A 57,671-nucleotide genomic window follows, 5' to 3' on the forward strand; every position below is an offset into this window, starting at 1 on the left:
CCCTCGGGGGCGCCCTGGAGCATCATGCGCTCCTGTTCGTCCGCGCTCTTGCGGAAGGACCGCGCGGTCAGCCGGTCCAGCTCCGCGGTGCGGCGGACCAGCTCGGCCGCGGCCTCGGCGCCGGGGCGGGCACCGGACCGCTTGGCGTTGGCGGCCAGGATCATCGCCTTGATGCGCTCGTTCGCGGCGCCCGCCGCCGGGTTCTGCGAGCCGGTCATCGGGTGCGGCTTGTAGAGGAGGCGCACGCTCGGGTCCGCGAGGAGCTCACGGACGATGTTCTCGCCGGCCAGGACCACCGAGGTGTTGCCGGGGTTGCCGTCCCAGCCCTCCCAGGTGGGGGCGTACAGCACGGTCGTGTACGCGCCGGTGGGCGCGCCCGCGTACGGGCGGATCGGCGACAGCTGCGGGCGGCCGACCTCGACGACGTCCTTGTCCTCGACGCCGATGTCCGCGAGCTGGTAGCGGTCGCGGGCCGCGGGGCCCGCCACCCACACCTCGTCGTACGCCTTCGCGTACGGGTTGCAGGAGGAGAGCTTGTCGCTCTCGCCGTGGTTGATGAAGGCGTGCTTGATCGTCGGGATGCGCAGGACCTGCGAGGTCTTCGCGGCGTTCGCCGGGTGCAGCATCGTCTTCAGCGTCGACGTCTCCAGGGAGAACATCGTGGCGACCTTCGGGAAGCAGATGATCGGGACGTCCGTCGCGTCGATCTTCTGGACCATGAAGCGCTCGCGCAGCACGATCAGCGGCTTGCCGTCGAGCTCGGAGAGCGTGGAGAGCCACATGTTCGCCTGGTACGCGGACGTGGAGCCGCCGGAGAAGTACATCGCGACGGTCGGCTTGTAGGCCGCGAGCCACTCGTCGAGCCACTCCATGACCTTCTGGTCGTTCTTCGCCCGCTTCTTCGGGAGCAGCCAGGTGGCCAGGTACAGCGCGCCCGCCCCGATCAGTACGAGGGAGACGGCGAGCCCGATGCCGCCCCAGTACGCGTCGGTGGTCGCCGCGGTCACCAGCAGGCCGACCGTCGTCGGGACCGAGAAGGTCAGCAGGCGGTGGGCCTGGCGGCGGGAGAGGATCCGCGGCGGGGCGGCCGTCAGGTGCAGCTTCGACGTGTCGATGTTGCGCGTGACGATCGGCAGCGAACGGGTGCGGCGCACCAGCACGGCGACGGCCTGGCAGCCGAAGTGCAGGGCGTAGAAGGTGAGCAGCCCGATCGTCAGCGGCGACTGCTCGGCCAGCGGCTCGATGCCGTCTATGCGCAGCAGGCCGACCAGGATCAGCATGTCGCGCAGGAGCTGGCGCACCGTGACGTCGAAGCGGATCTTGCCAAGGAGGGAGAGGAGGCCCGGCTGCTTGTACTGCAGATAGATGTCGAGCGCGAGGTTCGCGGCGGCCGCGGCGACGAACACCGGGACGTAGGGGATCAGCGCGGTCGCGAGCTGCGTCGCGAAGAGCGCGAACATCGCGAACAGCGCTGTCAGCTGCACGATGCGTCGGGGGGCGAGTCCGGCAGAGGGCACGGGCTTTGGCTCCTGGCGGGGATGAAGAGGGGATGGGGGGGAAATCCGAGAAGAGTCGAAAGTCGACCACTGACCGTATGACGCGCAGTGGGTCCCTAGCAATCTTCCGTGACGTCAATCACCGGATAAAGGGGCAAAGGGACTGAACCTCGAAGGTGTTTTTCGCCTCTGACGGGAATACGCCCACCCGCCTCCGCGGCCCGGTCCGCGCCTCGGAATGGGCAGGCGCCCGGCCCGGGCCCTCACGTAGATTGCAGGTCCGGGACCGCGGGTCCGGGGCATCGGGATCATTTGGGGAAGAGCGTGGCATCGGCAAGGCAGTCAGTGGCAGAGGCCCGGCGGGTCGTCGTCAAGGTCGGGTCGTCGTCCCTGACCACCGCATCGGGGGGCCTGGACGCGGACCGTGTTGACGCCCTCGTCGACGTGCTCGCCAAGAGCCGCGACGGCGGCCTGCGCGAGATCGTGCTCGTCTCCTCCGGCGCCATCGCCGCGGGACTCTCCCCGCTCGGCCTCGTGCGCCGTCCCAAGGACCTCGCCCGCCAGCAGGCCGCGGCCAGCGTCGGCCAAGGCCTGCTCGTGGCCCGCTACACCGCTTCCTTCGCGCGTTACGGCGTACGGGTCGGGCAGGTGCTCCTCACCTCCGACGACATGGCCCGCAGGGCCCACCACCGCAACGCCTCGCGCACCCTCGACCAGCTGCTCGCCATGGGCGCGCTGCCCGTCGTGAACGAGAACGACACCGTGGCGACCGACGAGATCCGCTTCGGCGACAACGACCGGCTCGCCGCCCTCGTCGCCCACCTCGTCCGTGCCGACCTCCTCGTCCTCCTCTCCGACGTGGACGGCCTCTACGACGGCGACCCCGCGAAGCCCGGCACCTCCCGCATCGACGAGGTCACGGGCCCCGCCGACATGGCGCACGTCGAGATCGGCAGCGCGGGCAAGGCCGGCGTCGGCACCGGCGGCATGGTCACCAAGGTCGAGGCCGCCCGGATCGCCGCCGCCGCCGGCATCCCGGTCGTCCTGACCTCCGCGAGCCAGGCAGGGGACGCCCTCGCGGGCCGCGCCACCGGCACGTACTTCCACCGCACGGGACGCCGCTCCGCCGACCGTCTCCTGTGGCTGCAGCACGCCTCCGAGCCGCGGGGGGCCCTCACCCTGGACGACGGGGCGGTGCGCGCGGTCGTCGAGGGGCGCAAGTCGCTGCTGCCTGCCGGGATCGCCGCCGTGGAGGGGGAGTTCACCGCGGGCGACCCCGTCGAGCTGCGGGACGCCGCGGGCCGTGCGGTGGCGCGCGGTCTGGTGAACTTCGACGCCAAGGAGATCCCGTTGCTCATCGGTCGCTCCACACGGGACCTCGCCAAGGAACTCGGACCTGCGTACGAGCGGGAAGTCGTGCACCGGGACGACCTCGTCCTGCTGCCCGGATAGCGCTCGGAAAAGCCCCAGGTCGCGTCGGACCGTCCGTCCCGCACGCCTCGTACGCCCCGGCTGAAAACCATCGCGCACGGCCCCCGCCGACCGGCCCGCGGAAGGTGAAACTCCCCAAAACCGCCCCGCGGGACTGCTTGGCCTGCTCAACTTTGTTGAAGACAGTTCTGCACGACCGTTGCGTATCGGCACACCATTGCGTAAAGGAGGCCGTCGTGAGACGAGTGCGCCCTGGGGCGGCGTCCCGCGGCTCGGCTGAGCGGGCGCTGACGAGCGTCGCCGCGGGGACGGCGTACGAGAGCGATCCGCACGGGCCACGCGCGGCCGACGCGGGTGAGAGCCGGGAGAGCGAGCCGGTGGAGACGCCCCGCCTCTGGCACGTCACGCTGAGCGTCTCGGGCACCGAAGCTCCGTTGGACGAGGTCAGGCGGGGTCTCGAACAGCTCGCCCACGATCATCCCTTTCTGCTGACCAGCAGGTACGCGCCGGACCACGCCGAGATCCGCTACTGGGAGGAGGCCCGTGACCTGCACGACGCGGCCGCGGTCGCCCTGCGCCTGTGGGGCGAACACCGGCAGAGCGCCCAGCTGCCGCCGTGGGAGATCGTGGGGCTCGAAGTGATCGGACGCGACACATATCACCAACGCGTCGCGGAGGGTTACGGACCGTTACCGGCCACCCCGGTCGGCGTGCACCCCTTTTGAGCCGTAGTCGCACGGCAGACCGGCCGGACCGGTCTCGGGAAGTGGAACAGCGGGTGGACGCCCCGCACACGGGGATTACCCTGCGGGCATGACGTCGCTCTCTCCCGTCTCGCCCTACGACAACCTCTCGCCGGTCGCCCAGACCGCCTACCGCGCCCGCGGCGCCGCCGCCACGCTCGCCCCGCTGCCGCGCTCCGCCAAGGACGACGCGCTGCTCGCGATCGCCGACGCGCTCGAGGTGCGGACCGCCGAGATCGTCGAGGCCAACGGCAAGGACACGGAGCGCGCCCGCGAGGCCGGCACCAGCGAGTCCATCGTCGACCGCCTCACCCTCACCCCCGAGCGGGTCCGCGCCATCGCCGCCGACGTGCGCGACGTGGCCGCCCTGCCCGACCCGGTCGGCGAGGTCGTCCGCGGCTCGACGCTCCCCAACGGCATCGACCTGCGCCAGGTCCGCGTCCCGCTCGGCGTCGTCGGGATCATCTACGAGGCCCGCCCGAACGTCACCGTGGACGCGGCGGCCCTCTGCCTGAAGTCCGGCAACGCCGTACTGCTCCGCGGCTCGTCCTCGGCGTACGCGTCGAACACGGCCCTCGTGCGCGTCCTGCGCGACGCGGTGCACGGCGCAGGGCTGCCCGCCGACGCCGTCCAGCTCGTCCCCGGCGAGAACCGCGACTCCGTGCGCGAGCTCATGCGCGCCCGCGGCCTCGTCGACGTCCTCATCCCGCGCGGCGGCGCCTCGCTGATCAAGACGGTCGTCGAGGAGTCCACCGTCCCCGTCATCGAGACCGGCACCGGCAACTGCCACGTCTACGTGGACGCCGCGGCCGACCTCGACATGGCCGTCGACATCCTCATCAACTCCAAGGCGCAGCGCCCCAGCGTCTGCAACGCCGCCGAGACCCTGCTCGTGCACCGGGACATCGCCGACGCGTTCCTGCCGCGCGCCCTGGACGCCCTCGCCGAGGCCGGCGTCACCGTCCACGCCGACGAGCGCGTCATCACGTACGCCGAGGGCAGCAAGGCCACCGTCGTCCCCGCGACCACCGAGGACTGGGAGACCGAGTACCTCTCGTACGACATCGCGGCCGCCGTCGTCGACACGCTGGAGCAGGCCGTCGAGCACATCCGGCTGTGGACCTCCGGGCACACCGAGGCCATCGTCACCACCTCGCAGCAGGCCGCCCGCCGCTTCACCCAGCTCGTCGACTCCACCACGGTCGCCGTGAACGCCTCGACGCGCTTCACCGACGGCGGCCAGTTCGGCTTCGGTGCCGAGATCGGTATCTCGACCCAGAAGCTGCACGCGCGCGGTCCGATGGGGCTGCCCGAGCTGACCTCCACCAAGTACATCGTCACGGGTGACGGTCACATCCGCTGAATTCCCCTGCGCCCTGCCCAAATTGACCCTTCCAGGTCTAGGCTGGAGGGGTGCCGGAGGACGTGGGGGGCACGCCGTCGTTCCCTGACGGCTGGGAGCCCGACGACGACCACGACCGCGGGGGTGCGGACGAAGAGTTCGCCTCCGTGGTCTTCGACGAGGACTTCGTGCGGGCCGCGGAGATCCATGAACCGACCGCCGTGGAGCGGCTGTTGGCCGCTGCCGAGGCGCGCGCCGAGGCCTCCGAGGCGGAGGCCCGCCGGGCGCGCACCCGCGGCCGGGGCCACGACGCGGTGGACGACGAGCTCTACGAAGACGGTTTCGGCCCCGACGACAGCACCGGGTTCGGCCGCGACGACGACCTCGACGACGCCTACGAACGCGACTCCCCGGAGGGGCGGTACGGCCGCCCGGGCCGCCACCCCGGCCAGGTCCGCTGGCATCGCCCCATAGCCTGGATGCTCGCCCTCCTGATGGGCATCGGCATGGTCGCCCTCGCCTTCACCGCCGTCTACCGAGGGGCCTCGTCGGGCGGCCAGGGTCAGGTGCCCGCGCCCGCCTCCACCGAGGTCGGGCAGAGCGCCGACAGTGAAACGTCGCCCAGCCCCTCCGTCTCCGCCGAATTCAGCCAGTCCGCGGTGCCCGCGACGCCACGTACGCCCTGAGGCGCACACCGTGGCGAGTTGTCGGAACTTGTCGCGTACCAGGGCGTTTACCTGACGGCCCGGAGACCTACCCTGAAGGTATGGGCGGGCCAGGAGATCCACCCGCGGGGACACCCGAGGGCGCTGCCGGCGGTGGCGAGGACGAGTACCGGTCGGTGGTCTTCGACGAGTCGTTCGTGCGGGCTGCCCGGCTCCAGGAGTTCTCCGCGCAGGAGCGCATGGGCGACCACACGCGCGCCGTGCGCCGTCGCCCGGGGCTCCACCGGACGCTCTCCCGGCAGCTGTTGATACTCGTGGTGCTGGTCGCCGTCGCCTTCGGCACCGCGATCTACATGGGCCTGCGCAGCCCGTACCAGTCTCCGGCCGTCAAGCGTCCCGAACCCCTGCGCATGACGGTGACGCCTCTCGCCCCGGCCGGCCGCGTGCCCGGCTCGAAGAGCGTCTCGAACCTGTACGCGCACAGCCCCGCTGCCGAGTTCCGCGTGGGCGCGGGCGGCATCAACCTCCCGCCCGCGCGCCGCACTTCGCACTTCTCGGACAGCCAGGTCATGGGGGCGCTCGTCACCGCCAAGGACTACCTGGTCGAGTCCGCACTCGACCCGGATGTGCTCGCGGGCGGCTCCCCGCGCGACGTACGCCTCCTGATCGACCCGCAGCAGTACACCCAGTTCGACCGGAGCTTCGCCCGCCCGGCGGCCGACGGGCGGCACGCGGCGACGGGCTGGCTCGTGCGGTTCGACCCGGCGCGGACCGCGCTCGCCGACCACCGGGTCAGGACCGACGGCACGCTGCGGATCGTCGAGACCGACAAGAACACGCTGGAGATCACCTCGGACCACACGTTCGTGTACGCGCTGCGAGAGGCCGACCGCGGGGGCGCGCGGCACGCCAAGGGCGCCGACGACGAACGGGCGCGGGCGTCGCTGTTCACCGTCCGCCGCGAGCTGCACTTCCGCTTCGACCGCGACGACCTGCGGATGCACCGCGCCGAGGTGGTCGCCTCCGTCACGCAGGCCGGCCCCCTCGCCTGCGCCGCCGAGTCGGCGAACCACCTGCGGCCGCTGCTCGCCGGGCAGAAGGCGAAGACGGGCGGTCCTGCCGGCACGGACCCGTACGCGACCGGGGGCGCGACGCCGCTGTGCGGGTCTCTCGCGGCGTCGGCCCAGCCTTCGCTCTCCGCGTCCTGAGCGGGCGTTCTGCGCCGGTGTACGGCTGCGCGTTTACGGCTGCTTGTCCTCGGGGGCGCCGTCGGTGCCGCTCTGGCCCGTGAACCTGCCGCGGAGCTTGCCGCCGAGGTCGCCCGCGCCGCCCGCGAGGTCGTTGACCAGCTTCATCAGCGGGTCCTTGCTGTTGCGCACGTTGTCGGCGTACGACGACGCCGACTGCCGGAAGGAGTCGGAGACCGAGGTGTCCTTGTCCTCGTCGCGGCGGGGGTAGTGGCCGTCCATGATCCGCTGGAAGTCGCGGGACTCGGCCCACTTCTTCAGCTCGGCGGCGCGGACCGTGGCGAAGGGGTGCGTGCGCGGCAGGACGTTGAGGATCTTCAGAACGGAGTCGCGCAGGTCGCCCCCGGCCTCGTACTCCTCGGCCTGCTCCAGGAACGCGTCCACGTTCATCTCGTGCAGGTGGTTGCCGCCCGCGAGCTTCATCAGGCCGCGCATCGAGGCCTTCAGGTCCTGTCCGACCAGCAGGCCCGCCCGGTCCGCCGACAGCTCGGACTTGCGGAACCACTCGCGCAGCCCCGTCACGATCGCCATGATCGCGACGTTGCCGAGCGGGATCCACGCGACCTTCAGGGCGAGATTCGTGAGGAACAGCAGGATCGTGCGGTAGACGGAGTGACCGGAGAGGGCGTGGCCCACCTCGTGGCCGACGACCGCCCGCATCTCCTCCTCGTCGAGCAGCTCGACCAGGCCCGTCGTCACGACGATGATCGGCTCGTCCAGCCCGATGCACATCGCGTTCGGATTCGGGTCCTGGTTCACGTACATCGGCGGGACCTTCTCCAGGTCCAGGATGTAACAGGCGTCCCGCAGCATGGTGTTGAGGTGCGCGAACTGCGCGTCGGACACGCGCACGGAGTCCGACAGGAACAGGAGCCTCAGGCTCCGCTCGGGGAGCAGGCCGCTGAGGGCCTTGAAGACCGTGTCGAAGCCGCTGAGCTTGCGCAGGGCGACCAGGGCCGAGCGGTCCGCCGGATGCTCGTAGGCGCGCGACGAGATGCCCGGGAAGCGCCTGCGCTGCCGGCTCGGCACCTGCTCGTGGCCCTCGCCGCCCCCGCCGTGGTGGTTGTCGTCGGTCATGCCGCATCCCCCATGTCTCGTCCTCTCGTGCCCCCGAGGTGGGGCCAAGCCTAGGCGGAGATACCGTGACAGGGCAGCACACAGAAGGAGTCTTCCGTCATGGAGCACAACCCTGGGGCCGACTGGCTCACGGAGGCGGCCAAGGCCGCGGAGCAGCAGGGACCGGGCAATCTGCTGCGGATCGTGCTGATCGTCATGGTCGTCGGATGCGTACTGGTCGGCTGGTTCCTGTTGCGGGGCTACCGACAGGGGGCCGGGGGCGCGGGCGCCGACAAGAACACCTCCGAAAACGTCGGCAAGGGCGCCTCCGAGGGCGCCTCCGAAGACGTCGACAAGGGCGCCGACCACCGCAACGGCTGAGTCGGCGTAAGGCGGAACGGGCCTCCCGCTTACGATGGGCCGGAAGTCTTTATGTCCATCCCACCTCCGGATAGGTCCTGCCTGAGATGAGCCTCCACAGCAACGCCGCCCAGCTGGTCACTCTCGCCTCCGAGGGCGGCGAGCACGGCGGCAACCACGAAAGCCTCAGCCCTCTCCTCACCGGCGGAGGCGCGTTCGTCGTCCTCCTGCTGCTCCTGTGGATCACCACCCGCTTCAACCGGGACCGCTGAAACAGAGCCCGTCCGCCGGGCCGGTAGGGTCTGCACGCATGGGAGAGCAGGACATGCCTACCGGTCCGGAGACCGGTCCGGTGAGCAACGGCAAGCGCCGCCTGGGCGTCATGGGCGGAACGTTTGATCCGATCCACCACGGACACCTCGTGGCGGCCAGTGAGGTCGCCGCGCAATTCCACCTCGACGAGGTGGTGTTCGTGCCGACCGGCCAGCCGTGGCAGAAGAGCGACAAGCAGGTCTCGCCCGCCGAGGACCGCTATCTGATGACGGTCATCGCGACCGCGGAGAACCCGCAGTTCTCGGTCAGCCGCATCGATCTCGACCGCGGCGGGGCCACGTACACCACGGACACGCTGCGCGATCTGCGTGCCCTCAACCCCGACACGGACCTCTTCTTCATCACGGGCGCCGACGCCCTCGGCCAGATCCTCACCTGGCGGGACACGGAAGAGCTGTTCTCCCTCGCGCACTTCATCGGGGTCACCCGGCCCGGCCACACGCTGGCCGACCCCGGGCTGCCCAAGGGCGGTGTCTCCCTGGTGGAGGTTCCCGCCCTTGCCATCTCGTCCACGGACTGCCGCGCGCGCGTCGCCAAGGGCGATCCGGTCTGGTACCTGGTGCCCGACGGTGTGGTGCGTTATATCGACAAGCGTGAGCTGTACCGCGGCGAATGAGCCGAGAGGGGCACCGGTGAACGACCGACAGTACGACCCTTATGCGGGCAGTGACCCGTATGCGGGCGAGTACGCGGGTGAGTACGCGGCCGACCAGTACCAGGTCGTCGGGTACGACGAGTACGGGCGGCCGGTGTACCAGCAGGTTCCGCAGGCCCAGCAGGCCCAGCAGGCCCAGCAGGCCCAGCAGGCCCAGCAGGCCCAGCAGGCCCAGCAGGTCCAGCAGCCGCAGGTGCCCCAGCAGTCCCAGCAGCCCCAGGGGTACGGGTACGACCCGTACGCGGGCGGGCAGCAGGGGTATGACGTGTACGGCGGGACCGGCACCTCGTACGACACCACTGGCGCCCCCTACGGGACGGCCCCGGCCCAGGACACCGCCTGGATCCCACAGCAGCAGCAACAGCAACAGCAGCCTCAGGCACAGCCGCAACAGCAGCCTCAGCGGTCTGTGCCGGAGCCCGAGCCCGCGCCTGCGCCGACGCCCGCGCCCACGCAGCGTCGCGAGCAGCCCGGCGAGTACAAGACCGAGCAGTTCTCGTTCATCGAGGAGCCGGACGAGGAATCCGAAGACGTCATCGACTGGCTGAAGTTCACCGAGAGCCGCACCGAGCGGCGCGAGGAGGCCAAGCGGCGCGGGCGTTCCCGGGTCGTCGCGCTCGTCGTGGTCCTCGCCCTGGTGATCGCGGGCGGCGTCGGCTACCTCTGGTTCGCGGGCAAGCTCCCGGGCGGGTCCGGCGACGACGGCGGTGCGGCCGCCGCGTCAGGACCGCAGAAGCGCGACGTGATCGTCCTGCACCTGCACAACACCAAGGGCGGCGGCACCTCGACCGCGCTCCTGGTGAACAACGCCACCACGGAGCGGGGCGCCACCGTCCTGCTGCCCAACACCCTCGCCGTGTCGGACGACGACGGCACGCCGACGACGCTCGGCAAGTCCGTCGACGACGACGGCTCGACCGGCACCCGCGACGCGATCGACACGGTGCTCGGCACCCAGGTCGAGGGCACCTGGCGGCTTGACACCCCGTACCTGGAGAACCTCGTCGAGCTCGTCGGCAACATCGACATCGACACGAACGCCGACGTGCCCGACCCCAAGGCCAAGAACGGCGAGGCCCCCCTGGTCAAGAAGGGCGAGCAGCAGACCCTCAGCGGCCGGATGGCCGTCGCCTACGCCACCTACCGCGCGTCCGGCGAGCAGGAGACCGACCAGCTCCAGCGCTTCGGAGCGGTCATGCAGGGCGTTCTGCGCAAGCTGTCGTCGGACCCGCAGGCGGCCACGACCACCGTGCAGTCGCTCGCCCAGATCCTCGACCCGTCGCTGGAGGACAAGGACCTCGGCGCGTTCCTCGCCAAGCTCGCCGACCGCGCGAAGGGCGGCGACTACAAGTCGACGCTGCTGCCGGTGGGGCAGGGCGGCACGCTGACCGACGGCGCCGGGGAGGCCGTGGTCAAGGACGTGCTCGGCGGCGCCGTGAAGAGTCCGGAGAAGGACGCGGCCGTGCGGGTCGGCGTGAAGAACGCCTCCGGGAAGAAGGGCGCGGCCCAGGACGCCCGGGTCTCCCTGGTCAACGGCGGCTACACCTTCATCGACGGCGGCGCGGGCTCGGCGGCCCAGCCCGCCTCGCAGGTCACCTACGCCGACGCGGACAAGAAGGAGCAGGCCACCGAGGTAGCCAAGACCCTCGGCCTGCCGGCGAGCGCGGTCGGCAAGGGCAGGACGACAGCCAACGCCGACGTCTCCGTAGTGCTCGGACAGGACTACAGGACCAGGTGAGAGCGGTCGGCGCGGGCCGTGCCGGACGGCCCGCGCCGGAGCGGTGACGTAATCGTCTGGGGCGCTGTCGGCGGTCCGTGAGACCCTTGGGGTGTATCCACCAGCCGAAGGAAAGCTCACTAGTGACCGCCACGGACCGCTCCACCGAGCTCATCACCGTCGCCGCCCAGGCGGCTGCCGACAAGCTCGCGCACGACATCATCGCGTACGACGTCAGCGACGTGCTGTCGATCACGGACGCCTTCCTGCTCGCCTCCGCACCCAACGACCGCCAGGTCAAGTCGATCGTCGACGAGATCGAGGAGCAGCTGAACAAGCAGCTCGGCGCCAAGCCGGTCCGCCGTGAGGGCGACCGCGACGCCCGCTGGATCCTCCTCGACTACGTGGACATCGTGGTGCACGTCCAGCACAGCGAGGAGCGTGTCTTCTACGCGCTCGAGCGCCTCTGGAAGGACTGCCCCGAGATCGACCTGCCCGAGGACGCCAAGGCGACCCGCGGCAAGGGCGCCGAGCACGCCGAGCAGCGGGCCGCGGAGGAGGCCGACCTGGACGGTGAGCTGCGGTGACCCACCGCGGCCCGCGGCTCATCCTGTGGCGGCACGGTCAGACGGCGTGGAACCTGGAGCGCCGCTTCCAGGGCTCCACGGACATCGAGCTGACCGAGACGGGCGTCGCCCAGGCCAAGCGCGCCGCCCGGCTGCTCGCCTCCCTGAAGCCGGACGCCATCGTCGCCTCCGACCTCAAGCGTGCCGCGGCCACGGCGGGTGAGCTCGCCGCGATCACCGGCCTCCCCGTCACGCACGAGGAGGCGCTCCGCGAGACGTACGCGGGCGAGTGGCAGGGCCTGACGCACGACGAGATCATCGCCCGCTTCGGCGACCAGTACGCCGCGTGGAAGCGCGGCGAGGCGGTGCGCCGCGGCGGCGGCGAGCTGGAGACCGAGGTGGCCGACCGAGCCGCCCCGGTCGTCCTGCGCCATGCCGAGAAGCTGCCCGAGGACGGCACGCTCGTGGTGGTCAGCCACGGCGGCACGATCCGTACGACGATCGGCCGTCTCCTCGGCCTGGAACCCCACCACTGGGAGGGGCTCGGCGGCCTCACCAACTGCTGCTGGTCGGTCCTCGGCCGCGGCGCGCGGGGCTGGCGCCTGCTGGAGCACAACGCCGGCACGCTGCCGGAACCGGTGCTCGGCGACGACGACTGAGCCCCCCGGTGGGCGCCCGGACCCGGATTTCACATTCCGGCTGGTCGCAGGCTAAAGTTCTTCTTGTTCGCCCGCCGAGCGGGAAGAACGCAAGGGGCTATAGCTCAGTTGGTAGAGCGCCTGCATGGCATGCAGGAGGTCAGGAGTTCAATTCTCCTTAGCTCCACAGTCCCGGAAATCCCGTCCCCTTCAGGGGACGGGATTTTTCTGTGTGTTCCGCCACGGCCTGTTCCCCCCGGGTCGCGCAGACCGTGGCAGAATCGGACGGCCGGAAGGGGACGCAGCCCGACGGGAGGGAGAGAGCGATGCCTGCGAGCATCTTCGGAGAGGTCGACCACCCCTCCGAAGCGGCGGCGGTACGAGAACGGTCCGCGCTCCGCACGCTCCTCGACTGCCCTTCCTGCGGCTCGTCCCACGTCGCCCAAGTACTCGGTGACAACGGCGGGGTCTCGTACGTGTGCACCGCCTGCGGCCACAGCTGGAGCTGATCGATGGGTGCACACCGGCGGAAATGCGATTGGTGCGGCAGTGGTACGCCGATCGTCCGCGACATGGAACCGGTCAACCCGGAGTACCAGTACTGGTGCGAGGAATGCGCGCGGGCGCTGATCATAAAAGGCGACCCCATCGAGACGTACCGCGAGCTCGAGGGGGAGCCGATCTACGGCCGGCTCCTCGACGAGCACTGCACCCTCAAGCGGTTCTACTCGTTCGCCACCGCGTGACGGCGGCCCACAAGAACGCGAAAGCGGTCACTACGTAGAGGGCGGACAGCGTCATCTGGCCATAGTTCTGGTCGAGTTCGAGCCGCCCCACTCCATGGGGCACCCACCACAGGGCGTACGAGCAGAAGACCAGGCACACGCCTCCGACCGCCGCCCACCGCGCCCGACCGCCCCTTCGCTCTGCCTCCGCCCGCAGGAGCAGCACCATCGGCACGCACCACACCCAGTGGTGTGACCACGACACCGGACTCACCAGAAGCGCCGTCGCGGCGCAGGAGAGCACCGCCCAGGCCCGCTCCCCGCGCAGCGCGGCGGCCACCGCCACCGCGAGGCCCAGCGCGCCGGTCACGGCGGCTGTCAGGGCCCAGAGGGCGCCGGGCTCCCCGGTGTGCATGAGTCGCGCCAGGACGCCGCGCAGCGACTGGTTCGCGGTGTCCTCCGCAAACCCGACACGGCCCGCCTCGAAGACCATCCGGGTCCAGAACCGCCACGAGTCGTACGGCAGGACGGCGGCCGCGAGGAGCGTCGCCCCGGCGAACGACACGGCCGCCACGCACGCGTGCCGCACGGCCGGCCGCCACGGTCCGCGCCGCGCGGCTTCGGCGGCCCCGGTGAGCAGCAGGAGGACCGCGAAGAGCGCGGGCGTGAGCTTGATGGCCGCCGCGACGCCGATGCCCACGCCCGCCCAGCCGTGTCCGGGGCGCCGCGACAGGTCCCACAGGACGAGGACGGCGAGCAGCAGATTGATCTGCCCGTAGCGCAGCGTCGTCCACACCGGCTCGCACCACACGACGAGGGCGGACGTCCACAGAACGCCCTCCACGCGCGCGTGCCGTCCGCCGTGGACCAGCCGTAGGGACAGGTGCGCGAAGACGATCAGGAGCGCCAGGTTGCCCAGCGTCGCGAGGGTGCGCATGACCGCCGTGTCCAGCAGGGTCAGCGGTGTGAAGAGCAACGCGGCGAACGGCGGGTAAGTGGTGGGCAGATGGGCCTCGGTGGTGCGCAGCGCGTAGAGGTCACCGCCCGCGCGCACGGTCTCGCCCTCGGCCCGGTAGACCATCAGGTCGATCATCGAGACGTCGGCGGCCCGCTGGGCCAGCCAGAAGGCCGCGAAGGAGAGCAGGCAGGCCCCGGCGGCCAGTGGCACACGGCGGCGGGCAACGGGGAGCGCGAGCACGGTCACGAAGGCTGACAGTACCGCCCGTATCACCCCAGACCGGACCAGACCGGAAACGATTTGGTGGAGCACGGGTATGACCGTGTAATGTTGGCGGAGCCGCCGGGGAAACCGGGCGGACAGGCAAGGGGCTATAGCTCAGTTGGTAGAGCGCCTGCATGGCATGCAGGAGGTCAGGAGTTCAATTCTCCTTAGCTCCACAGGATATGAGCGGGCCACCCGGATCGGGTGGCCCGCTCTTTCGTGTCGTGAGCGCTGCCGTGTCCTACTGCCTTCCGCTGCCCAGTGCGCGGCGGCCGCGGCCCGGCGGGAGCGCGGTCGGCAGCGTCGTGCGGGACGGGGGTGCCTCCTTCGATGCCTCCTCGATGCGCAGGGCGAGCGCGGGGCAGCGCCGCACGGCGCGGGTGGCACGCGCTTCGGAGTAACGCGGTACGGACGCTTCCGCTACCGCCGGGAAGCCGTCGGGGCCCAGCTGGATCAGCTCCGGGACGATGTCCGCGCAGAGACCGTGACCCTGGCAGAGCGTCCAGTCGACGGCCAGCGTGCGCCCACTGGGGGCCTCTGCCGGCGGTGTGTCCTCCTGGAGGGGGAGGACGCCCTCGACGGGACGACCGCATCCGCCGCCCAGGACGTGCGCGGCGAGGTCGTCGGTGAACGCCGAGATCGACGACTCCAGGAAGGCCGCCGAGCCGTCCGGATGCTTGCACGCGCCGCGCCGCTTCACGGCCCGTGTCACCTCGCGCAGCGCTTCGAGCGCGGTCGGTCCGCCGCCCTGTAACACGTCGGCGAGGCCACGGGCCGCCGCGGGCAGGCCGAGGTAGCAGGGGCCGCACTGCCCGCTGCTCTCGGCGGCCAGCCAGTGCGCCACCCGCAACGCCTCTCCCAGGGGACAGGTGCCCTCACCGATCGGCAGGATCGCGCCCGCGCCGAGCGCGCCGCCGCACGCGTCCAGGGAGGCGCGGGACACGACGGCGTCGTGTGCCGTCATCCCGTCGAGCCACCTGCCGTGATAGCCGCCCGTCAGCACGCCCTGGGGGAGCGCGGGGGCGCCGGCCAGCTGAAGGACGTACTGGAGAGGCACTCCGGTGGGGACCTCGACGACCATCGGCCGGGCGACCGCTCCGGAGAGGGTCAGCAGGACGGTGCCGGGTTCGTCGCGCAGGCCGGTGCGGCAGTAGCGGTCGGCGCCGGTCCTGGCGGCGACGGCGAGCTGGGCGAAGGTCTCCGCGTTGGAGAGCAGGGTGGGGGCGCCGCCCACTCCGGAGTCGGACGTCCGTACTTTGCGGCCCGGTGGCAGCGGGGGGCCGCCGTCCGCCGAGCGGACGAGGGCGGACGACTCTCCGGTGACCATGCGCACCGGGTTGCGCTGCACACGCGCGCGGAGGGCCGATCCGCGGCGGTTGCCGAGGCCGCGCTCGGCCAGCGCCGTGCGCATCGACGCCTCGGTCGAGTCGCGGGTCACGCCGACGACCAGGGTGCGCGCCCCGATGGCCTCGGCGGCGAGGAGGGCGCCGTCGAGGATGAGGTGCGGCGCGCGGTTGATCAGGACGGTGTCCTTGCGGCAGGCGGGCTCGTCCTCGCTGCCGTTGACGACGACCACGGGGCGTATGCCGCGACGGATCGCCGCGTCGGCGACGGACCGCAGCTTCCGGGCGAAGGGGAAGCCCGCGCCGCCGCGGCCCCGCAGGCCGATGTGTTCGGCGAGGCGGGCGAGCGGTTCGCCGGCCATCGGCTCCAGCGGGCCGTGCACCTTCAGGTGCATGGAGAGGTCGAGGCGTTCGACGAGGTCGAAGCCCGAGGTGAGCAGGGGCAGGCCGACGACGCGGACTTCGGGGACGTCGGGGATCGAGGCGTTCACGGGTGGCCTCCGGTGGCGGCGTTCCAGGGCTCGCCCGTGCTGGGGGCCTGAAAGGGCCTGTGCAGCGGTTCGGTGGCGGGGCCGCTGTCGTACGCGGGGTCGAGGGGAGCGTCGTACGAGGGGTCGTAGACGGGCTGGGGCGCGGTGTCGTACGTCGGCTGGGGCGCGACGTAGGGGGACTCGGCGGGTGGTGGCGGGCAGGGCGCGGGCCAGCGGCCCGTGGGCTCGGCGCGGGGTGGCGGGACGGTGGGGTGTGGCGGGGGTGCGGTGACGGTCAGGGCGCGATAGGCCGCGGAGATGCCCACCACGGGGTCCGTCGCGGGGGCCGGGGCGTTCGTGCCGGGCAGCGGCACGGAGAGGGTGTCCCGCGCGGGAGCCTCCTCCCGGTGCGGGGTGGCGCGTTCCGGTTCGAGCAGGGCGAGGACGTGGGCGGCGACCTTCCGTTTGACCGGGCGTGGTGCCGCGCGGAGGGCGACCGCTCCGGCGACCGCGACCAGGCACAGGGCGTACAGCGTGATCACCCACGTCTTGGGCTCGCGGCCCGCGTACAGGCCGTGGATCAGCGCCGAACACCAGGCGGGGTAGGCGAGCATGTGCATCGCCCGCCAGCGCGACGCGATCCGGGCGGGGGAGGCGAAGGCGCTGCGGAGGGCGCCGGTGACGGCCGTGGTGACCATCAGGAGGCCCGCGAGCGAGCCGAGCCCGATGAGCCCGGCGCTGCCCGTGACGCCGAGTCCGAAGGGCATCAGGGCGCCGAACAGCGACACGTGGTCGAGCGCGACCTTGACGGTGCTGTGCAGCAGCAGGAAGCCGACGGAGGCGATCGCGGTGGCGCGGTGCACGGCCTGGGCGAGCAGGCGCTGGCGCGAGTGCAGGAACAGACGGTCGGTGGCCACCAGGCCCCAGACCACGGCGCAGGTCAGCGAGACCAGGGAGAGGACGCCCGCGGTGAAGTCGATGGCGGCCCGCAGGGTGTCACCGCCGGCGAAGACGAGCAGGGGTATCAGGAGCAGTGCGCCGACGCCCAGGGCCCGTGGAGCGGGCGAGCGGGCCGCGGAACGCGGGAGGGAACGGCTCTTGCGGTGCGGGTGCAGAGGGTTCATGGGGGCGGCTCCGAGATGGTTCGGTCCCGCCGCATGCTAAGTCGCTCCATACCGGTGGGTACGGGGTTTGAGTTATTGCGCTGTTATCAAAGTGCGACACGATCTTGTTGTTGCCCCGATAGTGGGCGGTACGCGGAGTAACCCTTGGCCAACGCCTGTCGGTGGCGGCGGTACGGCGCCTTGCCGCGGCGCCCGGCCGGTCCGGCGCGGAAGCTCGTCGCGGGCCGCGGGAGGGCTGCGGTACCCTGACGCCATGCGTGCCGTACGCCTTCTGCTTAGCGGGCCGCGCTGATCAGTCCCGACCGCCGGTGAATCGCGGTCGGAATCGGCGCGGCGTCCCCTCCTGTGCGAGGGGCATTTTTGTTTGACCAGCACGGTCAATTCCGCAGGCAGAGACGATCGATGGAGCTTTGAGGATCATGAGCGAGACGAATTCTGCTGCCGCCTCCGAGGTGGCCGCGCCGCACCGCTATACGGCCGCTCTGGCCGCGGACATCGAGGCACGCTGGCAGGACTTCTGGGACGCCGACGGCACCTACGAGGCGCCGAACCCGAGCGGCGACATGGCCGCGCGGGACGAGGCCGAGGCCGCGCTGGTCGCCAAGCCCAAGAAGTTCATCATGGACATGTTCCCGTACCCGTCCGGGGCGGGCCTGCACGTCGGCCACCCCCTGGGGTACATCGCCACGGACGTCTTCGCGCGTTTCCAGCGCATGACCGGTCACAACGTCCTGCACACCCTGGGCTTCGACGCCTTCGGCCTGCCCGCCGAGCAGTACGCGGTGCAGACGGGCACCCACCCGCGGGTCTCCACCGAGGCCAACATCGAGAACATGAAGTCCCAGCTGCGCGCGCTGGGCCTGGGTCACGACAAGCGGCGCTCGTTCGCGACGATCGACCCCGAGTACTACAAGTGGACCCAGTGGATCTTCGTCCAGATCTTCAACTCCTGGTACGACGCCGACGCCGCCAAGGCCCGCCCGATCGCCGACCTGGTCGCCCAGTTCGAGAGCGGTGAGCGTGCCGTACCGGACTCCACGCGCGTGTGGAGCGAGCTGGACGCCGTCGAGCGCGCCGAGGTGCTGAGCCAGTACCGCCTGGCCTACGCCTCCGACGCGCCCGTCAACTGGTGCCCCGGCCTGGGCACTGTCCTGGCCAACGAGGAGGTCACCGCCGACGGCCGCTCCGAGCGCGGCAACTTCCCCGTCTTCAAGGCCAAGCTGCGCCAGTGGAACATGCGCATCACCGCGTACGCCGACCGCCTGCTGGACGACCTGGACGCGCTGGACTGGCCCGAGGCCATCAAGCTGCAGCAGCGCAATTGGATCGGCCGCTCCGAAGGCGCCCGTGTGAGCTTCCCCGTGGGCATCGAGGGCGACGCGATCACCGTCTTCACCACCCGCCAGGACACCCTGTTCGGCGCGACCTACATGGTCCTGGCGCCCGAGCACGACCTGGTCGACAAGGTCATCCCGGACGCCTGGCCCGAGGGCACCCACGAGACGTGGACCGGCGGGCACGCCACCCCGGCCGAGGCCGTCGCCAAGTACCGCGCGTTCGCCGCCGCCAAGTCCGATGTCGAGCGCCAGGCCGACGCCAAGGAGAAGACCGGCGTCTTCACCGGCGTCTACGCCACCAACCCGGTCAGCGGCGAGCAGGTCCCGGTCTTCATCGCCGACTACGTACTGATGGGCTACGGCACCGGCGCGATCATGGCCGTCCCGGCGCACGACAGCCGCGACTTCGCCTTCGCGCGCGCCTTCAATCTGCCGATGCGCTGCGTGGTGGAGCCGTCGGACGACCGTGGGACCGACCCGAGGACGTGGGACGAGGCCTTCTCCTCGTACGAGGCGAAGCTGATCAACTCCGCGAACCAGGAGATCTCCCTCGACGGCATGGACGTCACGGGCGCCAAGGCCCGCATCACCGGCTGGCTGGCCACCCGCGGCATCGGCGAGGGCACCGTCAACTTCCGGCTGCGCGACTGGCTGTTCAGCCGCCAGCGCTACTGGGGCGAGCCCTTCCCGATCGTCTACGACGAGGACGGCGTCGCCCACGCGCTGCCCGAGTCGATGCTGCCCCTGGAGCTGCCGGAGGTCGACGACTACTCCCCGCGCACCTTCGACCCGGACGACGCGAACACCTCTCCGGAGACGCCGCTCTCCCGCAACGAGGACTGGGTCAACGTCACCCTGGACCTGGGCGACGGCCCGCGGACCTACCGCCGCGAGACCAACACCATGCCCAACTGGGCGGGTTCGTGCTGGTACGAGCTGCGCTACCTGGACCCGCGCAACGACCAGCAGCTGGTCGACCCGGCCGTCGAGCAGTACTGGATGGGCCCGCGCGAGGGCCAGCCGACCGGCGGCGTCGACCTGTACGTGGGCGGCGCCGAGCACGCGGTGCTGCACCTGCTGTACGCGCGCTTCTGGTCGAAGGTCCTGTTCGACCTGGGCCACATCTCGTCGGCGGAGCCGTTCCACAAGCTGTACAACCAGGGCATGATCCAGGCGTACGTCTACCGGGACAGCCGCGGCTTCCCGGTGCCGGCCACCGAGGTCGAGGAGCGCGACGGCAAGTTCTTCTTCGAGGGCGAGCCGGTCAAGCGCGAGCTGGGCAAGATGGGCAAGTCCCTGAAGAACGCCGTCACGCCGGACGAGATCTGCGACGAGTACGGCGCGGACACGCTGCGCCTGTACGAGATGGCGATGGGCCCCCTGGACGTGTCACGTCCCTGGGACACGCGTGCGGTCGTCGGCCAGTACCGCCTGCTGCAGCGGCTGTGGCGTCTGATCGTCGACGAGTCGACCGGTGAGGTCACCGTCGCCGACGTCGCAGAGGCGGACATCGACGAGTCCACCCTGCGCGCCCTGCACAAGGCCATCGACGGTGTGCGCCAGGACCTGGACGGCATGCGGTTCAACACCGCGATCGCCAAGATCACCGAGCTGAACAACCACTTGACCAAGGTGGGCGGCGCGGTTCCGAGGTCCGTCGCGGAGCGCCTGGTGCTGCTGATCGCGCCGCTGGCCCCGCACATCGCCGAGGAGCTGTGGCGCAAGCTGGGCCACACCGACTCCGTGGTCCACCGGGACTTCCCGGTCGCCGACCCGGCGTACGTCGTGGACGAGTCCGTGACCTGCGTCGTGCAGATCAAGGGCAAGGTCAAGGCGCGCCTGGAGGTCTCCCCGTCCATCTCCGACGCCGAGCTGGAGAAGGTGGCGCTGGCCGACGAGAAGGTCGTGGCGGCGCTGGACGGCGCGGGGATCCGCAAGGTGATCGTGCGGGCGCCGAAGCTGGTGAACATCGTTCCTGCGTGATCGTTCGCGTGGAGCGGTAGTGGAGCGGTATAGGGGTCTTCCCTTACGGGCAGGTTGGGGGTTCCGTTGGAACCTCCGACCTGCCTTCTCCGTTTACGGTGGAAGAGGCCGATGGAGCGGATCGGGCGGACCGCGGGCCACGCGGGCCGGATGCGGAGAGGAGCGTCATGGAAGCCGTGGGCGCGATCGTGGCGCTGCTTGTGGTGCTGTTCCTGGTGCTGGGTGTGTACGTGACCGTGAAGGCGGTCCGTGCGGCCAAGCGCGGGGTCGACCGCACCATCATGGAGGCCCGCCGGACGGTCGAGGACACCACGCTGCGGGCGAGGAGCTTCGCGCAGGCCGGCAGCGCCGGTGAACTGGCGCAGCTGCGTCTCGCGTTGCGCACGTCCATGCGTGCCACGCAGGACGTCCTCCAGGCGGGCGCCCCCGAGGACGCCTCGCTGAAGGAGACCCTCCAGCTGTTCGACCGGCTCAGCGTCCACGGACACGAGCTGGACGACGAGCTCCGGCGCCTTGAGCGGGACCCGGACAAGGCGGCTCTGGCCGAGCGGCTTCCCGGCCTGCGGGAGCGCACGGAGCAGATCAAGAAGGCCGCCGACTCCCTGCGGTGGTCGGCGCGCGACCGGGCCCGCCGGTTCGCCGACGACGATCTGGACTCGCTGAGCACCCAGATCGACATGGAGGCGGGCGCCCTGCGGCACTGGACGACGGAGCCGGCGCCCGAACGGGCCCCGGCCGCCTGGCCCGAGCCCGCGTCGGCAGAGGGCAAGACCGCCGAGCAGACCGAACAGACCTGGTCCGAGCCGTCCGCACAGGCCCGTCCGGCAGCCCAGGAGCCGACGCGGCCCGCGATCACCCCGCCCAGCGCGCGGGTGACGTATCCGTGGGAGAAGAAGGCCAAGCCCGAGAGCACGACCTGATCTGCCCCGGCGCCGGAGCACCGGGGCGGGGAGGGCCCGGGCTGCCACCCGACGGCCCAGACAGGTAACCTCCAGCTCATGTCCCGCCATGTCGCGATCGTCACGGATTCAACGGCCTACCTGCCGCAGGAGACGATGGAGCGGCACAGCATCACCGCGGTGCCCCTGACCGTGGTCCTGGGAGACCAGGCCCTGGAGGAGGGCACCGAGATCTCGGCCCGCTCCCTCGCCCTGGCCCTGCAGAAACGCAAGTCGGTGACCACGTCCCGGCCCAGCCCTCAAGTCTTCGCGGACACCTATCGCAGGATCGCCGAGGCAGGCGCGACCGACATCGTCTCGCTCCACCTGTCCGCCGAGTTCTCCGGTACGTACGACGCCGCGGTCCTCTCCGCGATGGACGCGCCGGTGCCGGTGCGGGTGGTGGACACCGGCATGGTGGCGATGGCGCTCGGCTTCTGCGCCCTCGCGGCGGCGCAGGCAGCGGAGGCGGGCGACTCGGCGGAGGAGGCGGTGGTCGCCGCGGAGAAGCGGGCCGCGGGCACCTCCGCGTTCTTCTATGTCGACACCCTCGACTACCTCCGCAGGGGCGGCCGCATCGGCGCGGCACAGGCGCTCTTCGGCTCCGCGCTCGCCGTCAAGCCGCTGCTGAAGCTGGACGGCGGCCGCATCGACATGCTGGAGAAGGTACGGACGGCGTCGAAGGCGATCGCCCGGCTCGAGGAGATCGTGGTCGAGCGCGCCGGTTCCGGCCGGGTCGACATCGCGGTGCACCACCTGGCGGCCCCGGACCGGGCGTCGACGCTCGCCGAGAGGCTGCGGGAGCGGGTGCCCGACCTCGGTGAACTGCACGTGAGCGAGGTCGGAGCGGTGATCGGGGCGCACACGGGGCCGGGGTTGCTGGGGGCTGTGGTCTCGCCTCGGTGAGGTCAGGTTGAGTCCCACGTGTGGGTGACGGAGTTATCCACAACTGCCGGGTAATCCACGGGAATTGACCAAGATCAACAAGTTGTGGTGGCGGTGCGTAGCGTCGTCGGCATGACGATTCGATCAGTTCCCCGGACAGTTTCTGCGACGAGCGGGCCCGGCCGTGGCCCTGCGTCCGATGGGCGCGCGACGGACGGGCGCGCCTCCGACGGGCGTGCGCTCGACGGCCGCGCCGGTAGTCGGCACGCTCGCGGGCGGGCCCGGCGCCGACGTGCGTCGGGGGAGGCGGTCAGGCGGCGGGCGGAGAGCTTGTTCGCGGACCCGCAGCCACCACCTTGGCCTGCGGCACCTTTGCCGTCGCCGTCGCCGTCGCCCACGCCCGCGTCATTGCCATCGCCGAGGCTGGAGGTGGCGGGTCCGGACGCCGCGTTGGTGGGCGGGAATGGGGAGACCGAGGAAGAGGCACCGGTAGGGGGAGGGGGCGCGGGACTTGTCTCGGATGACGCGGAGGGCGCGCGGGCGGATTCCTCGCGGAAGGAGCGGTTGGGGCTTGCCGTGCGGGAGCGCCTGCCGATGTGGGTGCAGGCGCGGTGCGGTCTCGAACGACGAGCCGTGGTGGCGCTCGTCCTGATCCTCGGGGTCGCCGCGGTTTTCGCCGCCCAGCACTTCTGGACGGGCCGGGCCCAGCCCGTGCGGCCGCCGGACGTGGTGCGTGAGGCGGGTGCCATCGCCGAGCGGGGTGCGGAGCCGGCTCCGTCGCCGGGGTCTGCGGCGCAGGCGGGGCGGACGGCGGCGGGGGCGGAAGGCGGCGGCGCCGCGGGCGTGATCGTGGTGGACGTCAGCGGGAAGGTCCGTAGGCCGGGCGTCCATCGGTTGCCCGCCGGATCCCGGGTGGCGGACGCGCTGCGGGCCGCCGGCGGGGTCAGGCCGGGCACGAAGACGGGGGACCTCAACCGCGCGCGATTCCTGGTGGACGGCGAACAGGTCGTGGTGGGCGGGGCGCAGACGGCGGACGGTGCGAGTGGGGCCGGGGTGGGGGCCGGGTCGGCAGGACCGGGTGCCACGGGATCGGGTGCTGCGGGGCAGGGCGCTGCGGGGTCGGGTGGCGCCGGGCCGGGAGCCGCCGGTCCCATCGGTCTGAACACGGCGACCCCGGAACAGCTCGACGAACTCCCCGGCGTCGGACCCGTGTTGGCGCAGCACATCCTCGACTACCGCACGCAGCACGGCGGATTCCGCTCGGTCGAGGAACTCCGTGAGGTCAACGGCATCGGCGATCGGCGCTTCGCCGATCTCCAAGGTCTCGTACGGCCATGACGCGCGCGGCAGTTCACCTGGCGTCGGGCCACCGTCTCGGCGCCTCGCATCCCCGCCAGGAGGGCCCGGCGGACCTGCGGCTGGTGCCGCCCGCGCTGGCGGCCTGGGGATCCGCGGCCCTGATGCTGGACGCCCCACCGCGCTGGGCGATCGCCACGGTGGTGGCCGCCGTGCTGGCGGCCGGAGTCCTGTTGGTGACGTGGACGGCTCGCGGGGCCGCAGAGGGCGGTCATCCGGGGACCGGGCCAAGGAGACCGAGACGGTGGGGACGTTTCACAGTCGCCGCGGTTCTGCTCTGCGCCGCGGGGGCGGCGGCGTCGGCGGCGCTGCACGGGGCGGATCTGCGGCGTGGCCCGGTTCCCTCTCTGGCAGGTGAATACGCGCAGGTGGAGGCGGAGTTGCGGGTCACGTCCGACCCGCGCCGCACCCGCCCCCGTGTCGCGAGCGCGCACACGATGCCGCCGGCCGTGCTCCTGGACGCGGAAGTCCTCCGTGTCACGCAGAGGGACGGCACGTCGACCGAGACCCGCACGCCGGTTCTGGTGGTGGTGCGAACGGAGGGCGACGGGGCCGCCGTGCGAGCGGAGGGTGATGGGGCCGCCCTGCGAGCGGAGGGCGACCGGGCTGCCCTGCGAGCGGAGGGCGACGGGGCTTTCCCGCGAGCGGAAGGTGATGGGGCCGCCGTGCGAGCGGAGGGCGATGGGGCCGCCGTGCGAGCGGAGGGCGATGGGGCCGCCGTGCGAGCGGAGGGCGACCGGGCTGCCCTGCGAGCGGAGGGCGACGGCCCCGCCTCCCATCACGACTCGGCCCACCCCACCACCCCTTCCTGGACGGGCCTCCTTCCGTCGACGCGGGTGCGGGTGCAGGGGCGGCTGGCGCCGCCGATGTCGGACGGGGGCCGCGTTGCCGCCGTGCTGCGGGTGGACGGGGAGCGGGCGCCGCGAACCGTGGGGGCGCCTTCCGGGGCGCAGAGGGTTGCCGGGGAACTGCGGGGCGGCTTGCGGGAGGCCACGCGCGGGCTGCCGGCCGATGCCCGGGCGCTGCTGCCGGGGCTTGTCGTCGGGGACACCTCGCGGGTGCCCGCCGAGTTGGACCAGGCGTTCCGGGCGACCGACCTCACGCATCTGCTCGCCGTGAGCGGGGCGAACCTGACGATCGTGCTCGTCCTGCTCATCGGACCACCGGGCCTCGCCCAGCGGGCCGAGCGGCGGGGACTCGCCCCCAGGCTGGGGATTCCGCTGCGCACGACCGCGGTGCTCGGTGGGGCGCTGACCATCGGGTTCGTCATCGTCTGCCGACCGGACCCGAGCGTGTTGCGGGCCGCGGCCTGCGGGCTGATCGCGTTGCTCGCCATCGTCACGGGACGGCGCAGGTCACTCGTTCCCGCGCTGGCGACGGCGGTGCTGGTGCTGGTGCTGTACGACCCGTGGCTGGCCCGGAGTCACGGCTTTCTGCTCTCCGTCCTGGCCACGGGCGCCCTGCTGACCCTCGCGCCGCGCTGGGGTGAGGCGTTGCGCGGCAAAGGGGTGCCGGCGCGGTTGGCCGACGCGTTGGCCGCCGCGGCCGCGGCCCAGGCGGTCTGCGCGCCGGTGGTCGCCGTCCTCGCGGCTCGGGTGAGTCTGGTCGCGGTGCCGTGCAATCTCCTCGCCGAGTTCGCCGTCGCGCCTGCCACGGTGCTCGGGTTCGCGGCGCTGGCGGTGGCGCCGGTCGCGATGCCCGTTGCCAAGGTGCTGGCGTGGGGTGCGAGTTGGCCCGTGGAGTGGATCGCGGGTATCGCTCGCACGGGGGCGGCGTTGCCGGGGAACGGGGTCGACTGGCCGGGTGGCTGGCACGGGGGACTCGTGCTCGCGGGCATCACCGTGGTCCTCGTCCTGGTGGGACGCAGGATCGTGCGGCATCCGTGGCTGGTCGTCGCCTGTGCCGCACTGTTCTTCCTGGTGGTCGTCCAGCCTCCCCCCGTCACGCGGGTGATCGCGGGCTGGCCGCCGCCCGGATGGCGCCTGACGATGTGCGACGTCGGGCAGGGGGACGCGACGGTGCTCGCGGCCGGGGACGGCTCGGGGGTGGTGGTCGACGCGGGGCCCGACCCACTGGCGGCGGACCGTTGCCTGCGCTCGCTCGGAATCAGACAGGTGCCGCTCGTCCTGCTCACGCACTTTCACGCGGACCACGTCGCGGGGCTGCCGGGGGTGCTGCGAGGGCGCGAGGTGGGGGAGATCCAGACGACGGGGTTCGGGGAGCCGCCGGAGCAGGTCGACTTCGTGCGGGAGCAGGCGGCAGCCGCGCGGGTTCCGGTGGTGTCGGCCGTGGCGGGGGAGCGGCGCAGGGCGGGCCCCCTGGACTGGCAGGTGCTGTGGCCTCCGGCGGGGCCGGTGCCGAGACCCGAGGGGCCGAACGACGCGAGCGTCACTCTGCTGGTACGGACGGGTGGGCTGAGGGTGCTGCTTCTCGGCGACCTGGAGCCGCCCGCGCAGAGGGCCCTGCTGCGGAGCCCGGCCGCGGCATCGCTCGGTTCCGTGGACGTGATGAAAGTCGCCCACCACGGCTCGGCTCACCAGGAGCCCGAGCTCCTGCGCAGGGCGGCGCCCCGGCTGGCACTGATCTCGTGCGGCGCCGACAACTCGTACGGGCACCCGTCACCCCTCACCCTGGCGGCGCTGCGGGCCGGGGGAGCGCAGGTGCTGCGCACGGACACGGACGGAGCGGTCGCGGTGATGGGGACGACGGGAGGGGGAGCGGGGGCCGGATCCCGGGCGGCACCCGGGCTCGAAGTGGTCACGCGCCCGCCGTGAGCGTTGGCCGCGGACTGCCGTGAGCGCCCCTTGCCGGGCCACGCCACCCGCCGACCGAGTCTCACCGTCACCTCCCTCGCGGCCATTTCGGGCCAGTCGCGACACTTCACGGCGCATCGGCAGCATTCCCGTGATCTGGGTCCGTGTTGCATCGAAAGCCGCAACGGTGATCGAATGCCCTTTCGTTGCAGTTTGCAGGTGTTGTCAAGTAAGGCGGGGGTGTGTCGCGCGTGTTCGGCCGCTGGCTGGGAAACCGTACGAATCGGACCGGACGGGTGGGGGCCTTGTCGGCGCTCACGGTCCCGTCGAGTGCGGGGGTGCTCAGCTGCCGGGTGCTCGACCCGGTCAACGAACCCGTGCGGAACGCGGAATTCGCCGTCAGCGATGCCATGGGGCGCAAGGTCGTCAGCGGGGGCACCGACCCCTTCGGGTCGTTCGTCACGGCTGTTCCGGCGGGGGACTACCGGCTGGCGGTCTCGGCGGAGGGATTCACTCCGTACCGGGCGAGCGCCACGGTGGCGGAGGACGCGCACGCCTCGCTCGGTGACGTCACGCTCCAGGTCGCCCAGCCCCCGACGCTCCCCGAGCCCGGCGACTGGGAGGTGGACCCGCTCCACTCCTCGGTCTGCTTCACCGCGCGGCACATCGGTCTGGCCAGGATCCGTGGCCGGTTCAACAGCTTCGCGGGCGCGATCCGGATCGGGGAGCGGATGGAGGACTCCGCGATGCACGTCGTCATCGACGCCGCCTCCATCGACACGGCGGTCCAGATGCGCGACGACCACCTGCGTTCCGGTGACTTCCTCGACGTGGGGCGGTTCCCGACGATGGAGTTCTACAGCGACCGCTTCGTCCACAAGGGCGGCAGCCGCTGGGCGATATCCGGGGGCCTGACGCTGCACGGTGTGACGCGGACGGTCACGCTCGACACGGAGTACCTCGGGGTCGGCAAGGGGCTGGAGGGCGAGACCCGCGTCGCCTGCCGCGCCACCACTGAACTGCACCGCGACGACTTCACGATCACCTGGCAGACGATGCTGGCCCGCGGTATCGCCGCCGTCGGGCACAGCATCACCATCGACCTCGACATCCAGGTCATCCCGAAGAGCGGCTGACGGCCACGACCACCCGGGAACCGCCGCCCGTCGGCGCTCGCTACGGAGACTCCAGCCAGCCCTCGTGCTCCGCGGCCAGCTCGTCGAGTGCCGACGGGTCGAGGCGGGAGTCGGGGTCCTCGACCACGACCAGCCACTGGGCGTCCTCCGCGTCGTCCTCGCCCGCCAGGGCGTCGCGGACCAGCTGGGGCTCCTCGGCCACGCCGAAACGGTCGGGAAGCTCTTCGGCGACCACCTCCGCGGCATCGCGGTCGGGCAGCACCAGGACATGTCGTACGTCGCTCACTCGACCATTCTCCGATACGGGAGAGGGCCTCGGGAAAGGCCGTACGAGAAGGGCGTACGGGAAGGGCGTGCGGGAAGGGCGTACGGGAAGGGCGTACGGGAAGGCCGTACGGGCCGGGCTGTCAGTGCCGCGTGGGATGCTTGACCGCGATGGCCAGGAAGACAGCAAACGACGACCCGCTCGCTCCTCTCACGCTCGCCGTGGGGCAGGAGGACCTCCTCCTCGACCGCGCCGTGCAGCAGGTGGTCGCGGCCGCCCGCGCCTCCGACGCGGACACGGACGTGCGCGACCTCACCCCCGACCAGCTGCAGCCCGGCACGCTCGCCGAGCTGACGAGCCCGTCGCTCTTCGCCGAGCGCAAGGTCGTCGTCGTGCGGAACGCGCAGGATCTGTCGGCCGACACGGTCAAGGACGTGAAGGTGTATCTGGGGTCGCCGGCCGAGGAGATCACCCTTGTCCTGCTGCACGCGGGCGGCGCCAAGGGCAAGGGACTGCTCGACGCCGCGCGCAAGGCGGGCGCGCGCGAGGTCGCCTGCCCCAAGATGACCAAGCCCGCGGACCGGCTGTCGTTCGTGCGCGCGGAGTTCCGCACCACGGGCCGCTCGGCGACACCGGAGGCCTGCCAGGCGCTCGTCGACGCGATCGGCAGCGACCTGCGGGAGCTCGCCTCCGCGGTCTCCCAGCTGGCGGCGGACGTCGAGGGCACGATCGACGAAGCGGTGGTGGGGCGGTACTACACGGGCCGCGCCGAGGCCTCCAGCTTCACGGTGGCCGACCGGGCCGTCGAGGGCCGGGCCGCGGAGGCGCTCGAAGCGTTGCGCTGGTCCCTGGCGACGGGCGTCGCCCCCGTCATGATCACCAGCGCCCTCGCGCAGGGCGTCCGGGCGATCGGCAAGCTCTCCTCCGCGCGCGGCGGCCGCCCCGCCGACCTCGCCCGTGAGCTGGGCATGCCGCCCTGGAAGATCGACCGCGTGCGCCAGCAGATGCGCGGCTGGACCCCGGACGGAGTGGCTGCCGCGCTGACCGCGGTGGCCGCGGCTGACGCGGGCGTCAAGGGTGGCGGTGACGACCCCGAGTACGCCTTGGAGAAGGCGGTCGTCGCCATCGCCCGTGCGGCGCGGTCCCGGCGGGGCTAGGCGGTTACTGGCCGTGGGCCCGGCCTCCGCGTGGCTCGTCTGCGATTTCGTCTGCGGCGTGCGTCGTGGCTTGTCGCGCAGTTCCCCGCGCCCCTGACCCCACCCCCCAGCCCGACGCCCGGGAACCGCGCCCCCTGACGCAGCACCCCCGCCCCCAGCTCGCCGCCCGGGAGTCCCCGAAACCCGGCACCGCCCCCGGACACAGCAATGCCCCCGGAGTGGGTCCGGGGGCATCGTCGCAGCGTGGCGTACTGCGTGGTCTGTCCGCGATTCGAGGTAGAGGGCTCGAATTACCCTCGCGGGAGGATTGATCAGCGCCCCGGCGAACCGGGGCCAAGGGCGTCAGCCCTTAGAGGGACGCGGCCTTCGAAGCAAGCGCCGACTTCTTGTTGGCGGCCTGGTTCTTGTGGATGACGCCCTTGGAGACGGCCTTGTCCAGCTGACGCGTGGCCTCACGCGTGAGCTCGGCGGCCTTCTGGGTGTCACCGGCGGCAACGGCCTCGCGGGCCTTGCGGATCGCGGTCTTCAGCGAAGACTTGACCGCCTTGTTGCGCTGACGCGCCTTCTCGTTGGTCTTGATCCGCTTGATCTGGGACTTGATGTTCGCCACGAAAGAGCCTTTTCAGGTTCAGGTACTGCAGAGGTACTGCAGATGAGTGTTATGACACGCGCCTCGATGCTTGAGAGGACTACGAGACACAGCTGTCCACGGTACCAGTCGCCCTCCTACCGGCCCAAACCGAGCGCAGTGGCCCACCCATGGGACGATGGAACCTACGTATAGATCCGACCCGAGGCGACAGGCGCCTCAAGAGACAGGACCCTGCGTGCCCGCGACCCCTAAAAATGTGCCCGAGCCGAGCCGTACCGATCCGGCGCTGATCCGCAATTTCTGCATCATCGCGCACATCGACCACGGCAAGTCCACGCTCGCCGACCGCATGCTGCAGCTCACCGGTGTGGTGGAGCAGCGGCAGATGCGTGCTCAGTACCTCGACCGCATGGACATCGAGCGCGAGCGCGGCATCACGATCAAGTCCCAGGCGGTGCGTCTGCCCTGGGCCCCGACAGAGGGCCCGAACGAGGGCAGTACGCACATCCTCAACATGATCGACACCCCGGGCCACGTGGACTTCACGTATGAAGTCTCGCGTTCGCTCGCGGCCTGTGAGGGCACGATCCTCCTGGTCGACGCGGCCCAGGGCATCGAGGCGCAGACTCTCGCCAACCTCTACCTGGCGATGGAGAACGACCTCAAGATCATCCCCGTGCTGAACAAGATCGACCTGCCCGCGGCCCAGCCGGAGAAGTTCTCCGAGGAGCTCGCCAACCTCATCGGCTGCGAGCCCGAGGACGTCCTGAAGGTCTCCGCGAAGACCGGCATGGGCGTCGAGGCGCTGCTCGACAAGGCCGTCGCCGAGATCCCGCCCCCGGTCGGCGTCGCGGACGCCCCGGCGCGCGCGATGATCTTCGACTCGGTCTACGACTCCTACCGCGGCGTCGTGACGTACGTGCGTGTGGTCGACGGCCAGCTCAACAAGCGCGAGCGGATCCGGATGATGTCCACCGGCGCCACGCACGAGCTGCTCGAGATCGGTGTCTCGTCCCCCGAGATGACGCCGGCCGACGGCATCGGCGTCGGCGAGGTGGGCTACATCATCACCGGCGTGAAGGACGTCCGTCAGTCCAAGGTCGGTGACACGATCACCTCCCTGAGCAAGGGCGCCACCGAGCCGCTCGGCGGTTACAAGGACCCCAAGCCGATGGTGTTCTCGGGCCTGTACCCGCTGGACGGCTCCGAGTACCCGGACCTGCGCGAGGCCCTCGACAAGCTGCAGCTCAACGACGCCGCGCTCGTCTACGAGCCCGAGACCTCGGCCGCGCTCGGCTTCGGTTTCCGCGTCGGCTTCCTCGGGCTCCTGCACCTCGACGTCATCCGCGAGCGCCTGGAGCGCGAGTTCGGACTCGACCTGATCGCCACCGCCCCCAACGTGGTCTACCGCGTGATCATGGAGGACGGCACCGAGCACACGGTCACCAACCCGAGTGAATTCCCCGAGGGCAAGATCGACCAGGTCTTCGAACCGGTCGTGCGAGCCACGATCCTCGCGCCCAGCGAGTTCATCGGCTCGATCATGGAGCTGTGCCAGAACCGGCGCGGCGTCATGCTCGGCATGGACTACCTCTCCGAGGACCGCGTCGAGATCCGCTACACGCTGCCGCTCGCCGAGATCGTCTTCGACTTCTTCGACCAGCTGAAGTCCAAGACGCGCGGTTACGCCTCGCTGGACTACGAGCCCACGGGCGAGCAGTCCGCCCAGCTCGTCAAGGTCGACATCCTGCTCCACGGCGACAAGGTCGACGCGTTCTCGGCGGTCACGCACAAGGACCAGGCGTACGCGTACGGCGTGCGGCTCGTCGCCAAGCTGCGCGAGCTCATCCCGCGCCAGGCCTTCGAGGTGCCCGTCCAGGCGGCGATCGGGTCCCGGGTCATCGCCCGCGAGACCATCCGCGCCATCCGCAAGGACGTCCTCGCGAAGTGCTACGGCGGTGACATCTCCCGTAAGCGCAAGCTGCTCGAGAAGCAGAAGGAGGGCAAGAAGCGCATGAAGATGGTCGGCTCCGTCGAGGTGCCGCAGGAAGCCTTCATCGCCGTGCTCTCCAGCGACGACAGCGGCCCCGGCAAGGCCAAGAAGTAGTCACCCCGGCCCGCGGCTCAGCCGTGGCCACGCGGGCCCGGTGCGCATGCGTACCGGGCCCGCGGCGCGTTGCCGCGGGCCTGCCCGTTCCGTTTGGGTGTCTGTAGGAAGTGACAGGCAGCTGCCCCTTACGCACCGGGCGTCGGCGCTCTACTCTGATCACCACTCGTAGGTTACTCGCAAGTTAAACAAGTAGCCCTGAGGGATGTAAGAAGCAGCCGCCAGCCAGTTCGCCGCACTGTCGTGGGCCCGGAGGATGTCGTGAGCGACACACAGACCTTGATCGAGAACCGTCCGCCGTCCGTGGCGCATCTCTTCCTGGAGCGCGTGGCGGCCACCCCGGACGCCGAGGCCTATCGCTACCCCGTCCCGGCGGCATCGGACGAGGGCCCCGACGACTGGAAGTCCCTCAGCTGGGCGCAGGCCGCCGAGCGCGTCGACGCCATCGCCGCCGGCCTCGTCGAGCTCGGCCTGCGGGCCGAGGACCGTGTCGCCCTCGCCTCGTCCACGCGCGTCGAGTGGATCCTCTGCGACCTCGCCATCATGTGCGCCGGCGCGGCCACCACGACCGTGTACCCGCAGACCAACGCCGAGGAGTCGGCGTACATCCTGGCCGACTCCGACAGCCGCGTGCTGATCGCCGAGGACGCCGCGCAGCTCGCCAAGGCGCGCGAGAAGCGCGCCGACCTGCCCGAGCTGCGGCACGTCGTGGTCCTCGACCCCGAGGGCGCGGCGCCCGCCGACGGCGACCCCGAGGGCTGGGTGCTCACCCTCGCCGACCTGGAGGCCCGCGGCGCCGCCCACCTGGAGAAGAACCCGGGGCTCGTCAAGGAGCGGATCGCGGCGATCACCAGGGACCAGCTCGCCACGATCATCTACACCTCCGGCACCACGGGCCGCCCCAAGGGCGTGCGCCTGCCGCAGGACAACTGGTCGTACATGGCCAAGGCCATCGCGGCGACCGGCCTGCTCGGCCCCGACGACGTGCAGTACCTGTGGCTGCCGCTCGCCCACGTCTTCGGCAAGGTGCTGACCTCCGGACAGATCGAGCTCGGACACGTCACCGCCGTCGACGGTCGCGTCGACAAGATCATCGAGAACCTGCCGGTGGTGCAGCCGACGTACATGGCGGCCGTCCCCCGCATCTTCGAGAAGGTCTACAACGGCGTCGCGGCCAAGGCGCGGGCCGGCGGCGCGGCCAAGTACAAGATCTTCCAGTGGGCCGCCGAGGTCTCCCGCGAGTACGCGAAGGTCAGCCAGGACAATTTCCGCAGGACGGGCACCGCGTCCGTGCCCTTCGGGCTGCGCGCCAAGCACAAGACCGCCGACACCCTCGTCTACTCCAAGCTGCGCGAGGCCTTCGGCGGGCGGCTGCGCGCCGCCGTCTCCGGCTCCGCCGCCCTCGCCCCCGAGATCGGCTACTTCTTCGCAGGCGCGGGCATCCACATCCTCGAGGGATACGGCCTGACGGAGTCCTCCGCCGCCTCCTTCGTGAACCCCGGCGAGGCCTACCGCACCGGCACGGTCGGCAAGCCGCTGCCCGGCACCGAGGTGCGCATCGCGGACGACGGCGAGATCCTGCTGCGCGGCCCCGGCATCATGGAGGGCTACCACGGCCTCCCGGAGAAGACGGCAGAGGTCCTGGAGTCCGACGGGTGGTTCCACACCGGAGACATCGGTGAGCTGTCCGTCGACGGCTACCTGCGGATCACCGACCGCAAGAAGGACCTGATCAAAACCTCCGGCGGGAAGTACATCGCGCCCGCCGAGGTCGAGGGCCAGTTCAAGGCCGTGTGTCCGTACGTCTCCAACATCCTCGTCCATGGCGCCGACCGGAACTTCTGCACCGCCCTCATCTCCCTCGACGAGCCCGCGATCCTGGAGTGGGCCAAGGAGAACGGACAGGAGGGCACGTCGTACGCGGAGGTGTGCGCCGCCCCCGCGACGGTCGAGCTCATCGACGGCTACGTGCGCGAGCTCAACGAAGGCCTGCAGCGCTGGCAGACCATCAAGAAGTTCCGGCTCCTGCCGCGCGACCTGGACGTCGAGCACGGCGAGCTGACGCCCAGCCTGAAGCTGAAGCGTCCGGTGGTCGAACGGGAGTACAAGCACCTGATCGAGGACATGTACGCGGGGTCGCGCGAGGCCTGAGCACAGGGCATGACCCCGGGGTCCGGGGGCCTGCGGTACGCGGCCGGGTGTCGGTCTACACGCCCCGGCCGCAGCGCATCTCCTGCACCAGTTCCTCCATGTGCTTCACGTGGCGGCGCAGTTCGAGGACGTCCTCGAGGCTGCTCGCGGCCATATGGGTCTCGATCGCCGTGAGACGCGCGGCCAGCTCGTCGAACTGGCGCTGCTCGCGGGCCAGTATCCGTTCCAGCTGCCTGTTCTTGCGGTGCAGTTCGAGGAAGACGGTGACCTTGGCGCGCAGCACCCACGGGTCGAACGGTTTGGTGAGGTAGTCGGCCGCGCCCGTCGCGTAGCCACGGAACGCGTAGCCCGAGTCGTTGTCGGTGCCCGTCAGGAAGATGATGGGCACGTCCTTGGTCTGGTCGAGCCGTTTGATGTTCGACGCGGTCTCGAATCCGTCCATGCCCGGCATGCGGACGTCCAGGAGGATCACGGCGAATCGTTGCCGCAGGATCGCCTTCATGGCCTCCTCGCCCGAACGAGCCCGGACCAGGGGCTCGTTCAGCGATCCGAGGACGGCCTCCAGCGCCATCAGGTTGTCCTCCATGTCGTCGACCAGGAGGATGCTCGCGCGGTTGTCGGGGGCGGCCTCTGCATTCATGGTCACGGTGCCTCACTCCGTCAGTGGCGGAACAACGCCCTCTGCTCGAGCGCTGTCCTGCTCCTGAACGGCTGTCTCTGGATCGGTGGGGGGTTGCTCGTCGGTCGACGAGCCTGCTGGGTCCAGGAGGGCACAGACGACGCCGAGCAGCTGGTCCACGTCCACGGGTTTGGGGACGTAGTCGGTGGCGCCCTGGGAGATCGCCTTCTCGCGGTCCCCGGGCATGGCCTTGGCTGTCAGGGCGACGATGGGCAGACCGCGCCAGCGGGGGCTGCGACGGATCGCGGCCATGGTTTCGTAGCCATCCATCTCCGGCATCATGATGTCCATCAGCACGATGTCGACATCGGGGTTGCGTTCCAGCGTCTCGATGCCCTCACGGCCGTTCTCCGCGTACAGGACGGGCATGCCGACGCGGCTGAGCACATGGGTGAGGGCGAAGACGTTGCGGATGTCGTCGTCGACGATGAGCACCCTGCGGCCCGGCAGTATGCGGCCCGCGCGCCCTTCCTTCCACTCTTCGAGCTTGGTGGGCGTGGGCCAGCTGTCGTCGGGTTCGAGCGCGGTGTGCGGCCGCAGGGCGGCCTGTTCGACCGGCTCCGGGAGGTGCTGGATGTGTGTCGCGGCGTACGCGATGGCGGCCGCGCCGTGGCCCGGGTGCACCACGGGGACGTAGAGCGAGAAGGTGGAGCCCTGGCCGGGGCGGCTCTCCGCGGTGATACGGCCGCCGAGCAGGCCCGCGATCTCGCGGCTGATGGAGAGGCCGAGGCCCGTGCCGCCGTACTTGCGGTTGGTGGTGCCGTCGGCCTGCTGGAACGCCTCGAAGATCACCGGGAGTTGCTCGGCGGGGATGCCGATGCCGGTGTCGCTGACGGCGAAGCACAGCAGGTCCTCGTTGTCGTGGAGCAGCCGGTCGCCCGAGGACTCCTTGACGCGGCTGACCCGCAGCTCGACGCTGCCCGCCGAGGTGAACTTGACCGCGTTCGACAGCAGGTTGCGCAGGATCTGCTGGAGGCGCTGCTCGTCCGAGAACATCTCCCGCGGCACGTCCTCGCCCACCGACACGTCGAAGGCGAGACCGCGGTCCAGGGTGAGCGGGCGGAACGTCGCGTGGACGTAGTCGAGGACCTTGATGAGGGGGAGCTTCTTGGGGCGGACGTCCATCCGGCCCGCCTCGATCTTCGACAGGTCCAGGATGTCGTTGATGAGCTGGAGCAGGTCGGAGCCGGAGCGGTGGATGGTCGTCGCGAACTGCACCTCCTGGTCGGAGAGGTGGTCGTCGGGGTTGTCGGAGAGCAGCCGGGCGAGGATCAGCAGCGAGTTGAGCGGGGTGCGCAGCTCGTGCGACATGTTCGCAAGGAACTCCGACTTGTACTGGGAGCTCGTGGCCAGCAGCGCGGCCTTCTCCTCCAGCTCCGCGTTGGACCGGCGCAGCTCGGCCTGCTGGCGCTGGAGTTCGTCCGAGCGCTCCTGGAGCTGGATGGCCAGCCGCTGCGACTCGCCGAGCAGCGACTCCGTGCGGGAGTTGGCGATGATGGTGTTGATCGCGACGCCGATGGTGTTCACGAACTGGTCGAAGAACGCCAGGTGCACGTCGGAGAAGCGGGAGAACGTCGCCAGCTCGATGACGCCGAGCAGCTTGTCCTCGAAGAGGATCGGGATGATGACGACCGTCGCCGGTGCCGCGTCGCCGAGACCCGAGTGGATCTTGATGTAGTCCGGCGGTACCTCCTCGACGAGGATGCGCTTCTTCTCCAGGGCCGCCTGGCGCACCAGGCCCTGCGCGGGCATGCCGCCCGTGTCGACGACCGAGCCCTGTGCCGCTCCGTACCCGGCGATGAAGGCGAGGCCCTTGGCGGTCACCTGGCTGGGCGCGGGCGACTCCGCCGTGTCGGGGTCGGCCAGGAAGAAGGCGCCGTACTGCGCGTTCACCAGCGGGGTCAGCTCGCGCAGGATCAGGTCGGCGACCTCCATCAGGTCGCGGTGGCCCTGCATCAGGCCGGCGAGGCGGGCGAGGTTGGACTCCAGCCAGTCCTTCGCGCGGGTGGTCTCGCGCAGGTTGGAGACCATGAGGTTGATGTTGTCCTTGAGGTCGGTGACCTCGCCGCGCGTCTCGACGGTGATGGCGCGGGTCATGTCGCCCTGGGCCACGGCGGAGGCGACCTCGGCGATGGCGCGGACCTGCGTGGTGAGGTTCAGCGCCAGCTCGTTCACGTTCGTCGTCAGGCGCTTCCACGTGCCGTACACGCCCTCGACCCGGGCCTGCCCGCCCAGCTGGCCCTCGGAGCCGACCTCGCGGGCCACGCGCGTGACCTCGGAGGAGAACGAGGACAGCGTGTCCACCATCGTGTTGATGGTGGTCTTCAGCTCCAGGATCTCGCCGCGCGCGTCGACGTCGATCTTCTTGGAGAGGTCGCCCTGGGCCACCGCGGTGGCCACCTGCGCGATGTTGCGGACCTGGCCCGTCAGGTTGTCCGCCATGTAGTTGACGTTGTCGGTGAGGTCCTTCCACACACCGGAGACGCCCAGCACCTGCGCGCGGCCGCCGAGCCGGCCGTCCGTGCCGACCTCGCGGGCGACGCGGGTCACCTCGTCGGCGAAGGCGCGCAGCTGCTCCACCATCGTGTTGACGGTGTCCTTGAGCTCCAGGATCTCGCCGCGCGCCGTGACCGTGATCATCTTGGACAGGTCGCCGTTGGCGACGGCCGTGGTGACCTGGGCGATGTTGCGGACCTGGGAGGTGAGGTTCGACGCCATGAAGTTGACGTTGTCGGTGAGGTCCTTCCACACGCCCGACACACCCCGGACCTGCGCCTGACCGCCGAGGTTGCCCTCCGTGCCGACCTCGCGCGCCACGCGCGTGACCTCGTCGGCGAAGGCGGACAGCTGGTCGACCATCGTGTTGATCGTCGACTTCAGCTCCAGGATCTCGCCCTTCGCCTCGACCGTGATCTTCTTGCCCAGGTCCCCCTGGGCCACGGCCGTCGACACGAGCGCGATGTTCCGCACCTGCGAGGTCAGGTTGTCGGCCATGAAGTTGACGTTGTCGGTGAGGTCCTTCCACACACCGGAGACGCCCCGCACCTGGGCGCGCCCGCCCAGGTTGCCCTCCGTGCCGACCTCGCGCGCCACGCGCGTGACCTCGTCGGCGAAGGCGGACAGCTGGTCCACCATCGTGTTCACCGTCGACTTCAGCTCCAGGATCTCGCCCCGGGCGTCGACGGTGATCTTCTGGCTCAGGTCGCCGTTGGCGACGGCCGTGGTGACCTGGGCGATGTTGCGGACCTGGGAGGTGAGGTTCGACGCCATGAAGTTGACGTTGTCGGTGAGGTCCTTCCACACCCCCGACACCCCGCGCGCCTGCGCGCGGCCGCCCAACTGCCCCTCCGTGCCCACCTCGCGCGCCACACGTGTCACCTCGGCGGCGAACGCGGAGAGCTGCTCCACCATCGTGTTCACGGTGAGCTTCAGTTCGAGGAGCTCGCCCGTCGCCTCGACGGTCACGGTGCGGGTCAGGTCGCCCTGCGCCACCGCCGTCGTCACGAGCGCGATGTCCCGCACCTGCGCGGTGAGCCGGGACGCCATCGTGTTGACGGCCTCCGTCACGTCGCGCCAACTGCCCGAAAGACCCCGCACCTTGGCGCGCCCGCCGAGACGTCCCTCCGTGCCGACCTCACGGGCGACCCGCGTGACCTCGCCGGTGAAGAGGGACAGCTGGTCCACCATCGTGTTGACGGCCCGCCCCAGACGCCGTAAGTCACCCCGCAGTTCACGCGTGCCGTCGTGCAGGTCGACCCGTTGCGTGAGGTCACCGCCCGCCACCGCGTTCAGCACCCGGGTCGCGTTCGCCGCCGGCGCGACCAGCGCGTCGAGCAGGGTGTTGACCTCCGAGACGCGGGCGGCCCAGCGGCCCTGGCCCGGGCTCGCGCCGAACCGCTCGTCCAGCCGGCCGTGCCGTATGATCTCGCGCCGCACGCGGACCAGCTCGCCGTCGAAGTGCAGCGAACGGTCCAGCATCTCGTTGAACACCGAGTACAGCTCGGCGGTCAGGCCGTCGCCGACCGGCGCCACCTTGGTGAAGTCGCCGTCCCGCGCGGCACGCATGGCCGCGAGAAGGGGACGAAGCTGGCAGATGGCTGGATCCGCACCGGACTCGGCACTCTGCGTCGGGACCGGAACCCGGTCTTTTCCCAGCACAGGCATAGCACTGTTCTCACTCATAACGGCCCACTTCGGTAACTCGGTGCTTATGAGCGTGGCCAGTCTGTCACTCTGTCGGTGTCGCCTGAGGCGTATTCGCCCGAACTGCTCAGGAGCCGCACCGTGGGGCCCATTCCGATGCAACGGGAGGCCGATATTCGTGTCTCCGCCATGGACCCGGGCCGCCCCGGGCCACCGGCGGTGGTGCGCACGTCACTGCCCGGAAACCCGCTGGCGCCCGCCGCCGCGCGCAGATTCGTGCGGGCGGCGCTCGCCGACTGGACCGAGCTCGGCGTGCCCGCGGCCGCGGGCATCACCAACCGGCTGGCCGACGACGCGGTGCTGCTGGTCAGCGAGTTGGTGACCAACGCCGTCGTGCACGCGGGCACGGCCGTGGAGCTGATGTGCCGCCTCGACGAGGCGCTGCCCGGCGAGGACACCGAGACCCTCCTCATCGAGGTCGCCGACCACCACCCCTCCCGTGCCGTCCGCGGCGACCACCGCCCGCCGCCTTCCGACACCCCCGAGTACGGCCGCGGTCTCCACCTCGTCGCGACCCTCTCCGAGTCCTGGGGCATCACCTACCGCACCGGCACGAAATCCGTCTGGGCCCGGCTGCCCGTCGAGGGCGTCCAGGCCGTCCACGAGATCGAGACGTACGCGAGCGAACAGGCGCTGCAGCGCGGACTGCGCGCGGCCGAGATCCTCGCGCCGCTGCCCGGGCGCGCCGCGCAGGACACCGAGTGGATCAACAGGGGCGCGCTCTCCTTCCTCGCCGAGGCGTCCGACCTGCTGGCCGGACAGTTCGACGAGGACCTGGTGGCCGCACTCGCCGGGCAGCTGCTCGTGCCGCGCCTCGCGGACTGGTGCGCGGTCTGGCTCGACGACGGGGCGGCACACGACTTCGTGGGCGTGCAGGGCGCGCGGCTCGCCCGTGTGTGGCACACCAGCGAGCACCGGATGGAGGAGCTGCGCCGCGTCCTGGAGAAGGAGCCGCCCCGCGTCCCGGACACGGCGGGCTCCGGCGCCTTTCCGCTGCCCTGGCCCGGTGAGGCGTCGGCGGGCGGGTCGTCCGGCGCGGCACTGGCGTACCGGCTGACGGCGGGCGGGCGCGTCCTCGGCACGCTCGTCATCGGCCGGCCCGGGCTCGTCCGCTTCCCCGACGAAGTGACCGGGCTCGTCGAGGACTTCAGCCGCCGGGTCGCCCTGGCCATCAGCACGGCCCGGCGCTACCAGCGCCAGGCCAACATCAGTCAGGTGCTCCAGCGCGGACTGCTGCCCAGCAAGGTTGCGGAGATCCCCGACGTGGAGAGCGCCATCGTCTACGAACCGCGGGACAAGGGCGGCCCCGGCGGTGACTTCTACGACCTGTTCCAGGCGGGCGAGGGACGCTGGTGCTTCGCGCTCGGCGACGTCCAGGGCAAGGGGCCTGAGGCGGCCGTCGTCATCGGCCTCGCCCGCCCCTGGCTGCGGCTGCTCGCCCGCGAGGGGTACCAGGTCGCGGAGGTCATGGACCGCCTCAACCAGCTGCTCCTGGACGACGCGACCGAGGCGGCGGACGCGGCGGCGGCGGTCGTCGCGGTGGCGGGCGGGCAGGGCGTGCCGCCCGACAACCCCACCTCGCGGTTCCTCTCGCTCCTGTACGGGGAGATCGTCCCGTACGAAGGGGGTGTGCGCGTCACTCTCGCGTGCGCGGGGCATCCGCTGCCGCTCGTCATGTCCGCCGACGGGGAGGTGCGGGAGGCGGCCACCCCGCAGATGCTGCTCGGGGTCGTCGACGACGAGACGTACCGGAGCGAGAGCTTCGACCTGCGGTGCGGCGAGACGCTCCTGTGCGTCACGGACGGCGTGACCGAGCGCCGGACGGGCCCCCGCCAGTTCGACGACGGCGACGGTCTCGCGAAGGCACTGGCCGGCTGCGCGGGCCTCGACGCGGCGCTGGTGGCGGAACGGCTCCGACGGCTGGTGCACGAGTTCTCGGAGCGGCCGCCGGACGACGACCTGGCGCTTCTGGTGCTGCGGGCGCGGTGAGGCGGGAGAGCGGGGCGCGTGGGGTGCGGTCGCGGGTGGGGGACAATCGACGGTATGCCCTCCGCACTGCCCGATGGTGAGCCCATGCCCGAGGACGGCGCGCTGCCCGCGTCCGCCCTGGACGGCGCGGCCTCCCGCCCCCTCGGCTTCTACCTGCACGTCCCGTACTGCGCCACGCGCTGCGGCTACTGCGACTTCAACACGTACACCGCGACCGAGCTGCGCGGCTCCGGCGGCGTCCTCGCCTCCCGCGACAACTACGCGCAGACCCTCGCCGACGAGGTGCGGCTCGCCCGGAAGGTCCTGGGCGACGACCCGCGGCCCGTGCGGACCGTGTTCGTCGGGGGCGGTACGCCGACGCTGCTCGCGGCCCGCGACCTCGTGGCGATGCTCGCCGCCGTACGGGACGAGTTCGGGCTCGCGGACGACGCGGAGATCACGACCGAGGCGAATCCGGAGTCGGTCGACGAGGCGTACCTGAGCGAACTCCGGGAGGGCGGCTTCAACCGTGTCTCCTTCGGCATGCAGAGCGCGAAGCAGCACGTCCTGAAGGTGCTCGACCGTACGCACACGCCCGGGCGGCCCGAGGCGTGCGTCGCCGAGGCACGCGCCGCGGGCTTCGACCACGTGAACCTCGACCTGATCTACGGCACGCCCGGCGAGACGGACGACGACTGGCGCGCCACGCTCGACGCGGCGCTCGGCGCAGGGCCCGACCACGTCAGCGCCTACGCGCTCATCGTGGAGGAGGGCACGCAGCTGGCGCGGCGCATCCGACGCGGCGAGGTGCCGATGACCGACGACGACGTGCACGCGGACCGGTACCTGATCGCCGACGAGGTGCTTGGGAGCGCGGGCTTCTCGTGGTACGAGGTGTCCAACTGGGCCACGTCCGACAGCGGCCGCTGCCTGCACAACGAGCTGTACTGGCGCGGCGCCGACTGGTGGGGCGCGGGGCCGGGCGCGCACAGCCACGTCGGCGGCGTGCGGTGGTGGAACGTCAAGCACCCCGGCGCGTACGCGGCGGCGCTCGCGGGCGGCGGCTCGCCCGGGGCCGGACGGGAAGTGCTGTCCGCGGAGGACCGCCGCGTGGAGCGGATCCTGCTGGAGCTCCGGCTGCGGGAGGGCTGCCCGTTGTCGCTGCTGCGGGAGGCCGGGCTTGCGGCGTCCGTGCGGGCGCGGGACGAGGGGCTTCTTGAGGCGGGGCCGTACGGGGAGGGGCGGGCTGTGCTGACGCTGCGGGGGCGGTTGTTGGCGGATGCGGTGGTGCGGGACCTGGTGGACTAGGTCTGGCGGGGCGCCTTGGGCGGTGTGCGCTCGGGGTTCGGTTGTGGGTGCGGGGCCGCGGGGGGTATGTGCGTACTCGCTATCCCTGCGCCGTGCCTGTAGAGCTTCTGGCTGTCAGGGTGTGCTCGGTGCTCCGTGCGCACATACCCCCGCGGCCCCTCGCGTTTCGTACGCGGCTGCGGCGCGGTGGGGGCAACCTCGGGCCCTTACGCCCGCTGGATGGTGCGGGGCAAACGGGTGGGTGGGACCGGTCCGCCGCGGAGCGGGGGCTAGGGGAGTGTGACGAAGTCGATCAGTTCTTCCACGCGGCCCAGGAGCGGCGGCTCCAGGTCCTTGTAGGAGTGGACCGAGTTCAGGATGCGCTTCCAGGCCGCGCCCGTGTTGGGCGGCCAGCCAAGGGCGTGGCAGATGCCCGTCTTCCAGTCCTGGCCGCGGGGCACGTGGGGCCAGGCGGGGATGCCGACCGAGGACGGCTTCACCGCCTCCCAAATGTCGATGTAGGGATGCCCGACGACCAGGGCGTGGGCGCTGGTGACCTGCGTCGCGATGCGGGACTCCTTGGAGCCGGGGACCAGGTGGTCGACCAGGACGCCGAGGCGGGCGTCGGGGCCGGGGGCGAACTCGGCGACGATCGCGGGGAGGTCGTCGATGCCCTCCAGGTACTCGACGACGACGCCCTCGATGCGCAGGTCGTCGCCCCAGACGCGCTCGACCAGTTCGGCGTCGTGCCGGCCCTCCACGTAGATGCGTCCCGCGCGGGCGACCCTGGCCCGCGCCCCGGGCACGGCCACCGAGCCGGACGCGGTGCGGGAGGGACGTACGGGAGCAGCCCCGGAGGGGCGGACCAGAGTGACCGGGCGGCCCTCCAGAAGGAAACCGCCCGGCTCCATCGGGAAGACGCGGTGCTTGCCGAAGCGGTCCTCCAGCGTCACCGTCGGGCCCTGCGCCGTCTTCTCGCAGCGGATCACCGCCCCGCAGAAGCCGGTGCTCAGCTCCTCGACCACGAGGCCGGCGTCCGCCGCCACCTCCGGTACGGGCTTCGGCTTCTTCCAAGGGGGCGTGAGGTCGGCGGAGTACTGGCGCATTCTCGTGACGATAGGAAGAGCGAAGGCGTCACGCCTCACGACACGCCGAAGCGGGTTGCCAGTGTGGCGCGTTGGGCACGGACAAAAGCCGCATCCACTGTCGCGCCGTGCCCGGGTACGTAGAGCGCGTCCTCGCCGCCCAGGTCCAGGAGGCGGTCCAGCGCGGCGGGCCAGTGGTTCGGCGCCGCGTCCGGGCCCGCCTGCGGCTCGCCCGACTCCTCCACCAGGTCGCCGCAGAAGACGACCTCCCGGCCGCCCTCGGTGCCGGGCACGAGGACCGCGAGGTCGTGGCCGGAGTGGCCGGGCCCGATGTTGGCGAGCAGCACCTGGACGCCGCCGCCCAGGTCGAGCGTCCACTCCCCGCACACCAGGTGGTGCGGGCGGACCAGCAGGTCGGCCGCCTCGGCCGCCGCGTCCGGGGCCAGGCCGTGCCGCACCGCGTCCTCGCGCAGCTCGTCGCGGCCCCTGGCGAAGACCGTGTCGATGCCCACCGCCCCGTACACCTCGACGCCCGCGAAGGCCGCAGCCCCGAGGACGTGGTCGAAGTGCGGGTGCGTGAGCACGAGGTGGGTGGCTCTGCGGTCGCCGCCCAGGATCCGCCGGGCCTGCGTGCGCAGTGCCGCGCCCTCCGCCAGGCTCGACCCCGCCTCGATCATGAGGGCCGCGTCGTCGCCGACGACGAGCCCCGCCGTGCAGTCCCAGACGGGCAGACGGCACCGTCCCACGCGCGGGGCGAGCCGCTCCCAGCCCGCCGCTTCCCATGCCGGCGTCACGTTCATACGGTGACGCTATCCGTACGGGCGGTGTTCGGCAGCCGCTGTCTTGCCCGGCCCGTACCCGACGGCCGTACACTGACCCTTTGAAGTGCTGGCACTCGCCCGCGGGGAGTGCCAGGCGAGGGGGCTCGGGGGATGCCGGGGCCCGTCGTGAACGACGGAGACAGCTGGAGGTGTGCGCGATGCTCAGTGAACGCAGGCTCGAAGTGCTGCGCGCCATCGTCCATGACTACGTGGGGACGGAGGAGCCCGTCGGCTCCAAGGCGCTCACCGAGCGACACCGTCTGGGGGTCTCCCCGGCCACCGTCCGCAACGACATGGCGGTGCTGGAGGAGGAAGGGTTCATCGCCCAGCCGCACACCAGCGCGGGGCGCATCCCCACCGACAAGGGCTACCGCCTCTTCGTCGACAAACTCGCGGGCGTCAAACCGATGACCGCGCCCGAGCGGCGCGCCATCCAGAACTTCCTCGACGGCGCCGTCGACCTCGACGACGTCGTGGGGCGCACGGTGCGGCTGCTCGCGCAGCTCACCCGGCAGGTCGCCGTGGTGCAGTACCCGTCGCTCACGCGGTCGACGGTGCGGCACGTGGAGCTGCTCTCGCTGGCCCCCGCCCGGCTGATGCTCGTACTGATCACGGACACGGGCCGGGTCGAGCAGCGCATGATCGACTGCCCCGTGCCGTTCGGCGAGAGCGCGCTCGCGGACCTGCGGGCCCGGCTGAACAGCAGGGTCGCGGGGCGGCGCTTCGCGGATGTGCCACAGTTGGTGCAGGACCTGCCCGAGGCCTTCGAGGCCGAGGACCGCGGCACCGTCGCGACGGTCCTGTCCACCCTCCTCGAGACGCTCGTGGAGGAGACGGAGGAGCGGTTGATGATCGGCGGCACCGCCAATCTCACCCGCTTCGGACATGACTTTCCCCTCACCATCCGGCCCGTTCTCGAAGCCCTTGAGGAGCAGGTCGTGCTCCTCAAGTTGCTTGGGGAAGTGCAGGATTCGGGCATGGCCGTACGGATCGGTCACGAGAACGCCCATGAGGGGCTCAGCTCCACGTCCGTGGTCTCGGTCGGCTACGGTTCGGGAAGCGAGGCAGTCGCCAAACTCGGCGTGGTCGGACCGACCCGCATGGACTATCCGGGAACGATGGGAGCAGTACGCGCAGTGGCACGTTACGTCGGACAGATCCTGGCGGAGTCGTAAGTGGCCACGGACTACTACGCCGTACTCGGCGTGCGCCGCGACGCTTCCCAGGACGAGATCAAGAAGGCCTTCCGGAGGCTGGCGCGTGAGCTTCACCCGGATGTGAATCCGGACCCGAAGACTCAGGAGCGCTTCAAGGAGATCAACGCCGCGTACGAGGTGTTGTCGGACCCGCAGAAGAAGCAGGTCTACGACCTCGGTGGCGACCCCCTGTCCCAGGCGGGCGGCGGCGGAGGCGCGGGCGGCTTCGGCGCCGGCGGCTTCGGCAACTTCTCCGACATCATGGACGCGTTCTTCGGGACGGCGTCGCAGCGCGGGCCGCGCTCGCGCACGCGTCGCGGCCAGGACGCCATGATCCGGCTCGAGATCGACCTCGAAGAGGCCGCCTTCGGGACCACCAAGGACATCCAGGTCGACACGGCCGTCGTCTGTACGACCTGCAGCGGCGAGGGTGCCGCGCCGGGGACGTCCGCGCAGACGTGTGACATGTGCCGCGGTCGCGGTGAGGTGTCGCAGGTCACGCGGTCCTTCCTCGGCCAGGTCATGACGTCCCGGCCCTGCCCGCAGTGCCAGGGCTTCGGCACGGTCGTGCCGACGCCGTGCCCCGAGTGCGCGGGCGACGGGCGGATCCGCTCGCGGCGGACGCTGACGGTCAAGATTCCGGCGGGTGTCGACAACGGCACGCGGATCCAGCTCGCGGGCGAGGGCGAGGTCGGCCCCGGCGGTGGTCCCGCCGGCGACCTGTACGTCGAGATCCACGAGCTGCCGCACGCCGTCTTCCAGCGGCGCGGTGACGATCTGCACTGCACGGTGACGATCCCGATGACCGCGGCGGCCCTCGGCACGAAGGTGCCGCTGGAGACGCTCGACGGCCTGGAAAGGATCGACATCCGTCCCGGCACGCAGTCGGGGCAGTCCGTTCCGCTGCACGGGCGCGGCATCACGCACCTGCGGGGCGGCGGTCGCGGTGACCTCATCGTGCACGTCGAGGTCCTTACGCCGACGAAGCTCGACGCCGAGCAGGAGCGGGTGCTGCGGGAGCTGGCGCAGCTGCGGGGGGAGGAACGGCCCACGGGGCAGTTCCAGCCCGGGCAGCAGGGCCTGTTCTCCCGCCTGAAGGACGCGTTCAACGGGCGGTAGCGCCTTGAGCGGTTCTCCGGTGCCCCCGGCGCGGGATCTTCCCGTGCCGGGGGCTCCTTTTGTTTCCCTGCGGGCCGTGGGGGCTGGTCGCGCAGTTCCCCGCGCCCCTAAAAGCAACCCGTCCCGCGCCTCTAAAAGCAACCGTCCCGCGCCCTAAAAGGGGCCCGGGACGGGCCTTTCAGGGGCGCGGGGAACTGCGCGAGCAACCCGGGACGGGCCGCAGACGCCGACGGTGGGCAGGGGGCAGACGGGGCGGCGCACGCCCGGTGCGGGGTGCGCGATTCGGTGCGGGATGCAGGGCGTGGCACGATGCCGTCATGTCCTCCGCACTGACCGAGCTCTGTCGTCTTCCGATCGTGCAGGCCCCCATGGCGGGCGGTGCCTCCGGGCCCGCGCTGGCCGGGGCCGTCGCCGAGGCCGGGGGGCTCGGGTTCCTCGCTGCCGGGTACAAGACCGCCGACGGGATGTACCAGGAGATCAAACAGTTGCGGGGGCTCACCTCGCGGCCCTTCGGCGTCAACCTGTTCATGCCGCAGCCCGACACCGCGGACGCCGCGGCCGTCGAGGTGTACCGCAACCAGCTCGCCGGCGAGGCCACCTGGTACGAGACCGAGCTCGGCGACCCGGACAGCGGGCGCGACGACGGGTACGACGCCAAGCTGGCGATCCTGCTCGACGACCCCGTACCGCTCGTCTCCTTCACCTTCGGCTGCCCCACCCGTGACGTCCTCGACTCCTTCGCCCGCGTCAACACCCTGACCGTCGTCACCGTCACCACCGCCGAGGAGGCCCAGACCGCCCAGTGGGCGGGCGCCGACGCCGTGTGCGTGCAGGGCGTCGAGGCGGGCGGACACCAGGGCACCCACAAGGACAACCCGGAGGCCGACGGGGCCGGCATCGGTCTCCTCTCGCTGATCACGCAGGTCCGCGAGACCGTGCAGATCCCCATCGTCGCCGCCGGCGGGCTGATGCGCGGCGCGCAGATCGCCGCCGTGCTCGCCGCGGGCGCCGACGCCGCGCAGCTCGGCACCGCCTTCCTCGTCACCCCCGAGTCGGGTGCCAACCCGCTCCACAAGCAGGCCATGACCAATCCGCTCTTCGTGCGGACCGAGCTGACCCGGGCGTTCTCCGGCCGCCCCGCGCGCGGCCTCGTCAACCGGTTCATGCGGGAGCACGGCCCGTACGCCCCCGCCGCCTACCCGCAGGTCCACCACCTCACCAGCGCCCTGCGCAAGGCCGCCGCGAAGGCCGGGGACGCGCAGGCCATGGCGCTCTGGGCCGGGCAGGGCCACCGGCTCGCCCGCGAGCTGCCCGCCGCACAGCTCGTCGAGGTCCTCGCCGCCGAACTCGCCGAGGCGAGGGCGCAGGCCGCGTCGGCTTCGGAGGGCTCCGCATGACCGCCCCGGTCTTCGTCGTCGAGCACTTCGACGCGGGCGGCGGCGGGCGCTACGTGCTGGACGGGCCCGAGGGGCGGCACGCCGTCTCCGTGAAGCGGCTGCGCGCCGGTGAGGACGTCGTCCTGACCGACGGCGCCGGGCGCTGGGCGGAGTGCGTGGTCGTGGACACCGAGGGCAAGGACCGGCTGATCGTCCACATGGACTCCGTCGCCGACGAGCCCGAGGAGTCGCCCCGCATCACCGTCGTACAGGCCCTGCCCAAGGGCGACCGCGGGGAACTCGCCGTGGAGACCATGACGGAGACCGGCGTCGACGCCGTCGTGCCGTGGACCGCGTCGCGCTGCATCACGCAGTGGAAGGGCGAGCGCGGCCTCAAGGCCCTCGCCAAGTGGCGGGCCACCGCGCGCGAGGCCGGCAAGCAGTCGCGCCGGGTCCGCTTCCCCGAGGTCGCCGACGCCGCGTCGACCAAGCAGGTCGCCGCGCTCCTCGCGGACGCGGACTTCGCGGCCGTCCTGCACGAGGAGGGCAGCAGCGACCCGCTGGCCACGGCGGAGCTTCCCGCGGCCGGGCACATCGTGCTGGTGGTCGGGCCCGAAGGGGGCGTATCGCCGGAGGAGCTCGCGGTGTTCGCCGAGTCGGGTGCCAAGCCGTACCGGCTCGGGCGTAGCGTGTTGCGCACGTCGACCGCCGGGACCGCGGCGACGGCGCTCCTCCTGGGACGCACCGGCCGCTGGTCCTGACCGAACCCCACGGGGGATGCGTTGGAACTCGCCCAGGTGCGTCTGCTCGTCGCGGACTTCCCCGCCTGCTACCGCTTCTACGGCGAAGTGCTGGGCCTCAAGCCCCAGTCGGGCGCCCAGGACGGACCGTACGAGAAGTTCAGTCCCGCCGTCGGCTCGGCCGGCATCGCGCTGCAGGACCGGGCGATGATGGCGGGGCTGCTCGGTGAGCTGGCCGACGCGGCGACCGGGCACCGCTCACTGGTGGTGCTCAGGGTCGACGACCTGGACGCGTACTGCGCGGAGATCGTCGGGCGCGGGGCGGTGCTCGCGCACGGGCCCGCGCCCATGACGGAGCGCATGCGGGTGGCCCACCTCAAGGATCCCGAGGGCAACCTGGTGGAGTTGCAGGAGTGGCTGCTGCTGCGCACCTGAGCCGTTTCCGGCCGGGCCCGCCCGGCGGGGCGCGGTGGACGGATGGCCGCAAGCGGTCTACCGCACCGCCGTGCGCGGTGGCACTCTGCCGCCCATGGGGGCATTGAGGCGGTTACGCGGCCGGGTGTCGGGGACACGGCGTACGACGATCCTGTACGCCGTCGGGTTCGCCGGCGCCGCCGCGCTGGGAGTCACCGCGTGCGAGCCCGTGGACGGCGGGATGAACACCTCCGCGGTCGCGCTCACCGTGGACGAGATGGGGACCAAGGAGCTGGAGCGGCAGGGGGCCGACGTGGCCTGGCTCAGCTGCACCGCCGGTTTCCAGGACAAGGTCACGCCGAGCGGCGGGTCCGCCCCGACGGAGTCCGTGATCGAGGTGGACTGCCAGGGCGAGACCGACGACGGGACGGACATCGCCGTCAAGGGCCGGGTGAGCTCCGTCGTCGACGGGGCCTGCGTACGCGGCAACCTCACCGCCAGGATCGGCAACGAGGAGTGGTTCCGCGTCGACGTCCTCGGCAACTGCGACGCGGGCGACGGAAACGGCGACGGAAACGGCAACGGCGGCGGCAACGGTGACGGCGGGAACGACGGGGGCGATCAGCCCTCCACCCCGCCGACCCCCCAGGAGCCCGACCCCGCGCCCACCCCCACCGTCACCGTGACCGTCACCGCGGACCCGCCCCCGCCCCGGCCGACCTGCGATTGCGTGCCCGGGAAATGATCGTCCCCCTGTCGGCCCGACCTGCGCCTGCCTAGGCTGGTCGGTGTGACAGAGGCAGCGCACCGCGCATATCTCCGGTTCCCGCACATCCACGGCGAGTTGCTCGCGTTCGCGGCAGAGGACGACGTCTGGGTCGCGCCCCTCGACGGGGGCCGCGCCTGGCGGGTCAGCGCCGACAACACGCCCGTGAACCATCCACGCATATCCCCGGACGGCACGACCGTCGCCTGGACCTCCACGCGCGACGGAGCCCCCGAGGTGCACATCGCACCCGTCGACGGCGGCCCCTCCAAGAGGCTGACGTACTGGGGGAGTTGGCGTACCTCCGTGCGCGGCTGGACCCCCGACGGGCGGGTCCTCGCCGTCAGCGCGGCGGGACAGGCCTCCCTGCGCCGCAGTTGGGCGCGGGCCGTGCCGCTCGACGGCGGCCCCGCCGCCACCCTGCCGTACGGCCCCGTCGGCGACGCCGCCCACGGCCCCGACGGGCAGGTCCTGCTGCTCTCCGTCCCGATGGGCCGCGAGGCCGCCTGGTGGAAGCGGTACCGCGGCGGCACCGCGGGCAAGCTGTGGATCCGGCACGCCGACGAGGACGGCGCGGCCCCCGGCGGGGAGGAGCCCCGTTTCGTACGCGTCCACGAAGAGCTCGACGGCAACATCGAGTACCCGCTCCTCGTCGGCGGGCGCATCGCCTTCCTCTCCGACCACGAGGGCGTCGGCGCTCTCTACTCCTCCCTGCCCGACGGCTCCGACCTGCGCCGCCACACCCCCCTCGACGGCTTCTACGCCCGCCACGCGGCCACCGACGGCACCCGCGTCGTCTACATGTCCGCGGGTGAACTCTGGCTCCTCGACGATCTGTCGGACGCCGAACCCCGCCGCGTCGACCCGCGCCTCGGCGGCCAGCGCACCGACCTCCAGCCGCACCCCGTGAGCGCCGCCCACTGGTTCGGGACCGCCGCGCCCGACCACACCGGACGCGGCAGCGCCGTCTCCGTGCGCGGCTCCGTCCACTGGGTCACGCACCGGGAGGGCCCCGCCCGAGCGCTCGCCGCCGAGCAGGGGGTGCGCGCCCGGCTGCCGCGCACGTTCCGCGTGCAGGGCGAGGAGCACGTCGTATGGGTCACGGACGCCGAGGGCGACGAGGCCCTCGAATTCGCGCCCGCCACCGGCTCCGCACCCGGCGCCACCCCGCGCAGGCTCGCCGCCGGACAGCTCGGCCGGGTGCTCGGGCTCGCCGTCGCCCCCGACGGCTCCCGCGCCGCCGTCGCCTCGCACGACGGGCGGGTACTGCTCGTCGAGCGCGAGAGCGGCGAGGTCCGCGAGGTGGACCGCAGCGAGGACGGCGAGGTCACCGGCCTCGTCTTCTCACCCGACTCCTCCTGGCTCGCCTGGTCGCACCCCGGCCCGAGCCCGCTGCGGCAGCTGAAGCTCGCCAACACCGCCGACCTGTCGGTGGCCGAGGCGACCCCGCTGCGCTTCCGCGACTACGCGCCCGCGTTCACCCTCGACGGCAAGCACCTCGCGTTCCTCTCCGCCCGCGCCTTCGACCCGGTCTACGACGCGCACGTCTTCGACCTCGCCTTCGTCGGCGGCTCACGCCCGTACCTGATCACGCTCGCCGCGACCACGCCGTCCCCCTTCGGGCCGCAGCGCCACGGCAGGGCCTTCGACGCGCAGGACGGCGCCGAGACCCCCGACAGCGAGGGCGCGCCCGTCACCCGCATCGACTTCGACGGACTCGCCGACCGCATCGTGCCGTTCCCCGTCGAGGCCGCCCGCTACAGCACGCTGCGGGCCGCGAAGGACGGCCTGCTCTGGCTCCGCCACCCGGTGCGCGGCGTCCTCGGCGCCTCCCGCGCCACCCCGCACGCCCCGGACCCCAGGACCGAGCTGGAGCGGTACGACTTCGCGGAGCGCCGCGTCGAGGAACTCGCCGCCGACGCCGACCACTTCGCGGTCACCGGCGACGGCAAGCGGATCCTGCTGTGGACCGACGGCAAGCTGAAGGTCGTGCCCAGCGACCGGCGCGCCTCCGGCGACGAGGACAGCGCGTCGAACATCACCGTCGATCTCACCCGCATCCGTCACACCGTCGACCCGGCGGCCGAGTGGCGCCAGATGTACGACGAGACGGGCCGCCTCATGCGGGACAACTTCTGGCGGCCCGACATGGGCGGCGTCGACTGGGCCGGTGTACTGGAGCGCTACCGCCCCGTCCTCGACCGCGTCGCAACCCACGACGACCTCGTCGACCTGCTGTGGGAGGTGCACGGCGAACTCGGCACCTCGCACGCCTACGTCACACCGCGCGGCGGCGGAGGCGGATCGCACCGGCAGGGCCTCCTCGGCGCGGACCTCGCCCGCGGCGAGGACGGCCTGTGGCGCATCGACCGGATCCTGCCCTCGGAGACGTCCGACCCGGACGCGCGGTCGCCGCTCGCCGCGCCCGGCGTCGCGGTCCGCCCCGGTGACGCGGTCATCGAGGTCAACGGCAGGCCCGTCGACCCCGTCGCGGGGCCGGGACCGCTGCTCGTCGGCACCGCGGGCAAGGCCGTCGAGCTGACGGTCTCGCCGTCCGGCGGCGGCGACGCCCGGCACGCCGTGGTCGTCCCCGTCGACGACGAGGAGCCGCTGCGCTACCACGCCTGGGTCGCCGACCGGCGGGCCTACGTCCACGAGCGCTCGGGCGGCCGCCTCGGCTACCTGCACGTGCCCGACATGCAGGCGCCGGGGTGGGCGCAGATCCACCGTGACCTGCGCGTCGAGGTCGCCCGCGAGGGCCTGGTCGTGGACGTCAGGGAGAACCGCGGCGGGCACACCTCGCAGCTCGTCGTGGAGAAGTTGGCGCGCCGCGTCGTCGGCTGGGACCTGCCCCGCGGCTCCCGCGCGCTCAGCTATCCGGCGGACGCGCCGCGCGGTCCGGTCGTCGCCGTCGCCAACGAGTTCTCCGGCTCCGACGGCGACATCGTCAACGCCGCGATCAGGGCGCTCGGCATCGGACCCGTGGTGGGCACCCGCACGTGGGGCGGCGTCATCGGCATCGACAGCCGCTACCACCTGGTCGACGGGACGCTGGTGACGCAGCCGAAGTACGCGTTCTGGCTGGAGGGCGAGGGCTGGGGCGTCGAGAACCACGGCGTCGAACCGGACGTGGAGGTCGTCACCACCCCGGACGACCACGCGGCGGGCCGTGACCCGCAGTTGGACGAGGCGGTGCGGATCGCGCTGGCCGCGCTCGCGGAGAACCCGGCGAAGACCCCGCCGGAGCTGCCGGGCGCGGAGTGACCCGGCCTCGGCGGCCTCGCTCCGGCGACCTTGCCCCGGCCCGGTGACGCGGGGCCGATAGCATGCGGAACGTACTGATCTTCCCCAATCCAGGAGGCGGCCCATGGCGGGCGAAGCGCAAAGCGACTGCCTGTTCTGCAAGATCGTCGCGGGCGAGGTGCCGGCGACCGTCGTCCGGGAGACCGAGACGACCGTGGCCTTCCGCGACATCAACCCGCAGGCGCCGACCCACGTCCTGGTGATCCCCAAGGCGCACTACCCGGACGCCGCGTCGCTCGCCGCCGCCGAGCCGGCGATCGCCGCGGACGTGCTGCGGGAGGCGGGCGAGGTCGCCGCCGAGGAGAAGGCCGACAGCTACCGCATCGTCTTCAACACCGGGGCCGGCGCGGGCCAGACCGTCTGGCACGCGCACGCGCACGTCCTGGGCGGCCGCGGCCTCCAGTGGCCGCCCGGATAGCGGGCCGTCCTCCTTGTCCGCACGTGAACTGGTGGTGCTCGGCACCGCCAGCCAGGTCCCCACCCGGCACCGCAACCACAACGGCTATGTCCTGCTCTGGGACGGCCAGGGCATCATGTTCGACCCCGGCGAGGGCACGCAGCGCCAGATGCTGCGCGCCGGGGTCGCCGCCCACGACCTGCACCGGATCTGCGTCACGCACTTCCACGGTGACCACTCCCTGGGCCTGGCCGGGGTGATCCAGCGCATCAACCTCGACCGGGTTCCGCACCCCGTCACCGCCCACTACCCGGCGTCGGGACAGCGCTTCTTCGACCGGCTGCGGTACGCGACGGCCTACCGCGAGACCGTGCGGCTCACCGAGGCGCCGGTCGCCGCGGACGGCCCGCTGGACGTCACGCCCGCGTACACCCTCGACGCGATGAAGCTCTCCCACCCCGTCGAGTCGTACGGCTACCGCCTCACCGAGCCCGACGGGCGCCGGATGCTGCCCCGGCTCCTCGCCGAGCACGGCATCGGCGGGCCCGACGTCGGCCGGCTGCAGCAGGAGGGCAGCCTGCGCGGCGTGACCCTCGAGGAGGTCAGCGAGGTGCGGCGCGGGCAGCGGTTCGCCTTCGTGATGGACACCCGGCTCTGCGACGGCGTGCACGCCCTCGCCGAGGGCTGCGACATGCTCGTCATCGAGTCGACGTTCCTCGACGAGGACGAGCAGCTCGCCACCGACCACGGCCACTTGACCGCCGGACAGGCGGCCCGCGTGGCCGTCGAAGCGGGCGTGCGCCACCTCGTCCTCACCCACTTCAGCCAGCGCTACCCCGACCCGGACCGCTACGAACAGCAGGCCCGCGCCGCCGGATACGAAGGCGAACTCACCGTCGCCCGCGACCTGTTGCGCGTGCCCCTCCCCAAGCGAACCTGAGCACCACCACAGAACTGAGCGAGACCGCACCATGCCGATCCCCAAGGCCGAACTCCACCTCCACATCGAAGGCACCCTCGAACCCGAGCTCGCCTTCGCGCTCGCCGCACGCAACGGCGTCGAACTGCCCTACGCCGACACCGAAGAGCTCCGCAAGGCCTACCTCTTCGACGACCTCCAGACCTTCCTCAACCTCTACTACCGCCTCATGGCCGTGCTGCGCACCGAGGCCGACTTCGAGGAACTCGCGGACGCCTACCTCGCCCGCGCCGCCGCACAGGGCGTCCGGCACGCGGAGATCTTCTTCGACCCGCAGGCGCACACCGCGCGCGGGGTCCCCATCGGCACCGTCGTCGAAGGGCTCGCCCGCGCCCTGGACCGCAGCGAGGAGCGGCACGGCGTCTCCACGCGCCTCATCATGTGCTTCCTGCGCGACCAGTCCGCCGACTCCGCGCTGGAGACCCTGACGGCCGCCGAGCCCCACCTCCACCGCATCATCGGCATCGGCCTGGACTCCGCCGAGGTCGGCCACCCGCCGGCCAAGTTCAAGCAGGTGTACGAGGCGGCCGCCGCCCGCGGCCTGCGGCTCGTCGCCCACGCGGGGGAGGAGGGCCCGCCCGCGTACATCACGGAGGCCCTCGACGTCCTGGGCGTCGAGCGCATCGACCACGGGCTGCGCTGCATGGAGGACCCGGAACTGGTAAAGCGCCTGGTCCGCGACCGGGTCCCGCTCACGCTCTGCCCGCTCTCCAACGTCCGGCTGCGCACCATCGACGTCCTGGAGGACCACCCGCTGCCGCGGATGCTGGACGCGGGCCTCATGTGCACGGTCAACTCCGACGACCCTGCCTACTTCGGCGGGTACGCCGACGACAACTTCCACGCCGTGTGCGAGGCCCTCGGGCTCGACCGGGAGCGGCTGCGGACGCTGGCCCGCAACTCCTTCCTGGCGAGCTTCCTCGACCGGGACGCGGCGGACGAGGCCCTGCGGGCGAAGTACCTCGCCGAGGTCGACGCTTATTCGTTCGACTGATCGCCGGGTGCCGGGCTAGGGTCCCCGGCATGGACTCCATCGCGCAGATCTACGGCTGACACGGCCCCTTGGCCCCCGCCCGCCCCTTCCGGGGCCGTGGCGGCGGGCCGTCGTGTCCCCACCCGTAGCTTTTCGTACGCGAAGGAACTCCCATGTCATCCCGACGTCTCTCCCGCCGCCCTGCCCACATCGCCATGGTCGGCGTCCCGATGGTCAGCCACGTGCTGCCCGGACTCGAAGTCATCCGTGAACTGGTGGCGCGCGGCCACCGCGTGACGTACGCCAACGACCCCGCGACCGCCGGGCTCATCGAGCCCACCGGCGCCGAACTCGTCGCGTACGAGTCCACGCTCCCGTTCCGCGACAACATCTGGCCCGACGACCCGATCGAGGCGAGCGCGCTCTTCCTCGACGACGCGATGGCGGTGCTCCCGCAGCTCCACGCGGCGTACGACGACGACCCCGCGGACCTGTACCTGTACGACGTCGGCGCGTACGTCGCCCGTGCGCTCGCCGAGGCGCAGGGGCGGCCGCTCGTTCAGCTGTCGCCCACCTTCGTGGCGTGGGGCAGCTATCAGGAGGACGTCGGCGCGCACCTCGCCCAACTGCCGGGCGCCGACGTCCTGGAGGCCCGGTTCGAGGAGTGGCTCGCCGGGTGCGGTGCCACCACGCTGGACGTCGCGGAGTTCTCGGGGGTGCCGCCGCGCGCCCTCGCCACCGTGCCGCGGGCCATGCAGCCGCACGCCGACACCGTCGACGCCGCGCGGGTCGACTTCGTCGGGCCCTGCCTCGGCGACCGCGCCCGGCGCGAGACGTGGGAGCGGCCCGCCGGCGCGGAGAAGGTGCTCCTGGTGTCGCTCGGCTCGGCGTACACCGTGCAGCCGGAGTTCTACCGGCAGTGCGTGGCCGCCTTCGGGGATCTGCCGGGGTGGCACGTCGTGCTGCAGATCGGCAAGCACGTGGATCCCGCGGAGCTCGGCGACGACGTTCCCGGCAACGTCGAAGTCCGTTCGTGGGTGCCGCAGCTGGCCGTTCTGGAGCAGGCCGACGCCTTTGTCACGCACGCCGGGATGGGCAGCAGCGGCGAGGGTCTCCACGCCGGTGTGCCGATGATCGCCGTGCCGCAGGGCGCGGAGCAGCCGATGAACGCGGACCGGCTCGTGGAGCTCGGTGTCGCGCGGCGCGTGGACACGTCGGAGGCGACCGGTGAGGTGCTGCGGGCCGCCCTGCTCGAGCTGACCTCGGATCCCTGTGTCGCCCGCAGGTGCGCCGAGTTGAAGGAGGAGGTCCGCGCCGAGGGCGGTGCGGTGCGCGCGGCCGACCTGATCGAGGCCGAGCTCTGACGCTCGGCACCCGCCATTGACGCTCGACGTTCGCGTACCTAGTCTCCGTTCTCATGCATGGACAGAGTCTCGTCATCGCGGATGTCCGTCTCACCCCCGTCCTCGTCGCCGACCCGCCGCTGCTCAACACGCAGGGCGTGCATCAGCCCTACACGCCCCGCCTGATCATCGAGGTGGTCACCGCGGGTGGGGTGAGCGGGATAGGGGAGACCTACGGGGACTCGAAGTACCTGGAGCTGGCCCGGCCTCTCGCCGGGCGGCTCGTCGGGCACGACGTGTCCGATCTGAACGGGCTGTTCACACTCGCGGACGACGTGGCCGTGGACGCCGCGCGGGTCGACGACTCCGTGGACGTCGGCGGTCTGCGCGGCGTGCAGACCGCCGGCAAGCTGCGGCTGTCCGTCGTCTCCGGGTTCGAGGTCGCGTGCCTGGATGCCCTCGGCAAGGCGCTCGGGCTGCCCGTGCACGCCCTGCTCGGCGGCAAGGCGCGCGACGCCGTGGAGTACAGCGCGTACCTGTTCTACAAGTGGGCCGAGCACCCCGCGGGCGTCGCGAGCGAGAAGGACGAGGGGTGGGGTGCCGCGCTCGACCCGGCCGGGATCGTCGCCCAGGCACGCCTGTTCACCGAGCGGTACGGCTTCACCTCCTTCAAGCTCAAGGGCGGCGTCTTCCCGCCCGACGAGGAGGTCGCCGCGATCCGCGCGCTGGCCGAGGCGTTCCCCGGCCTGCCGCTGCGGCTCGACCCCAACGGTGCCTGGTCCGTGGAGACGTCGCTGAAGGTCGCGGCGGAACTCGGCGACGTACTCGAATACCTGGAGGACCCGGCGCTCGGCACGCCCGCCATGGCGCGGGTCGCCGCGGGCACGCGGGTGCCGCTCGCCACGAACATGTGCGTGACGACCTTCGAGGAGATACCGGAGGCCTTCACGCAGGGCGCCGTGCAGGTCGTGCTCTCCGACCACCACTACTGGGGCGGACTGCGGCGCACCCGTGAACTGGCGGCCGTCTGCCGCACGTTCGGCGTCAGCGTGTCCATGCACTCCAACACGCACCTCGGCATCAGCCTCGCCGCGATGACCCACGTGGCGGCCACCGTCCCCGGCCTCGACCACGCCTGCGACTCGCACTACCCGTGGCAGGCCGAGGACGTCCTGACCTCCCGGCTCCGGTTCACCGACGGCAAGGTCGCCGTCACCGACACCCCCGGC

Annotated in this window: 47 protein-coding genes and 2 tRNA genes (2 of these 49 cut by a window edge); 38 read left to right on the forward strand and 11 right to left on the reverse strand. The window is 71.7% G+C overall.

What is annotated here, in order from left to right:
- Nucleotides 1-1,517 carry the 5' portion of a hypothetical protein gene (locus AC07DO_RS02290; RefSeq protein ID WP_479056413.1) on the reverse strand. It extends 574 nt beyond the left edge of the window, so only the first 1,517 of its 2,091 coding nucleotides appear in the window; its start codon is at nucleotides 1,515-1,517; its stop codon lies beyond the left edge, outside the window.
- Between the two features lie 303 nt (nucleotides 1,518-1,820).
- Between AC07DO_RS02290 and proB the strand changes: the two genes are divergently transcribed.
- From proB to AC07DO_RS02315, 5 genes are all read left to right on the forward strand, one after another.
- Entirely contained in the window at nucleotides 1,821-2,948 is a 1,128-nt protein-coding gene (gene proB / locus AC07DO_RS02295) for a glutamate 5-kinase (RefSeq protein ID WP_479056415.1), read from the forward strand.
- Nucleotides 2,949-3,172: 224 nt separating this feature from the next.
- Nucleotides 3,173-3,652 carry a hypothetical protein gene (locus AC07DO_RS02300; protein WP_479057499.1) on the forward strand — a complete coding sequence of 160 codons (480 nt, stop codon included), beginning with the start codon at nucleotides 3,173-3,175 and terminating at the stop codon, nucleotides 3,650-3,652.
- Between the two features lie 88 nt (nucleotides 3,653-3,740).
- On the forward strand, nucleotides 3,741-5,033 hold the full coding sequence (locus tag AC07DO_RS02305) for a glutamate-5-semialdehyde dehydrogenase (protein ID WP_479056417.1): 1,293 nt from the start codon (nucleotides 3,741-3,743) through the stop codon (nucleotides 5,031-5,033).
- Between the two features lie 50 nt (nucleotides 5,034-5,083).
- Entirely contained in the window at nucleotides 5,084-5,698 is a 615-nt protein-coding gene (locus tag AC07DO_RS02310) for an SCO2584 family spore wall biosynthesis protein (protein ID WP_479056418.1), read from the forward strand.
- Nucleotides 5,699-5,778: 80 nt separating this feature from the next.
- Entirely contained in the window at nucleotides 5,779-6,885 is a 1,107-nt protein-coding gene (locus tag AC07DO_RS02315) for an SCO2583 family membrane protein (protein WP_479056419.1), read from the forward strand.
- Nucleotides 6,886-6,918: 33 nt separating this feature from the next.
- Here the strand turns inward: AC07DO_RS02315 and AC07DO_RS02320 are convergent, their stop codons facing one another.
- Nucleotides 6,919-8,001 carry a M48 family metallopeptidase gene (locus tag AC07DO_RS02320; RefSeq protein WP_479056421.1) on the reverse strand — a complete coding sequence of 361 codons (1,083 nt, stop codon included), beginning with the start codon at nucleotides 7,999-8,001 and terminating at the stop codon, nucleotides 6,919-6,921.
- Between the two features lie 99 nt (nucleotides 8,002-8,100).
- Between AC07DO_RS02320 and AC07DO_RS02325 the strand changes: the two genes are divergently transcribed.
- From AC07DO_RS02325 to AC07DO_RS02365, 9 genes are all read left to right on the forward strand, one after another.
- A complete protein-coding gene (locus tag AC07DO_RS02325; RefSeq protein ID WP_479057553.1) occupies nucleotides 8,101-8,361 on the forward strand; it encodes a hypothetical protein in 261 nt (86 codons plus the stop codon).
- 86 nt (nucleotides 8,362-8,447) lie between these two features.
- Nucleotides 8,448-8,612: a hypothetical protein gene (locus AC07DO_RS02330; protein WP_150184080.1), complete on the forward strand. Its 165-nt coding sequence runs from the start codon at nucleotides 8,448-8,450 to the stop codon at nucleotides 8,610-8,612.
- Nucleotides 8,613-8,650: 38 nt separating this feature from the next.
- Complete coding sequence (nadD, locus tag AC07DO_RS02335) at nucleotides 8,651-9,289, forward strand: nicotinate-nucleotide adenylyltransferase (protein ID WP_268771192.1); 639 nt, start codon at nucleotides 8,651-8,653, stop codon at nucleotides 9,287-9,289.
- Nucleotides 9,290-9,305: 16 nt separating this feature from the next.
- A complete protein-coding gene (locus AC07DO_RS02340) occupies nucleotides 9,306-11,066 on the forward strand; it encodes an LCP family protein (protein WP_479056424.1) in 1,761 nt (586 codons plus the stop codon).
- 122 nt (nucleotides 11,067-11,188) lie between these two features.
- Nucleotides 11,189-11,632, forward strand: coding sequence for a ribosome silencing factor (rsfS, locus tag AC07DO_RS02345; protein ID WP_361177693.1), 444 nt, complete (start codon nucleotides 11,189-11,191; stop codon nucleotides 11,630-11,632).
- Nucleotides 11,629-12,270 carry a histidine phosphatase family protein gene (locus tag AC07DO_RS02350; RefSeq protein WP_479056425.1) on the forward strand — a complete coding sequence of 214 codons (642 nt, stop codon included), beginning with the start codon at nucleotides 11,629-11,631 and terminating at the stop codon, nucleotides 12,268-12,270. The genes rsfS and AC07DO_RS02350 overlap by 4 nt, the downstream gene beginning before the upstream one ends.
- Nucleotides 12,271-12,363: 93 nt before the next feature.
- Nucleotides 12,364-12,436 (forward strand) — tRNA-Ala (locus tag AC07DO_RS02355).
- Nucleotides 12,437-12,575: 139 nt separating this feature from the next.
- The gene (locus tag AC07DO_RS02360) at nucleotides 12,576-12,758 is read left to right on the forward strand and encodes an IS1 family transposase (RefSeq protein WP_150184076.1); all 183 of its coding nucleotides are present in this window, start codon (nucleotides 12,576-12,578) and stop codon (nucleotides 12,756-12,758) included.
- Nucleotides 12,759-12,761: 3 nt separating this feature from the next.
- Nucleotides 12,762-12,995 carry a hypothetical protein gene (locus AC07DO_RS02365; protein ID WP_023588762.1) on the forward strand — a complete coding sequence of 78 codons (234 nt, stop codon included), beginning with the start codon at nucleotides 12,762-12,764 and terminating at the stop codon, nucleotides 12,993-12,995.
- On the opposite strand, the gene AC07DO_RS02370 is transcribed toward AC07DO_RS02365, so the two are convergent.
- Nucleotides 12,964-14,178, reverse strand: coding sequence for a glycosyltransferase 87 family protein (locus tag AC07DO_RS02370; RefSeq protein ID WP_479056428.1), 1,215 nt, complete (start codon nucleotides 14,176-14,178; stop codon nucleotides 12,964-12,966). The genes AC07DO_RS02365 and AC07DO_RS02370 overlap by 32 nt on opposite strands.
- 121 nt (nucleotides 14,179-14,299) lie before the next feature.
- Between AC07DO_RS02370 and AC07DO_RS02375 the strand changes: the two genes are divergently transcribed.
- Nucleotides 14,300-14,372 (forward strand) — tRNA-Ala (locus AC07DO_RS02375).
- Nucleotides 14,373-14,437: 65 nt separating this feature from the next.
- Here the strand turns inward: AC07DO_RS02375 and AC07DO_RS02380 are convergent.
- Both AC07DO_RS02380 and AC07DO_RS02385 read right to left on the reverse strand, forming a co-directional pair.
- Complete coding sequence (locus AC07DO_RS02380) at nucleotides 14,438-16,030, reverse strand: NADH-ubiquinone oxidoreductase-F iron-sulfur binding region domain-containing protein (RefSeq protein WP_479056429.1); 1,593 nt, start codon at nucleotides 16,028-16,030, stop codon at nucleotides 14,438-14,440.
- Nucleotides 16,027-17,133 (reverse strand): ferric reductase-like transmembrane domain-containing protein, encoded by a 1,107-nt coding sequence (locus tag AC07DO_RS02385; RefSeq protein ID WP_479056430.1) that lies wholly within the window; start codon nucleotides 17,131-17,133, stop codon nucleotides 16,027-16,029. Before AC07DO_RS02385 ends, AC07DO_RS02380 begins: the two co-directional genes overlap by 4 nt.
- 419 nt (nucleotides 17,134-17,552) lie before the next feature.
- Here AC07DO_RS02385 and leuS point away from each other — a divergent pair, with 419 nt between their 5' ends.
- The 6 genes from leuS (at nucleotide 17,553) to AC07DO_RS02415 (ending at nucleotide 27,521) form a co-directional block, all read left to right on the forward strand.
- Nucleotides 17,553-20,453 carry a leucine--tRNA ligase gene (gene leuS, locus AC07DO_RS02390; RefSeq protein WP_479056432.1) on the forward strand — a complete coding sequence of 967 codons (2,901 nt, stop codon included), beginning with the start codon at nucleotides 17,553-17,555 and terminating at the stop codon, nucleotides 20,451-20,453.
- Between the two features lie 167 nt (nucleotides 20,454-20,620).
- The gene (locus tag AC07DO_RS02395; RefSeq protein ID WP_479056434.1) at nucleotides 20,621-21,373 is read left to right on the forward strand and encodes a hypothetical protein; all 753 of its coding nucleotides are present in this window, start codon (nucleotides 20,621-20,623) and stop codon (nucleotides 21,371-21,373) included.
- A 78-nt stretch (nucleotides 21,374-21,451) separates the two neighbouring features.
- Nucleotides 21,452-22,297 (forward strand): DegV family protein, encoded by an 846-nt coding sequence (locus AC07DO_RS02400; RefSeq protein ID WP_479056436.1) that lies wholly within the window; start codon nucleotides 21,452-21,454, stop codon nucleotides 22,295-22,297.
- A 111-nt stretch (nucleotides 22,298-22,408) separates the two neighbouring features.
- On the forward strand, nucleotides 22,409-23,614 hold the full coding sequence (locus tag AC07DO_RS02405; protein ID WP_479056438.1) for a ComEA family DNA-binding protein: 1,206 nt from the start codon (nucleotides 22,409-22,411) through the stop codon (nucleotides 23,612-23,614).
- A complete protein-coding gene (locus AC07DO_RS02410; RefSeq protein WP_479056440.1) occupies nucleotides 23,611-26,406 on the forward strand; it encodes a ComEC/Rec2 family competence protein in 2,796 nt (931 codons plus the stop codon). Before AC07DO_RS02405 ends, AC07DO_RS02410 begins: the two co-directional genes overlap by 4 nt.
- Before the next feature lie 230 nt (nucleotides 26,407-26,636).
- The gene (locus AC07DO_RS02415; RefSeq protein WP_150221403.1) at nucleotides 26,637-27,521 is read left to right on the forward strand and encodes a YceI family protein; all 885 of its coding nucleotides are present in this window, start codon (nucleotides 26,637-26,639) and stop codon (nucleotides 27,519-27,521) included.
- A gap of 40 nt (nucleotides 27,522-27,561) precedes the next feature.
- Here the strand turns inward: AC07DO_RS02415 and AC07DO_RS02420 are convergent, their stop codons facing one another.
- Nucleotides 27,562-27,807 (reverse strand): hypothetical protein, encoded by a 246-nt coding sequence (locus AC07DO_RS02420; protein ID WP_479056442.1) that lies wholly within the window; start codon nucleotides 27,805-27,807, stop codon nucleotides 27,562-27,564.
- A 149-nt stretch (nucleotides 27,808-27,956) separates the two neighbouring features.
- Here AC07DO_RS02420 and holA point away from each other — a divergent pair, with 149 nt between their 5' ends.
- The gene (gene holA / locus AC07DO_RS02425; RefSeq protein ID WP_479056443.1) at nucleotides 27,957-28,943 is read left to right on the forward strand and encodes a DNA polymerase III subunit delta; all 987 of its coding nucleotides are present in this window, start codon (nucleotides 27,957-27,959) and stop codon (nucleotides 28,941-28,943) included.
- 349 nt (nucleotides 28,944-29,292) lie between these two features.
- Here holA and rpsT read toward each other — a convergent pair whose 3' ends face one another.
- Complete coding sequence (gene rpsT / locus AC07DO_RS02430; protein WP_098242480.1) at nucleotides 29,293-29,553, reverse strand: 30S ribosomal protein S20; 261 nt, start codon at nucleotides 29,551-29,553, stop codon at nucleotides 29,293-29,295.
- Between the two features lie 217 nt (nucleotides 29,554-29,770).
- On the opposite strand from rpsT, the gene lepA reads away from it, so the two are divergent.
- A complete protein-coding gene (gene lepA, locus AC07DO_RS02435) occupies nucleotides 29,771-31,642 on the forward strand; it encodes a translation elongation factor 4 (protein WP_479056445.1) in 1,872 nt (623 codons plus the stop codon).
- A gap of 261 nt (nucleotides 31,643-31,903) precedes the next feature.
- Nucleotides 31,904-33,793, forward strand: coding sequence for an AMP-dependent synthetase/ligase (locus AC07DO_RS02440; protein ID WP_479056446.1), 1,890 nt, complete (start codon nucleotides 31,904-31,906; stop codon nucleotides 33,791-33,793).
- 55 nt (nucleotides 33,794-33,848) lie between these two features.
- Here AC07DO_RS02440 and AC07DO_RS02445 read toward each other — a convergent pair whose 3' ends face one another.
- Nucleotides 33,849-34,433 (reverse strand): response regulator, encoded by a 585-nt coding sequence (locus tag AC07DO_RS02445; protein ID WP_479057500.1) that lies wholly within the window; start codon nucleotides 34,431-34,433, stop codon nucleotides 33,849-33,851.
- A 12-nt stretch (nucleotides 34,434-34,445) separates the two neighbouring features.
- The gene (locus AC07DO_RS02450; RefSeq protein ID WP_479056448.1) at nucleotides 34,446-38,537 is read right to left on the reverse strand and encodes a HAMP domain-containing protein; all 4,092 of its coding nucleotides are present in this window, start codon (nucleotides 38,535-38,537) and stop codon (nucleotides 34,446-34,448) included.
- A 219-nt stretch (nucleotides 38,538-38,756) separates the two neighbouring features.
- On the opposite strand from AC07DO_RS02450, the gene AC07DO_RS02455 reads away from it, so the two are divergent.
- Together AC07DO_RS02455 and hemW are read left to right on the forward strand one after the other, a co-directional pair.
- Nucleotides 38,757-40,664 (forward strand): SpoIIE family protein phosphatase, encoded by a 1,908-nt coding sequence (locus tag AC07DO_RS02455; RefSeq protein ID WP_479056450.1) that lies wholly within the window; start codon nucleotides 38,757-38,759, stop codon nucleotides 40,662-40,664.
- Nucleotides 40,665-40,718: 54 nt separating this feature from the next.
- Entirely contained in the window at nucleotides 40,719-41,951 is a 1,233-nt protein-coding gene (gene hemW / locus AC07DO_RS02460) for a radical SAM family heme chaperone HemW (RefSeq protein WP_479056452.1), read from the forward strand.
- 269 nt (nucleotides 41,952-42,220) lie between these two features.
- On the opposite strand, the gene AC07DO_RS02465 is transcribed toward hemW, so the two are convergent.
- Both AC07DO_RS02465 and AC07DO_RS02470 read right to left on the reverse strand, forming a co-directional pair.
- A complete protein-coding gene (locus tag AC07DO_RS02465) occupies nucleotides 42,221-43,036 on the reverse strand; it encodes a DUF3097 domain-containing protein (protein ID WP_479056454.1) in 816 nt (271 codons plus the stop codon).
- Between the two features lie 35 nt (nucleotides 43,037-43,071).
- Nucleotides 43,072-43,809 (reverse strand): MBL fold metallo-hydrolase, encoded by a 738-nt coding sequence (locus tag AC07DO_RS02470; RefSeq protein WP_479057501.1) that lies wholly within the window; start codon nucleotides 43,807-43,809, stop codon nucleotides 43,072-43,074.
- 185 nt (nucleotides 43,810-43,994) lie between these two features.
- On the opposite strand from AC07DO_RS02470, the gene hrcA reads away from it, so the two are divergent.
- From hrcA to AC07DO_RS02530, 12 genes are all read left to right on the forward strand, one after another.
- The gene (hrcA, locus tag AC07DO_RS02475) at nucleotides 43,995-45,011 is read left to right on the forward strand and encodes a heat-inducible transcriptional repressor HrcA (RefSeq protein ID WP_268771173.1); all 1,017 of its coding nucleotides are present in this window, start codon (nucleotides 43,995-43,997) and stop codon (nucleotides 45,009-45,011) included.
- The gene (dnaJ, locus tag AC07DO_RS02480) at nucleotides 45,012-46,151 is read left to right on the forward strand and encodes a molecular chaperone DnaJ (RefSeq protein WP_479056456.1); all 1,140 of its coding nucleotides are present in this window, start codon (nucleotides 45,012-45,014) and stop codon (nucleotides 46,149-46,151) included.
- 317 nt (nucleotides 46,152-46,468) lie between these two features.
- Nucleotides 46,469-47,548, forward strand: coding sequence for a nitronate monooxygenase (locus AC07DO_RS02485; protein WP_479056457.1), 1,080 nt, complete (start codon nucleotides 46,469-46,471; stop codon nucleotides 47,546-47,548).
- Nucleotides 47,545-48,288: a 16S rRNA (uracil(1498)-N(3))-methyltransferase gene (locus AC07DO_RS02490; protein WP_479056458.1), complete on the forward strand. Its 744-nt coding sequence runs from the start codon at nucleotides 47,545-47,547 to the stop codon at nucleotides 48,286-48,288. The genes AC07DO_RS02485 and AC07DO_RS02490 overlap by 4 nt, the downstream gene beginning before the upstream one ends.
- Before the next feature lie 21 nt (nucleotides 48,289-48,309).
- Nucleotides 48,310-48,702, forward strand: coding sequence for a VOC family protein (locus AC07DO_RS02495; protein ID WP_150167620.1), 393 nt, complete (start codon nucleotides 48,310-48,312; stop codon nucleotides 48,700-48,702).
- A gap of 94 nt (nucleotides 48,703-48,796) precedes the next feature.
- Nucleotides 48,797-49,426 (forward strand): hypothetical protein, encoded by a 630-nt coding sequence (locus AC07DO_RS02500; protein WP_479056459.1) that lies wholly within the window; start codon nucleotides 48,797-48,799, stop codon nucleotides 49,424-49,426.
- Between the two features lie 45 nt (nucleotides 49,427-49,471).
- The gene (locus AC07DO_RS02505) at nucleotides 49,472-52,711 is read left to right on the forward strand and encodes a S41 family peptidase (protein WP_479056460.1); all 3,240 of its coding nucleotides are present in this window, start codon (nucleotides 49,472-49,474) and stop codon (nucleotides 52,709-52,711) included.
- 103 nt (nucleotides 52,712-52,814) lie between these two features.
- The gene (locus AC07DO_RS02510) at nucleotides 52,815-53,168 is read left to right on the forward strand and encodes a histidine triad nucleotide-binding protein (protein WP_479056462.1); all 354 of its coding nucleotides are present in this window, start codon (nucleotides 52,815-52,817) and stop codon (nucleotides 53,166-53,168) included.
- A gap of 13 nt (nucleotides 53,169-53,181) precedes the next feature.
- On the forward strand, nucleotides 53,182-54,087 hold the full coding sequence (locus AC07DO_RS02515) for a ribonuclease Z (protein WP_479056464.1): 906 nt from the start codon (nucleotides 53,182-53,184) through the stop codon (nucleotides 54,085-54,087).
- A 31-nt stretch (nucleotides 54,088-54,118) separates the two neighbouring features.
- Entirely contained in the window at nucleotides 54,119-55,120 is a 1,002-nt protein-coding gene (locus tag AC07DO_RS02520) for an adenosine deaminase (protein WP_479056466.1), read from the forward strand.
- Nucleotides 55,121-55,272: 152 nt separating this feature from the next.
- A complete protein-coding gene (locus tag AC07DO_RS02525; RefSeq protein ID WP_479056468.1) occupies nucleotides 55,273-56,463 on the forward strand; it encodes a macrolide family glycosyltransferase in 1,191 nt (396 codons plus the stop codon).
- 53 nt (nucleotides 56,464-56,516) lie between these two features.
- A protein-coding gene (locus AC07DO_RS02530) for a glucarate dehydratase family protein (protein ID WP_479056469.1) crosses the window boundary here: on the forward strand, nucleotides 56,517-57,671 show its 5' portion. The gene runs 150 nt beyond the window's last position; only the first 1,155 of its 1,305 coding nucleotides appear in the window; it begins with the start codon at nucleotides 56,517-56,519; the stop codon falls past the right edge of the window.

The organism is Streptomyces sp. NPDC045678 (assembly GCF_056432085.1).

What these genes read in the sequence shown, in the direction of transcription:
- AC07DO_RS02360 (WP_150184076.1), top strand. Translation starts at nt 12,576, where the DNA reads ATGCCTGCGAGCATCTTCGGAGAGGTCGACCACCCCTCCGAAGCGGCG.
- hrcA (WP_268771173.1), top strand. Translation starts at nt 43,995, where the DNA reads ATGCTCAGTGAACGCAGGCTCGAAGTGCTGCGCGCCATCGTCCATGAC.
- AC07DO_RS02405 (WP_479056438.1), top strand. Translation starts at nt 22,409, where the DNA reads ATGACGATTCGATCAGTTCCCCGGACAGTTTCTGCGACGAGCGGGCCC.
- AC07DO_RS02315 (WP_479056419.1), top strand. Translation starts at nt 5,779, where the DNA reads ATGGGCGGGCCAGGAGATCCACCCGCGGGGACACCCGAGGGCGCTGCC.
- AC07DO_RS02400 (WP_479056436.1), top strand. Translation starts at nt 21,452, where the DNA reads ATGTCCCGCCATGTCGCGATCGTCACGGATTCAACGGCCTACCTGCCG.
- AC07DO_RS02365 (WP_023588762.1), top strand. Translation starts at nt 12,762, where the DNA reads ATGGGTGCACACCGGCGGAAATGCGATTGGTGCGGCAGTGGTACGCCG.
- AC07DO_RS02395 (WP_479056434.1), top strand. Translation starts at nt 20,621, where the DNA reads ATGGAAGCCGTGGGCGCGATCGTGGCGCTGCTTGTGGTGCTGTTCCTG.
- AC07DO_RS02320 (WP_479056421.1), bottom strand. Translation starts at nt 8,001, where the DNA reads ATGACCGACGACAACCACCACGGCGGGGGCGGCGAGGGCCACGAGCAG.
- AC07DO_RS02520 (WP_479056466.1), top strand. Translation starts at nt 54,119, where the DNA reads ATGCCGATCCCCAAGGCCGAACTCCACCTCCACATCGAAGGCACCCTC.
- AC07DO_RS02465 (WP_479056454.1), bottom strand. Translation starts at nt 43,036, where the DNA reads ATGCGCCAGTACTCCGCCGACCTCACGCCCCCTTGGAAGAAGCCGAAG.
- nadD (WP_268771192.1), top strand. Translation starts at nt 8,651, where the DNA reads ATGGGAGAGCAGGACATGCCTACCGGTCCGGAGACCGGTCCGGTGAGC.
- AC07DO_RS02485 (WP_479056457.1), top strand. Translation starts at nt 46,469, where the DNA reads ATGTCCTCCGCACTGACCGAGCTCTGTCGTCTTCCGATCGTGCAGGCC.
- AC07DO_RS02450 (WP_479056448.1), bottom strand. Translation starts at nt 38,537, where the DNA reads ATGCGTGCCGCGCGGGACGGCGACTTCACCAAGGTGGCGCCGGTCGGC.
- leuS (WP_479056432.1), top strand. Translation starts at nt 17,553, where the DNA reads ATGAGCGAGACGAATTCTGCTGCCGCCTCCGAGGTGGCCGCGCCGCAC.
- AC07DO_RS02445 (WP_479057500.1), bottom strand. Translation starts at nt 34,433, where the DNA reads ATGAATGCAGAGGCCGCCCCCGACAACCGCGCGAGCATCCTCCTGGTC.
- AC07DO_RS02305 (WP_479056417.1), top strand. Translation starts at nt 3,741, where the DNA reads ATGACGTCGCTCTCTCCCGTCTCGCCCTACGACAACCTCTCGCCGGTC.
- AC07DO_RS02410 (WP_479056440.1), top strand. Translation starts at nt 23,611, where the DNA reads ATGACGCGCGCGGCAGTTCACCTGGCGTCGGGCCACCGTCTCGGCGCC.
- AC07DO_RS02490 (WP_479056458.1), top strand. Translation starts at nt 47,545, where the DNA reads ATGACCGCCCCGGTCTTCGTCGTCGAGCACTTCGACGCGGGCGGCGGC.
- hemW (WP_479056452.1), top strand. Translation starts at nt 40,719, where the DNA reads ATGCCCTCCGCACTGCCCGATGGTGAGCCCATGCCCGAGGACGGCGCG.
- AC07DO_RS02500 (WP_479056459.1), top strand. Translation starts at nt 48,797, where the DNA reads ATGGGGGCATTGAGGCGGTTACGCGGCCGGGTGTCGGGGACACGGCGT.
- AC07DO_RS02325 (WP_479057553.1), top strand. Translation starts at nt 8,101, where the DNA reads ATGGAGCACAACCCTGGGGCCGACTGGCTCACGGAGGCGGCCAAGGCC.
- AC07DO_RS02510 (WP_479056462.1), top strand. Translation starts at nt 52,815, where the DNA reads ATGGCGGGCGAAGCGCAAAGCGACTGCCTGTTCTGCAAGATCGTCGCG.
- AC07DO_RS02525 (WP_479056468.1), top strand. Translation starts at nt 55,273, where the DNA reads ATGTCATCCCGACGTCTCTCCCGCCGCCCTGCCCACATCGCCATGGTC.
- holA (WP_479056443.1), top strand. Translation starts at nt 27,957, where the DNA reads ATGGCCAGGAAGACAGCAAACGACGACCCGCTCGCTCCTCTCACGCTC.
- AC07DO_RS02330 (WP_150184080.1), top strand. Translation starts at nt 8,448, where the DNA reads ATGAGCCTCCACAGCAACGCCGCCCAGCTGGTCACTCTCGCCTCCGAG.
- AC07DO_RS02385 (WP_479056430.1), bottom strand. Translation starts at nt 17,133, where the DNA reads ATGAACCCTCTGCACCCGCACCGCAAGAGCCGTTCCCTCCCGCGTTCC.